The following is a 57,671-nucleotide window of genomic DNA, read 5'->3' on the forward strand; positions in this document are numbered from 1 at the left end:
ATCCAAAACGAACATTAATATGTGGTACTCGCTATGGAAATGTGATGGCTTCACGCGGTTCTGTTATCCCATTATTTATTGACCAAATTAAAAATGGACAATCACTAACAATCACAGATCCTGCCATGACTAGATTTTTAATGAGTCTTGAAGAAGCAGTTGAATTAGTATTATTTGCATTTGAACATGCGGAGGCAGGAGATATTATGGTGCAGAAATCGCCTGCATCAACTGTGTTGGATTTAGCACATGCCATCAGGGAGTTATTCAATGCGGATAATAACATAGATATTATTGGTACTCGTCATGGTGAAAAACTATATGAAACTTTGCTTACTAGAGAGGAAAATGTGGTTGCACAAGATTTAGGAGTATTTTACCGTGTGCCTGCTGATAAAAGGGACTTAAATTACGAAAAATACTTCTTAGAGGGTGATCAAAAATTATCCATACAAGAGGAGTACAATTCTCACAACACAGAAATGTTAAATATTCAGCAAATAAAAGAAAGGTTATTAAAGCTTGATTATATTCAAGAAGAATTGAAAGGTTGGGTCTATGATGAAAATACTAGTGACCGGTTCAAAGGGGTTTATCGGCAAGAATCTCATAGCAAAGCTTAGAAACCAAAATTATACTGATATTCTGGAATATAATAGAGAAACAAACGTAGATTTGTTAGATGAATATTGTAAAGAGGCGGATTTTATTTTCCATCTTGCTGGAGTAAGTCGACCGAAAGATCAGTCTGATTTCATGGATGTGAACTATGGCTTTACTTCTATTCTTCTTGATACATTAAAGAAATACCAAAATACTTGCCCTGTTATGCTAGCATCATCTACTCAAGCAGAACAAAATAATCCTTATGGTATTAGTAAAAAGGCTGGGGAGGACTTGCTTTTCGAATACAGTAAAAAAACAGGTGCGAAAATTTTAGTCTATCGTTTGCCTAACGTATTTGGTAAATGGAGTAAGCCAAACTACAACAGTGCTGTAGCAACATTTTGTCATAATATTGCACATGATTTACCTATAAAAGTAAGTGATCCTAGCCATGAAATGAAGCTAGTTTACATCGATGATGTTGTGGAAGAATTGCTTGAAGCCTTGAATGGGAATGAGAACTCAATCCAAGGCTATTGCCAAATTCCAGTTGTCCATAAGACGACACTAGGGGAAATTGTAGAATTGATTTATTCCTTCAAAAAAAGTAGAGAAGAACGCTCTATTCCTAATATGTCCCACACGTTTACAAAAAAATTATACAGTACATTTTTAAGTTTCCTAAGAGAAAATCAATTTAGTTATGATCTTAAGATGAATGTAGATTTAAGAGGATCATTTACGGAATTTATTAAGACGCCTGATAGAGGCCAATTATCAGTAAATATTTCAAAACCAGGTATAACAAAAGGTAACCACTGGCATCATTCAAAAAATGAAAAATTTTTAGTTGTAAGTGGTCAAGGTGTGATTCGATTTAGAAATATTAATTCGAATGAAGTAGTGGAGTACTTTGTCAGTGGCGATAAATTGGAAGTGGTTGATATTCCAGTGGGATATACACACAACATTGAAAATTTAGGTGACACAGATATGGTAACAATCATGTGGGTGAATGAAATATTTGATCCTGAAAAACCAGATACAAATTATTTGGAGGTATAAGGTGAAGAAGCTAAAGGTAATGACTGTTGTAGGTACTCGCCCAGAAATTATTAGACTATCTGCTGTCATAAATAAATTAGAAAAATCAAATGTTATCGAACATGTATTAGTCCATACTGGTCAAAATTATGATTATGAGTTAAATGAAGTGTTTTTTAGAGAGTTCAATTTAAAGACACCGGATTATTTTTTAAATGCAGCTACTGGAACTGCTATTGAAACAATAGGAAATATTCTAGTGAAAATTGATCCTATTTTAGAGGAAATTCAACCAGATGCATTTTTGGTGTTAGGTGATACAAACAGCTGCTTATGTGCGATTGCAGCGAAGAAAAGACATATTCCTATATTTCATATGGAAGCGGGAAATAGATGTTTTGACCAAAGGGTACCAGAAGAAACAAATAGAAAAATTGTCGATCATATTTCAGATGTTAACTTAACGTACAGTGACATTGCAAGAGAATATTTATTAAGGGAAGGGCTACCAGCAGATCGAATTATTAAGACGGGGAGTCCGATGTTAGAAGTACTCAATTCAAGAAAAGCGGATATAGAGAAATCAGATGTAGTAGCAAGGCTAAATCTTAAAGAAGTAAATTATTTTGTAGTATCGGCACACCGAGAGGAAAATATTAATTCAGAAACAAATTTTTTAGATTTAGTAGATAGCTTAAATGCTATTGCAGAAATGTATCAGATGCCTGTCATAGTTAGTACACATCCTAGAACTTTGAAGATGATTCATGCGAAGGAGATAGAGTTTAATCCTTTAGTAAAAATAATAAAGCCTTTGGGATTTAATGACTATGTAAAACTTCAAATAGATGCAAAGGCCGTATTAAGTGATAGTGGAACGATAAGTGAGGAATCTTCCATTCTTGGATTTAGAGCGCTTAATATTAGACAGGCACATGAAAGACCCGAAGCAATGGAAGAGGCTACGGTCATGATGGTAGGGCTGAAGAAAGAGAGAGTTTTACAAGGGTTAGAGATTTTAAAGACACAAGAGAATTACGATTTAAAAAGAGTTGTAGATTATAATATGCCAAATGTGTCAGATAAAGTGCTTAGAATTATTTTGTCGTATACAGATTATGTAAATCGTGTGGTTTTTGGAGAGAATCAAAATGACTAATTTAAAAAATGGATTAGACATATTATTAATTTCTCCCTTACCTTCACCAGCAGGAGGAATAGCAACTTGGACAGAGATGTATTTAAAAAGCGAACGTATAAGAAAACAAAATGTAAAAGTTATTAATACTTCCGTTAGAGGAGATAGAATTTATAGCTTTAATAATAAGAAAATGCTAGAAGAAATAAAGAGGAATGTTTCGATTTATATTAATCTAATTAAAACTTTGAAAAAGAACAAATTCGATGTTGTTCATTTAAACACTTCTTGTTCTACAACTGGTATGATCAGAGATTTATTGTGTGCGAGAAAGATTAAGAAAAATGGTTACAAGTTGATATTACAATGTCACTGTAATATACCAAGTATGTTAAATAGTAAATTTTCAACTTGGATTTTTAAAGAACTTATTAACCATACTGATACGATTCTTGTTTTAAATTCCGATTCAAATCAGTATGTTAAGAAAGTATTAAAAAGAGAAAGTTTTATTGTTTCAAATTTTATTGACTATAAGGATATAAATCACTCAGGCTTAAAGTATATATCTGATGAAATAAAAACAATAATTTTTGTAGGTCATGTGAATCGATCGAAGGGGTGTAATGAAATTATTGAGGTATCTCAAATCTTCCCTAATATAAACTTTCGTCTAATAGGTAATATAAGTGATGATTACAAAAATATCGATGTTCCTGAAAATGTTAAATTAATTGGAGAAGTTTCTAAAGATAACGTATTAATAGAAATGAAAAATGCTGATATATTACTGTTTCCTTCTCATACGGAGGGATTTCCCCTTGTTGTTTTAGAAGCTATGGCTTGCGGTTTACCGGTTATCGGCACATCAGTTGGCGCTATTCCTGAAATGATTGAACAAAAAGGCGGAGTTTTATTTGATGTTGGAGATGTACCTGCAATAATTAGGGCTGTTAATGAGATTCAAGATCCCTCGATCAGAAGACAAATATCTAAATGGAATCAAAATAAAATTAAAAGCTGCTATTCAACTGAAGTTATTATAAAAAAAATTTGTGATATATATGAGGGGTTATAAATGAGGAAACGAGTATTAATTGTAGTTCCGACTCTTGGAATTGGAGGCGGTGAAAAGCTTGCGATTGATATTGTTTTAAATTTAGATGTACAAAAGTACGAAGTGTTATTACTATCTCTATTTCCTAAAATGGGAACGGAATTTGAAAGTATCATAAAAAAGAATAATATTAATATTCAATTTTTGAATAAAAAACTGGGTTTTGATCCGAAAGTTATTTTTGCATTTGCGAATGTAGTAAGAAAATACAAGCCCCATACTATACACACACATCTAAATGTTGTTCCATATGTTTTACCAGCTACTATTCTTTATGGTATTAAAAATAGGTTCCACACTGTTCATAGTGTTGCAAGTAGGGAGTCAACAGGATTTCTAAAAAAAATAATGAAAATTACTTATCGTTTTTTTTCATTTACTCCTGTAGCGATATGTGATTTTGTAAAAACAACTATATGTGAAGAATATGACTTGCCAGATGAGAAAGTACCTTGTATCTATAACGGAGTAAACACAGAAATATTTAAAAAATTAGAGAGAAAGCAAAATGCAAATTATATTAACTTTATTACCACTGGTAGAATGCAACATGTAAAAAATCATAATCTTATGATTAACGCATTTTCAGATGTTGCAAAAAAGTATGATAATGTAATGTTAACCATTTTAGGGGATGGGGAACTTCGATTAGATATTGAAAAACAAATTAAAGAACTAGGTCTAGAAGAAAAAGTAATTTTAAAAGGTATTGTAAGTAATGTAGCAGAGGAACTTAACCAAGCAGATGTATATATAATGACTTCAAATTATGAAGGATTACCTTTATCTGTACTCGAGGCTATGGCCAGTGGTTTGCCTATAGTAACAACTAAAGCAGGTGGGGTTATAGACATAGTAAAGCAAAATCAAAATGGATTATTAGTTGATGTTGGGAATCGAGAACAGCTTACAAAAGAAATGTCAAAGTTGGTTGAGAATGTATTGTTAAGGCAGCGTTTCGGTGAAGTTTCTTTTAATATGTCGAAGCAATACGATATACAAAAATGTGTAAAAAAGTATGAAAGTTTGTACTTAAGTAGCAAGGATAATAGATTATGTTGGTATTGAATATAATATTTGCATTATATATTTTTATTATTGTTTTAATACACCAAATTGGCTTCTTAATTAATATAAAAGTAAATAAAAAAATGTATATGTTTATTTTAATCTATTTTGGAATTGCATATGCTTTTCTAGCATCACAAATAAAACCTCCTCCTCTGTGGGATCTGTTTCATCATTACAATGAAATAGATAGAATGAGAAGTGGTGGTATAAACTATGCTCTTACACAAGGAAGATACAAGGAACTTTTCATAATTAATTTTATTTACTATATTGTGTCTTTATTCGATTACAATAATTTACTAGTATTTTTCACTATATTGATTGAGTATATGATATTCACGTATATTACATGTGATTTGAAAGAAAAATTTGATCGCGAAAGAAATACGATTGCTTTTTCAATTAACTTTTTTTTATTCTTTGCCTTGATTAACATAGTGTTGTCAATATCCGGTATTAGAAATGTCTTTGCTTTTAGTATAGCCTCTCTGGCAGTATACATGGATCTATTCAAACAGAGAAAAGGTATTTTAAAGTTTTCACTCTATATACTTCCAATTTTTATTCACCCATCTACAATTATTGTGCTTATTGCCCGAATATTTGTTTTTACTCCGAAAATGTATAAATTAGCCCCCTTGTTAATAATATGGGGAATGTTTGCTAATTATATATCAAAATTATTAGAATCATCTTCAATTGGAGCATTAAAAACTGCAGGATACTTATTAAAATTATATGGAGAAATTAGTTATATTACTGATAATCGTGTTGTTATTGTTAACGTCATATTTGTTTCGATAATTATGATAGCTTGTTTTTATATTTTAAAGAAAAAACACTTAAATTATACTAATGGCCAACTGCGCTATATTACTTTTATCATAATTTACTTATTTGTAGCCCTTGGTTCTTTGCAAAATGTATTAATTTTTAATCGTATGTTATATGGATTAGCTTTTTTAATATTACCTTTAATTCATATTATTCTACAAAGTCTTTCAACAAAGATAAGAACTCTTTTTGTTATTATATGTATTGTTTTCTCTACAGGAATGATCATGTATCAAGGACTTGAATTATTTTATGCAATTACTTATTACAACTAAAATATATTTTAGATGAATTTATACACTACTGTTTTATTAGAGGCAACTAAAAAAGTGGATTTCTCATAAAACTTCTAACAAAAGTTTGCACCTGACCCTTCCCTTTCCTCGGGTGAGTGTCGGTCCTATTCCTACACTTCGTGCGGTGTCTCTCTTAGCCCGCATTCACATGTTCCCGTAGCTACCCTTTCGCTCAAAAAACATCTTCCGCTGCAATAATTCCTTTTAACAAAAGTAAAGCATTAGCAAATAATTGCTAAAAAAATATTTATATATTGAACAAAAAGTTCAAATGAATAAGAAATACTGTGGACATTCGCGCCTAGCAAATTTTTTCTAAGACGAAAGCGCAGTAGCAAAAGCATGAGTGCAATGCAACGTCTGTTATTTGTGGCCAGCTCGAATGTATAGATAACAGCATGCAGGATTCTTAAGTTCAACTTGCATATTTTATATTTTTTCAGTAGCCTCGTTCTATTTAGGGGGGAATATATTGGTTAAAGTTAGTGTTATTGTCCCAATTTATAATTCAGAAATATACTTACGTCGAAGTATAGAGAGCATACAAAATCAGACATTAGAAGATATTCAAATAATATTAGTGAATGATGGATCGACGGATAATAGTTTGTCTATTTGTAAAGAATATCAAAAAAATGATATTCGAATAGAGATTGTTGATAAACCTAATGGCGGAGTATCTTCATCTAGAAATGCTGGAATTGAGATTGCAAAAGGTGAATATATAGGCTTTATTGATCCAGATGATTGGATAGAACGCGGGATGTATACAAATTTATATGAACAAGTTAAATCTTCGGGTGCTGAAGTGTGTATAGGAAACTATTTAGTTGAAAATAAGGGGAAAGTTACTCCAGATTTATTAAATATCAAACAAAACTTATTAGTAGGAGAAGAAATAGTCCATCTCATTATCGCCAATATGATAGGGAGTTCTAATTTAAATAGTAATGCATCTACGATTATGGGAAGCGTTTGTCGCCTAATAATAAAAAGAGATTTTATCAGTTATTATAATTTTAAGTTTGAATTAGGAATTCCTTTAATGGAAGATCTCATATTTTGTGTCCAAGTATTATTAAAAAGCAAAAAAGTTAGTATAAATAAAGGTTTGTATTATCACTATATGATTAATTCGAATTCTGCAACTTCATCCTATAGGGTGGGTATGATAAATATACAACATGAGGTATATCAAATTTTAAAAAAATTATTACAGAATGAAATTAAGATAGATTCTATTGTCGAACAAAGGCTGCAGAATAGATATGTTAGCATGTATATCCTTTCAATAGCAAATGAAGTTCGAAGAGAAAATGTTAAAGGATATTCAGAGAAAATACTAAATATAAAAAATTTGTGTAAAGATAAAAGATTAAAAGCTATTCTGAAAAAAGTAGATATGAAAGGGTATACATTAAGGAAAAAGTTTGTTTTAACTGCATTAAAATATGAACTTGGTTTACTTTTATATATTTATTACAAATTTTTGTTGAAATTAGAACGTAGATAAAAAAGGGAGAATATCATATTGCTAGAGATTGGCGAAAGGGTGTATCCAAATGGATAATATTTTAGTTAGTGTTAGCTGTATAACCTATAATCATGAAAAATATATAGCAGATGCAATTGACAGTTTTTTAATGCAAAAAACAACTTTTAATATTGAAATATTAATTCATGAGGATGCATCTACAGATAACACAGCAAAAATAATTAGAGAATATGAAAAAAAATACCCTGATTTGATAAAACCTATCTACCAAAGTGAAAACCAATATTCAAAAGGAGTGGCCGTAGATTCTCTTAATGTTGAAAGAGCAAAAGGAAAATATATTGCGATATGTGAAGGTGACGATTACTGGACAGATCCATATAAATTGCAAAAACAGGTAGACTATATGGATAATCATCCTGAATGTAGTTTGTGCGTTCACGGGGGGTATGTGGTGTCAGCAACAGAAAAAAAAATATTAATGTACAACAGACCTAATAAAGGAAATAAAGTCTTTACAGTTTCTGAAGTAATAGAAGGCGGTGGATCTCTTTTCTTAACAAATTCCATGCTGTATCCAACGGAATTTAGAACTAATAGGCCAGCTTTCTTAGAAAATGCCCCTGTTGGTGATTATCCTTTAGTTATCAATTTATCTTTACTTGGTACAGTATATTATATCGATGAAATTATGTCAGCATATCGAGTAGGAGACGAAGGTTCTTGGACGGCCAAAAATTTTTCAAACATTGAAAAAAAGAAAAAACACTACAATGAAATGGCAGATATGCTAGAAGAAATAAATCATTATACAAATAAACAATATGATGAAGTAATAAAAAGAACAAAAAAACGGTCTCAACTATTTCTATTATTGGAAAAGGGTAATTATAAAGAAGCAAAAACAGGGGAATTTAAAGAGTTATATTTAGAACTAGGATTAAAAATGAAGATTGCTTTATTCATAGAAAATTATAGTCCGAGTATTTTTAAATTTCTTAAAACTGTAAAAGGGAAATTTGTTTAATGGACAATGACATAACAAAATCAAAAGTCCTTTCTTCTCTTTTGTGGAAAATGATGGAGAGGGGGGGATCGCAGAGCTTTCAATTAATAATAATGATAGTGGTAGCTCGTTTGCTACTACCTAAAGACTTTGGATTAATTGCACTAGTAGCAATTTTTATTTCGTTAGCTAATGTATTAATTCAAAGTGGATTTAATACAGCTTTAATTCAGAAGAAAAATGCTGATGAAGTTGACTTTTCTTCTGTTTTTTTCTTGAACCTATTTGTTGCTAGTATTTTATATGTAGTACTTTTCTTTTCTGCGCCTATTATTGCCGTTTTCTTTGAAGAAACACAGATAACACTTATTTTAAGAATTTTATCGATAACTTTATTTTTTGGTGCTATTAATTCAATTCAGAACGCGAACATTGCTCGAAATATGGAATTTAAGAAATTATTTTTTAGCAGTTTAGGGGCAGTCTTAGTATCGGGGATTTTCGGTATAACAATGGCATATAATGGTTTTGGTGTATGGGCTTTGATTGTGCAGCAATTAACAAGCCAATTTTTGGTTATAGTTATTTTATGGTTTACAGACAAATGGAGACCAAAATTACTTTTTTCAATGGAAAGAATAATAGGATTATTTTCATTTGGATGGAAGTTATTAATATCTTCGTTGATTGATACTATTTATACGAATATAAGTGGACTTTTAATAGGTAAATTGTTTAGTCCAATATTATTGGGCTTTTATAGTAGAGGAGAACAGTTTCCAGGTTTCATTGTAAGTAATATAAACGGATCCATACAATCAGTCATGCTTCCTACATTGGCAGCTCATCAAGAAAATGGGGAAAGGGTAAAGGAAATGGTGAGAAGAGTCATTGTTACGAGCTCATTTATTGTATTTCCGATGATGATAGGTCTAGCTGTTATCGCTGAACCGTTAGTAAAGATTTTGTTAACAGAAAAATGGTTACCTGCTGTTCCATTTTTACAAATATTTTGTGCTGTTTATGCCCTATGGCCAATCCATGCAGCTAATTTACAGGCAATTAACGCTTTAGGTCGTAGTGATATTTTTTTGAAGCTAGAAATAATAAAAAAATTACTCGGATTAAATATTTTAATAATTAGTATACCATTAGGTGTCCATGCAATCGCTATAGGTTCATTTGTACTTGGCATAATATCTTCGTTGCTTAATGCTTATCCGAACTTAATATTACTTAATTATAGTGTGAAAGAGCAGTGGAACGATATTATGCCATCTTTATTAATAGCAGTAATAATGGGTGCTATTGTATTTTGCATTCAATGGCTTGGCTTATCAGACGGGGTAACAATCTGTATCCAAATCTTGACGGGCATTATGATATATATTGGGTTAGCAAAAACATTTAGATTAGAATGTTTTATTTATTTAGTTACGACGATGAAAGAAATTTTTAAAAAGAATAAGAAAGTCCCAACTGAAGAGGTTTACTAATCAAGTTTTATAAGTAAGCTCCATATACAATCCACCTACTAACGTGTTTTCTGCTGTGTGATCATCACAGTAATACCATTTTTTTATGAGTCGTTTTAACATTTCAACGGATTATTATTCATATGTTTATTTAAGAAGAAGTAAAAAATAATCATTAAAAGGGTACGGTGAATAGATACAATGAATAAACCTTTGAAGAATGGCGAAAAGTTAGTAATTGTAGGGGCTGGCGAATTTGCAGAAATAGCATATGAATATTTTACTTACGATTCTCCATATGAAATAGTAGCTTTTGCTGCTGAGAAAGACTATATAAAAAATGACAAGCTTTATGATTTACCAGTTGTCCCTTTTGAAGAGGTGCATCAAATTTATCCAGTAACTGCGTATAAAGCTTTTGTTGCAGTTCCTTATACTAATTTTAATAGATTAAGAACGAGATTATATCATGAAACGAAAAATAAGGGATATGAATTAGTAACATATATTAGCTCCAAAGCTTTTGTTTGGAGAAATGTAACAATAGGAGAAAATTGTTTTATCTTTGAAAATAATGTATTACAGCATCATGTTAACGTAGGGAATAACGTAATTTTATGGAGTGGAAACCATGTGGGACACCGTTCTGTTATTAAGGATAATTGTTTTATTTCTTCACATGTAGTTATTGCAGGAAACTGCGATATTGGAGAGAATTGTTTTATTGGAGTAAATAGTACATTTAATGATGAAATAAAGGTTGGAAAGGATTGTTTTATTTCATCAGGAGCATTAGTAATTAAGAATACTCTAGAAGGAAAAATATATAAAGGTAGCCCTGCAAAAGCATCATTAATTGATACTTATAGCTATTTCAATATAGAGAGTGAACATATCTTATAGTATGAAAAACAATTAGTAATCGAAGTATTTAAAAAAGGTTCGTCAAAGTTTTTTAACAAAACACAAGTTATTTTTGTGTAGCTGAAAATGTATGGAAGTTGCGCCCGAAAAAGTGGTGGGGTAGATTTCTTTCTACCCTCTTTTTTCCGATTCTTCTCGGTGCAAAAAGGTGGATAATATGGCACACGGGGTACAAATCAATGTTAAAGATTTTTTAGAAATAAATAGCTGAAGTTAAAAGGGGAAAAAGATGAAACCAATTCAAATAACGCAATCATCAATGCCTGATTTTGATGAGTTTTCTGAAGAAATTAGAGGTATTTGGGATAGTCGATGCCTGACTAATATGGGTGTAAAACATCAACAACTAGAAGCGGGGTTGGAACAGTATTTAAAAACACCTAATGTTTCGCTATTTTCGAATGGGCATCTTGCGTTAGAGTATGCCATCGCAGCTTTAAATTTAACAGGGGAAGTGATTACAACGCCCTTTACTTTTGCATCCACTACCCATGCGATTGTTAGAAATGGACTGACACCTGTCTTCTGTGATATTGATCCAGATAACTATACAATCCAAACTGACAACCTCGAGGATTTGATAACAGATAAAACGTCGGCGATAATTCCTGTTCATGTTTATGGTAATATTTGTGATGTTGCTGAAATTAATAGAATAGCAAATAAGTATAATCTTAAAGTAATTTATGATGCTGCACATGCTTTTGGTATTACAATCGATGATGAAGGGATCGCAAACTATGGTGATGTATCCATGTTCAGTTTCCATGCTACAAAAGTCTTTCATACGATTGAGGGTGGAGCATTAACTTTTAAGGACCCTAGTTTCAAAGATGTAATAAATGCACATAAAAACTTTGGTATTACTGGACCAGAAACAATAGAGTATATTGGCGGTAATGCAAAAATGAATGAATTTCAGGCAGCTATGGGCATCTGCAACCTTCGAAGTGTAGATCAAGAAATTAAAAAGAGAAAAAAAGTCTATAATAGATATGTCGAACACCTTAGTGGAGTTAAAGGAATCCAACTATCTCTTCCTCCCGAGTCTGTGAAAAGCAATTATGCATACTTTCCTGTATTATTTGATGGGTTCAAACTTTCCCGTGACGAAGTTCATGAAAAATTAAAAAAAAATAATATTTTAACTAGAAAGTATTTTTACCCCTTAACAAATAGTTTTGAATGCTATAAAAATAGATTTAATACCAGAGAAACGCCAGTTGCAAAATTTATAGCAGAAAGAGTCCTAACTTTACCACTGTACTCTGATTTAAATCTAGATGATATAGATAAAATTGTAACTATTATTAAGTCATAAGGGGGGATTTGAGTGAGAGTAGCTTTAATGCAGCCCTATTTTTTTCCGTATTTAGGATATTTTCAATTGATAAATTCTGTAGATGAATTCGTTATTTTTGATAATGCACAACATATTAGAAGAGGCTGGATATCTAGAAATAGAATTTTGAACGAGCAAAAAGAAAGTGTTTTTATCAATGTCCCTATAAGTAAATCTCCAAGAGAAACAAAAATTAAAGATATCTTAATAAACAATAATATTAATTGGCAAGAAAAGCTTTTTGATCAATTATTATATTATAAACAAGCTCCATATTTTAACTATGTTTTAGATTTCTTAAATGACTGTATACCTAATAGTAGTCATAATAATTTAAGTGAATTTAATACAATACTCCTTCGCAAAACTTGTTCCCTATTATGCATAAAAACAGATATAACAATATTGTCGGAAAAATTTCCTGCTATTGAATCGGCCAATTCGGCAGATGAATGGGGCATTAAAGTGTCTAAAGCATTAAATGCTACTACCTATATTAATGCTATTGGTGGTAAAGATTTTTATAGTCAGGAAAAATATCTAAAAAATGGCATATATATATATTTTGTAAAGCCCAACTTATCCCCATACAAACAATTTGATAAACATTTTATTCCTGGCCTCTCAATTATTGATGTCATGATGTTTAATGATTTAAATAAAATTAAGGATATGCTAGAAATACAAGTAATATCTGGATAGTTTTGATTTATATATGCAAACCGACTTAATAATAAAGAGGTTGAACTTAAATGTCTAATACAAATTTGAAAGTCATTTTTATAACTAAGGGCGTTTATAACATAATTAATACGTTACATGACGCTGCGATTAATATTATCGGGGTCATAGAATCAAAGCAAAGAAACGTTAATTAGTAAAACGAGGAATTGAAAAATTTTGTTTAGAAAATGGGTTACCTTATTACTTTATGAACGAAGGCTGTAAGGATTGTTTAGAGAGGTACTGAGCCTGATTTGATAGTTATCTACGGAATGTCTGAATTGTTAAAAGGGAATATCTTGAATATCCCAAAAAGGATGTATGAATTATTTAAAAATAATTCAGCCTTTTAACAAGATGATAAAGAAATTTTATTTTAAAGTAATAAATAAGGAAGGTAAATTAATGAGAGTAGCTATTATGCAACCATATTTCTTCCCTTACATCGGTTATTTTTCTTTGTTACAGGCAGCAGATATGTTTGTTATTCTTGATACTGTCCAATTTCAAAGGAAAAGCTGGATGATGAGAAATAAAATTATTACTAGTAAAGGTAGTGATAGCACCTATATAAAATTACCAGTGAAAAAGGCTCCTTTAAATACTTTAATCAATCAAATTGTAATAAACAATGAAGTAGATTGGAAAACAGCATTGTTTAATCAATTATTGGTCTATAAAAAAGCTCCCTTTTACAATGAAACAATTAACTTAGTGAATAGTATTTTATATGAAGATACTAAAAAGTTAGTTGATGTCAATAAAAATATTTTGCTTGGAATAAGTAATTATCTTGGGCTTGATTGTGAAATAGTAGTATTTTCTGAGATGAATATTACAGTTGAAGAAATAAATAGTGCTGACGAATGGGCATTAAATATTTCAAAAGCTTTAAACGCTACGGAATATATTAATCCCCCAGGGGGAGTATCTTTTTTCAATAAAGAAAAGTATAAAGATAATAATATTGAATTAAAGTTTATTAAAAACAAATTGAAGCAATATAATCAATTTCATTTTAATTTCATACCAGGATTATCCATAATAGATGTTATGATGTTCAACAGCATAGAAGAGATTCACAAGATGTTAGCTGATTATGATGTGATTTGAAAAAAAGCAATCTAGGATTTTCATTTGAGTTTATTTAAACATCGACAAGAGGTGAATTTCGGATGAAAGGAATTATTTTAGCTGGAGGTTCAGGTACTCGACTTTATCCTCTGACGAAATCTGTTTCTAAACAAATGCTACCCATTTACGATAAACCGATGATTTATTATCCGCTTTCTGTATTAATGCTCGCAGGAATAAAAGAAATTCTAATTATCTCTACTTCTCGAGATATTGTAGGGTTTAAGGAGCTTTTAGGAGATGGCAGTAAGTTAGGGATGAACTTTGAATATGCAGTTCAGGAAGATCCTAACGGCCTTGCTGAAGCCTTTATAATTGGAGAGGAGTTTATTGGTGATTCACCAGTCGCATTAGTATTAGGTGATAATATCTTCTATGGTTCTAATTGGAGCAATCGTTTACAAGCTGCTGCGTCTTTATCGACCGGGGGCATTATTTTTGGCTGTTATGTGAATGATCCAAGGGCCTATGGTGTAGTAGAGGTAGATGAGCAGATGAATGCTATCTCTATAGAAGAAAAGCCGGAATACCCTAAATCTTCATACGCCGTTCCAGGTTTGTATTTTTTTGATAATAAAGTAGTGGATATCGCAAAAAACGTGAAGCCTTCAGCACGTGGCGAAGTGGAGATTACTTCTATAATAGATGTATATCTGCAAAGAGGTGAGTTAAAGGTTGAACTTACTGGTAGAGGCTTGGCGTGGTTAGATACAGGCACGCATGAATCATTACTAGAGGCTTCTAACTTTGTAGAGGCTATACAAAAAAGGCAGGGGCTATATATTGCTTGCATTGAAGAAATAGCATTCAGAAGAGGATATATAACAAAGAAGCAGTTATTAGATCTTGCTCAACCTCTAATGAAGACAGAATATGGTAAATATTTGGTTGAAGTTTCTCATTCATTAAACAACTCTCATGTGACAATGTAGAGTTTTTTTATTTCAGTCGAACAAGTTTAAAAGAGGTGAGACAGATGATCAAGAAAAAAATTCTTGTTACTGGTGGAGCTGGGTTTATTGGTGGAAACTTTGTTCAATACATGGTTAATAAGTACCCTGAGTATGCAATTTATAATATAGACGTATTAACATATGCAGGTGATTTAACTAAACACCGTGATACAGAAAAAATGGGGAATTATCATTTTGTGAAAGCAGATATTGTAGACTATGATGTGATTATTTCTTTATTTGAGAAAGAAAAGTTTGATTATGTTGTGCATTTTGCTGCAGAAAGTCATGTAGATCGATCCATCACAGATCCAGCGGTTTTTGTTTCTACAAATGTGCTAGGAACACAGGTGTTATTAGATGCTGCAAGGCAAGTAGGAATTACCAAATTTGTTCATGTCTCTACAGATGAAGTATACGGTGAATTGGATTTTGATCCAACAACTTTTTTTACGGAAGAAACACCGTTACAACCAAATAGTCCATATAGTGCAAGTAAAGCTTCCTCTGATTTCTTAGTTCAAGCGTATCACCATACTTATAGAGTGCCTATTAATATTACACGATGTTCTAACAATTATGGGCCGTATCACTTCCCGGAAAAATTAATTCCTTTAACGATTTCGCGTGTATTAAATGAAGAAAAGGTTCCTATATATGGTGATGGTCAAAACATTCGTGATTGGTTACACGTGTTTGATCATTGTGCTGCCATTGATTTAGTTTTACATGAAGGTGTAAATGGAGAAGTATATAATGTTGGTGGGCATAATGAACGTACGAATTTAGAAGTAGTTAAAACCATAATTCGTACATTAGGGAAATCAGAAGCATTAATAGAGTTTGTAGCAGACCGTTTAGGACATGATAAGCGATATGCGATTGATGCAACAAAACTAGAACAATTAGGTTGGCAACCGATATACACTTTTGAAACTGGAATTGCTCAAACGATTCAATGGTACATGGAAAACAAAGAATGGTGGGAGCAAATTATTAATGGGGAATATCAAAATATGTTGGAGATGACTTCAACCTATTCATCTGAAATCATCCCAAAATAGTATATGAAAAAGCTGGTTAATAAAATAAAAAAACGGCTTTTCATGAAATGACTAAAATTTCACTTACTTGCTTTCAATTTTGAGCATGTTCGTAAATTATAAAAATATCATGTCCTTGTATCGCTACAGTCACTGTACAAAATGCAAACTCAAAGAGGTTTGCGTTTTATTTTGCGATTTACTAGGAGTAGGTGGTAAACTAAAAGGTGCTAATTAAAGAAAGAGTGGTCTTGCCAAATGAAAGTACTATTTATTGGAGATATCGTCGGTTCGATTGGCCGCGATGCAGTGGAAAAATATTTACCACGTTTAAAGAAAAAATTTAGTCCGGATGTTGTGATTGCGAATGGTGAAAATGCAGCAGCAGGGCGTGGAATTACACGAAGTATTTATAATGAGCTATTGCAAATGGGTGTAGATGTTATCACAATGGGCAATCATACTTGGGATAATAAAGATATTTTTGATTTTATTGATGTTGCAGATTATTTAATACGACCTGCAAACTTTTCAAGTGAGGCCCCAGGTAAAGGTATGATGCAAATTTCAAAAAATGGCGTTACTTTATCTGTTATTAATTTGCATGGTCGAGTATTTTTACCTCCACATGAGGATCCTTTTGCGATGGCAGAGAAATTAATCGAAGAAGCACATAAAACGTCACCGCTTGTATTCGTGGATTTTCATGCAGAAGCGACAAGTGAAAAAATTGCCCTTGGATGGCACTTAGATGGAAAGGCCTCGGCGGTCGTTGGTACACATACACATGTGCAAACAGCTGATGCACGTATTTACCCAAATGGAACAGCCTATATTACGGACGTTGGTATGACAGGTCCATACGATGAAATTTTAGGGATGACAAAGGAAAGTGTCATTTATAAATTCCAAACAAACATGCCATCTCGTTTTGAAGTGCCTAAAAAAGGACGCGATGTGTTAAGTGGTTTCTTTGTAGAGATTGATGATAAAACAGGAAAAGCTCTACATTGTGAGCGAATTTATATAAATGAAGATTATCCGTTTCAAGGATAAGGAAATAACTATTGTGTATTAAAAAATGCACAATAGTTTTTTTTTGTTGCAAAACAAGATGGTTAGGAAATAGGTTAGGAAATATTTGGGAATGTTTTGGCGCTTTAAATAAGAATGATTGCCGTTCAGGCTACTCGCTTTCCTGTAGGCGAGCGTCGAGCCACTTCCTTTGCTTTGTTGCTGTTGCTGTCGCTACGCTTTCGCACAGACAAAACCCAGTTGTTAAAATTACGTTTATCAATTAGATTAAAGCGACATGTCAGAGGATGCTTGCTATGTGAATCAGTTGATTGGATGTCACGCACAGTTTTGTGTGTGATTTTTTTGTTCTTGGGACGTTGGATGTCGATAAAATTCAAAAGTTGGGCGATAATTCCTGAAAGTGAATTGGTTGGAACGGAAAAACACCTCGTTTTGCCGAAGAGGCATACTTTAGTAACTTCTAACAGGAATTTTCAGTATTTTTCGATTGTTTAAATATATAAGAAATGAAAATAGTCTATTTTCTTCTTGCCGAGCATAAAATGACCTATCGACAATAACTTGAGGTCCAAACAAGGGGGACATGAGTTGTTGAGCGTAAACACTATTCGCGAAACGGGGAGGAATAATTGTGGATTCATTAAAAGTATCATCACGCTCTAATCCAAATTCAGTTGCAGGTGCATTAGTCGCGGTAATCAGAGAAAAAGGGCAAGCAGAAATGCAGGCAGTTGGGGCAGGTGCACTTAACCAAGCCGTGAAAGCAGTGGCCATTGCACGCGGATTTGTAGCGCCAAGCGGCACAGATTTAATTTGCGCACCGGCGTTTGCCGATATTTTAATTGCTGGGGAAGAACGTACAGCTTTAAAGCTTCTTGTGGAAAAACGTGTTCGATAAAATGTAATGAAGTAAAATGCCTTGCACATAATAAGCTGCAAGGCATTTTTTTCGTTTTAATAGGTTGCGTAGTTCATGCTTTACATATTCACGTGTTAAATGACACTAAAACATATGTCATGTACAGAAGTTGTGAAGACTGATGACTAGAATTTTTTATCTTTATTTAGCAAATGTTTTTGAAGCGTCAACAACAATTACGCTAAGGCGAAATCGAACTTAACTATTTGAAAATTACAACTTTTTGAACGGGATTTTCAGTCAAAGGTCTGATTTTCGTTTAAATCGTGGAATAACGATAGTGCAGACCGTTTCTTCGTGTTAAACTTATGAAGGAAAAATAATAGTATACACATTGGATCTAAGGAGTTGTTGACATGTTACATCAGCTTTCATGGAAAGTCGGTGGGCAACAGGGTGAAGGGATTGAAAGTACAGGGGAAATTTTCTCAATGGCAATGAATCGTTTAGGTTACTTCCTATACGGTTATCGTCATTTCTCTTCTCGAATTAAAGGTGGCCATACGAATAATAAAATTACTGTTCGTCCAACAGAAGTACGTTCAATTGCGGATGATTTAGATATTTTAGTAGCGTTCGACCAAGAAACAATCGACGTCAATTATAAAGAACTAACAGAAACAGGCATTATTTTAGCGGATTCAAAATTTGATCCAGTGAAGCCAGAAGATTCAAAGGCGCCATTATTTGCGGTACCGTTTACAGAAATTGCAGCAGAGCTAGGTACTTCGTTAATGAAAAATATGGTGGCCATTGGGGCAACTGCATCATTGCTAAATTTAGATAATGCAGTATTCCAAAATGTTGTAGACGATATTTTTGGCAGAAAAGGTGAAGAAGTAGTTCAAAAAAATATGGAGGCCATTGCACGAGGCCGCCAAATTATGAGTGAGCTTTTAGGCAATCGTGTAGGTGAATGGGCTTTAGCACCAGCAGACGGGAAACGCCGTATGTTCATGATCGGAAACGATGCAGTAGCACTTGGTGCACTTGCGGCTGGGACACGCTTTATGGCAGCCTACCCAATTACACCAGCTTCTGAGATTATGGAATACCTTATTAAAAAATTACCGAAATTCGGTGGTGCGGTTATTCAAACAGAAGACGAAATTGCTGCAGCGACAATGGCAATTGGTGCAAACTTTGGTGGTGTTCGTGCCTTTACAGCTTCTGCTGGCCCTGGTCTTTCATTAATGATGGAAGCACTTGGTCTTTCAGGTATGACGGAGCAGCCGCTAGTTGTTGTTGATACACAACGTGGTGGTCCATCAACAGGGTTACCAACAAAACAAGAGCAATCAGATTTAATGGCGATGTTATATGGTACGCATGGTGAAATTCCAAAAGTAGTAATTGCACCTTCTACAATGGAGGAAGCATTCTTTGACACAATCCAAGCATTTAACATTGCAGAGGAATTACAATTACCAGTTATTTTAATGACTGACTTGCAATTATCTCTAGGTAAACAATCTGTAGAGCCATTCGATTACAATAAAATTGAAATTCGTCGCGGTAAAATTGTTACTGGCGACATTGAAGAAGCTGCTGATAAAGCATACTTCAAACGTTATGAAGATACGGAAGATGGTATTTCACCGCGTGTGCTACCTGGTACATTAAATGGTATTCACCATGTAACAGGGGTTGAACACGATGAAACAGGTAAACCATCTGAAGCAACTGGTAACCGTCGAGTACAAATGGATAAACGTTTCCGTAAGCTAGCAGCATTGAAATTTGATAATCCAGTACATTCAAATGCGCCACACGAAGAAGCCGATATTTTATTAGTGGGCTTTAACTCAACACGTGGAGCAATTGAAGAAGTACAAGAACGATTGAATGCTCAAGGTATGAAGGTGAACCATGCACATATCCGTTTAATTCACCCATTCCCATCTGCTGAGGTGGCACCACTTGTAGCAAAAGCGAAAAAAGTAATCGTTGTAGAAAATAACTACACAGGTCAATTAGCAAACATCATGAAGATGAATGTTGGCGGTCACGATAAAATCGAGACTATTACAAAATATGATGGTACACCATTTTTGCCAGGTGAATTAGAAAATCGTGTGAAGGAGTTGACTCGCTAATGGCAACATTTAAGGATTTTCGTAATACAGTGAAACCAAACTGGTGCCCAGGCTGTGGTGACTTCTCTGTTCAAGCAGCGATTCAGCGCGCCGCGGCAAACGTTGGTATTGAACCAAACGAATTAGCTGTTATCTCTGGGATTGGCTGTTCTGGTCGTATTTCAGGCTACATTAATTCTTACGGTTTCCACGGTATTCATGGTCGTGCATTACCAATTGCACAAGGCTTAAAAATGGCTAACCGTGATTTAAACGTAATAGCTTCTGGTGGTGACGGTGATGGCTTTGCGATTGGTATGGGTCATACAATTCATGCTATCCGTCGTAATATTGACATCACATACGTTGTTATGGATAACCAAATTTATGGTTTAACAAAGGGGCAAACATCTCCACGTTCTGCTGCAGGATTTATTACTAAATCTACACCAGGTGGTGCGATTGAGCCTTCATTAAAACCATTAGAAGTAGCTTTAACAAGCGGAGCTACATTTGTCGCACAAGGTTTCTCAACGGATATTAAAGAGTTAACAGCTTTAATTGAAGCAGGTATTAATCATAAAGGCTTCTCATTCATCAACGTATTCTCACCTTGTGTTACGTATAACAAAGTGAACACGTACGATTGGTTTAAAGAGAACTTAACGAAGCTTGCTGATATTGAAGGCTATGATAATTCTGACCGTGGTATGGCAATGCGTACAGTAATGGAGCATGAAGGTTTAGTAACAGGTATTATTTATCAAGATACTGAAACAGCTTCATATCAAGAAAAAGTACCAGGCTATTCAGAGCTACCATTAACAGATATCGATATTAAAATGAGCGAAAATGATTTTAATGATTTAGTGAAAGAATTTATGTAAATTAAATTTTATATAGCATGATAAAAAAGCATTTGGGATGTACTCATTCCAAATGCTTTTTGTGTCTTTTGAAGACTGCGATGACAATGAATTAAGATGACATATTAAATAAAGTATGACGAAGGTAGTTTCTTTTTCAAATTTTATCCATCTCAAAAATGAGCGTTATGGCTAATGACAGTGATGTGATTCCCGTTTGCTTGTCCGACACTTCGTTTTCGCACAGAACATTTGTTGCTGCTCACTACGTTTCACTATGCTTCCACATTGATATACCATTTTGCTAAAGTTTCGCTTTATATTATTAATTGCCAAGAGGTACACGCTAAGTGAAGTGGTTGATTGGAGTGGAGACTGAGCGACTCCTTGGGGATTAGCGATAGAGGAACGAAGGCTAAGAGCATCACTTCCTGTGATAACGCCTTCGTGACCTACATCGTGTAGGCCAGAGACCCTGGAGCGAGCAGCGCGAGTGAAGCGGCTCATCGGACGCCCCCAGGAAGCTCTGCTCTGCGCGAAAGCGAAGCGTCAGCGGCAAATGTTTTATCTGTGCGAAAGCGAAGCGACAGCAACAAAGCGCTCAGTCGGAACGGAAATCAACCCCTTGTTTTGCCGAAGTTATAATATCTCATTGATTTTCTTAGTGATGCTCCACAAAATTTTTCGTTATCCTTATAAAATCCTTATAATCGTTTTCTACACTATAATCATCGAAAGGAAGATGATTATTATGGAAGATATTATTTTACAAACAGAAAATCTTAGTAAAAGCTTTAAGGGGCAAAAAATCGTAGAGAATCTATCGTTAACGATACCTCGCAATACTGTTTATGGTTTGCTCGGTCCAAATGGTGCTGGGAAGTCAACAACGTTAAAAATGATTACGGGTATGTTGCGTCCGAATGCAGGAAAGATACTTTTTAATGGACATGAATGGAATCGTAATGATTTAAAAGACATCGGTGTATTAATTGAAACACCACCGCTTTATGAAAATTTAACGGCAAGAGAAAATCTCAAGGTTCGTACAATTGCCCTCGGATTGCCACAGTCACGTATTGATGAAGTATTAAGAATTGTTGACTTGACGAATACAGGGAAAAAACGAGCAGGACAGTTTTCGTTAGGGATGAAACAACGCTTAGGAATAGCTATTGCGCTATTAAATTCTCCAAAGCTTTTAATACTTGATGAGCCGACAAATGGTCTTGATCCAATTGGCATTCAAGAGCTTCGAAAACTGATTCGATCATTTCCTGAGCAAGGGATTACAGTCATTTTATCTAGCCACATCCTGTCAGAGGTAGAACAGGTCGTTGATGAAATTGGCATCATTGCAGGAGGGAAATTAGGTTATCAGGGAGTTGCCCCACAAGGTCAGGAATTAGAATCGTTATTTATGCAAGTAGTGTCTGCTAATAGAAAGGCAGGCATGTAACATGATCTCAATTATGAAGGCTGAAAGATTAAAATGGAAAAAGACTTTTATTCCTAAATTAGTTTGGCTAGCACCCATTGTGGCGATATTATTAACTGCCGTATTAATGGGAGGAAGGTTTTTTCAAAGTGGCGCTTATAATTGGTGGTATACAATGCTCTTACCAGGTGCTCTGACGATATGTTGTGCATTAGTGGTGGAAAAAGATGCTAAATTGAAATATCATAGTATTCTCGCAATGCCGCTCGATCTTAAGAAGATTTGGTTTGGCAAAATACTTGCATGTAGTGCCTGGTTGTTATTAACTACACTTATTTTCTTTGCTGGTATTACTGCTGGTGGAATATTATTTGGTAATAGCTATTCTTTCATTAATAGTCTTACAGGTAGTTTGATAATTTTGGTAACGTTTTTATGGCAAATTCCACTTTGTTTATTCCTTGCGGCAAAATTAGGAACTTATATGTCTATTTTAATAAATTTAGTTGGCAATATTGCTGGTATGATTGCATTTGCAAATGGGGATTTTTGGTATAGCGTTCCTTATGCCATTACAGCAAGACTAATATGTCCAACATTAGAGATTTTACCAAATGGTCTGCCAGTGCCTGAGGGTAGCCCGTTATTAAGCGTGTCGGTTATAGTTCCGGGTATATTAATTGCTTTAGCATGGTTTGCATTAATCAGCTTCCTTACTGCACGTTGGTTTCAAAAAAGGGAGGCGAAATAGTTCATGGTAATGTTAAGATTACTTAGAGCAGAGTTTCTTAAAGTAAAAAGAACGCCATTTTTACTAATTCATCTCCTTGTACCGATTATTATTTCTGGGCTGTTTTTAGCATACTATTCATATTCACCATGGAATTTTGCTTGGAAAATATCCGGTTATTTTCAAGCTCTTTCGTGTGGGTTTCCAATTATTATTGGATTAGTTTGTGCAATGGCAGCGGAGCAAGAAGCAAATGCAGGACATTTTCAGGAGATGCTAACAGCTACTAAAACAAAAGTAGTGGCCTATTTAAGCAAGTTGCTACTGTTATTGTTATTTAGTTTTGGAGCAATATTACTGTCCTTCGGTATTTTTAGTATTGGTTTTATTGAACTTTTGCATGAAGATACTTTTGGTTATCAATTTTATTTCATAGCTGGATGTATTCTATTTGTTAGCTTTGCATTTTTATATATTTTACATTTTTTCGTTAGTTTTCATTTTGGTAAAGGTGCCTCAATCGGATTAGGTATTGTCGGATCACTAATAGTAGCCCTACTCCTCACAGGACTAGGTGATGGTATTTGGTCATTTATACCTTATGGTTGGGGTGGTCACTTTGTTTCATTATGGGAAATGAAGGCGTCAGGGCTTGACCTATCGACGGTGGAAATAGGGCTACAGGAAGGTATTATTGCTTCAGCTTGCGGGACATTACTTGCATTAGTCCTATCTTGTTTATGGTTTTGGAAATGGGAAGGAAGAAAGTCTGATAATTAGGGTTTGAAGAAATGATGAGGGTAGAAGTATGGCAAAAATATTAGCAGTAGATGATGAAAAAGATATTTTAGTATTGATAAAAAATGCATTACTAAAAGACGAACATTTAGTAACGGCAGTCTCTGATGCGACAGAAGTAAGTAAAATGAATCTTGGTGCTTTCGATTTAATTTTATTGGATGTGATGATGCCCGAAATTGATGGATTTACTTTATGTGGCCAAATACGTCATGCTGTAGATTGTCCTATCCTTTTTTTAACGGCTAAATCATTGGAGGAAGATCTAATGTATGGTCTTGGTCTTGGCGCAGATGATTATATTATCAAGCCGTTTGGAATTGGGGAGCTACGTGCAAGAGTAAATGCTCATTTGAGACGCGAGAAAAGAGAAAGACGTAGCATTCTTTTTGTAGATAACGTTCACTTCAATCTATCTGGCAAAGAGCTGTTTGTAAATGAAGAGAAGGTAATACTGACAAAAAGCGAATATGAAATATGCGAATTTCTAGCTCGAAATCGAGGACAGGTGTTTTCTAAAGAAAAAATTTATGAAACTGTTTTTGGGTTTGATGGGAAGAGTGACAGTACCGCTATTACTGAGCATATTAAAAATATTCGTTCAAAGCTACATGCTTTTAATGTTGACGCCATTGAAACTGTTTGGGGGATTGGATATAAATGGAGACAATAAAGCCGACTAAAGGAACACGATTACATACTTTTTTTCTTCGATATCTCCTTTTCCTAAGTTTAGGCGTTATTCTGTTAGTGGTACTACTGATCTGTTTAACGATGTTTGCCCTTTCTACCAACTTCGTATTACCAGCAAATTATGCAGAAACTCAAATTTCATTATCAAGGGATCGTATTGCGTCTAGTAGTTCGGTTACAGCTGATTTGATCCCAGACCTTGTTGATTACGCAGTCTTTTCTAAAGAAGGACAATTCCTTGCAGGGAATCTTTCAGAAAAGGAAGCTTTTAAAGCTTGGGCTGCAATGAAAAAAGAGCAAGCTCAAGGTATCAGCCAATTTTACTCGTTTATAGAGCGAGAAAATGAGATTTGTATATTACGATATTATTTAGTACCTCAGTATAGTTCAGAAATTTTAAGGAAATATTTGCCGAATCCGCAGCTTTTAGATATTCTGTTATTTATTGTAGGGGTTGTAACTATAGCAACTGTCCTTGCCATCCATTTTGGAAGAAATCTTAAGAAAAAAATGTTTGGCTTGCAGGAAGCAATTGAAAAAATACAAAATCAAAATTTGGATTTCACAATAAATACTTCAGGAATTCGTGAAATAGATGAAATATCCATTTCTCTTGAGCATATGAGGGAGGCATTAAACAGTTCTTTAAAACAGCAATGGGAATCAGAACAGACCCGTAGAGAGCAAATTTCTGCTCTTGCCCACGATCTGAAAACACCTCTTACAATTATTCGGGGGAATGCAGAACTTTTACAGGATACTGAACAAGATGATATTCAAAGAGAATATAATGACTATATTTTGAAAAATACAATGGAAATAGAAAAATTTACGAAAGAGTTAATTGATTTATCGAAAATGGAGAAAAATATCGTTCGTGAAAAAACGAATGTTAAAACGGATGCATTTATGATAGAAGTAGAAGATCAAATGAGAGCACTTTCGTTAGAGAAAAAGCTTCAAGTAGATGTCCAAAAGGAAATGCTACCTACACTTATATTGATTGATGAAGAGAGGTTCTATCGAGCGATTTTAAATGTCATTGCCAATGCTGTAGAGCACGCACCTGAAAATGGCAAGGTGACATTAACTGTTCAAGGTGCCGCTGATATTATTCAATTTACTGTTGTTGATAGCGGCTGTGGATTTTCTCCGAGAGATTTAAATGAGGCTACCAAACAATTTTATCGCGGAGATTCAAGCAGAAATGCGGGAAACCACCATGGGATGGGACTTTATATTGCCCAATCCATTGTTCAGAGTCATGATGGAACATTGCTTATTGCCAATGATTTATCAGCTGGTGGAGGGAAAGTGACTATAACAATCCCAACCGATTTCGCATTGGCGTAATTGTTTTTGCTGTTGTCTTGCTTTTCGCATAGAAAAACTAAATTATTCAAAATGAGGTTTATTATTTTGTATATGTCTATTTTGTTAGCGAATTCTAATGAAGTTTGTTAATATGACATTGGAAAAAATATATATATCATATATGAGTTGATTGGAGTGGAGGCTGGGTGACTCCTTGGGGATCAGCGTCACAGATGAGACCCTGGAGCGAGCAACGCGAGTGAAGCGGCTCATCGGACGCCCCCAGGAAAGCACCCAGCCGGAACGGAAATCAACCTCACGCTTTTGATGACGAGCCTTTAATTAATAAAAATGGTTGGTTCACACACCTGATAAAATATCTTGAGAAAAGAATGATTTTGACAAATTTGTTAATATCATTCTTTTTGTTTTTGTTTGAAAGGAAAAAATGGGGAGTGTGTTCGGGCAATCGTATTGTAAAAAATGCTACAATAAAAGAAAAAAAGAAGAGGCGATGCACGTGGATAACGTCATTGATTTTATTGCAAAGAAAAGAGAACGCGAAGAAAGGCAGCGTGCTCAGGATTTAGAAAGGTATGTTGCGACACAATGTAATTTTCATCAACCAGAAAATATTGATGCACTTGTTGATGGTAAAATGATTGAGGTCAAGGACCATACGTTGTTTTTAGGATTTCTCTCAATATTAAAAGATGAAAAAATTGATCCACTTAATATTTTTCAGGATGTTTTTACATTAGGACCTGCCCACTTCGAAATGTCCTACAATATGAGATGGTGGTCAGTTGTACAGCTTGCCTTTACATTTTTAACAATTTTAAAGGAGAACGAGCCGCATACATATGCAGATTTTCTTGGTTTATAAAATTAATCTAGAGTGTGTGCACGTCTTGGAAAGCTACATAAACGTGCGCATACAGAACTAGATTCCTTCTTATTTCCCCTAAAACTTTTACTATCCCTCCTAAAATTAATAATTGTTCATAGATTTTCATAATTCCTTAATAATTTTTACTGAATATTTTAACGTCCTCCATACTTGCTTAATGTTTGTTTTTTAACATAAATGTTGTAAGGCAAATGAAAACAAACATAAACAAATGGAGGTTCCAACTCATGGCAATTCAAAAGTTGTGGAAGAAAGGTCTAATCGGAGCGTTAGCAATTTCAATGTTGGCAGCTTGTTCTGACGGTTCATCTAGTTCTAACGAAGTGAAAAGTGATTTGACACTTGAAGAAATTACGAAAAAAGCAAAAGAAGAAGGAACTGTAAATTCTGTCGGTATGCCAGATACATGGGCTAACTGGGTGGAGACTTGGGAAGAGCTTGGTACTGAATATAGCCTCAAGCATAAGGATACAGATATGTCGAGTGCTGAGGAGCTAGCAAAGTTTGAGGCAGAAAAGGATGATGCCACTGCAGATATTGGTGACGTCGGAATTGCCTTTGGTCCGATTGCCGAGGAAAAGGGTTTAACATTACCGTACAAAACATCTTACTGGGATGAAATACCTGACTGGGCAAAGGATGATAAAGGAAACTGGATTGTGGGTTACACTGGGACAATTTCATTTTTAACTGATAAAAACAACGTCAAAAACGCCCCAAAATCTTGGGAGGACATAAAAAACGGAAATTACACTGTCAGCATTGGTGATGCTTTAACAGCGAATCAAGCACAGTTTGCTATTTTAGCTGCTGCTATGGCATTTGGTGGCGATGAATCGAATATTCAACCAGGAATAGACTTTTTTGCAGACTTAGCAAAACAAGGACGTTTAAAAGGCGATCCATCTGTAGCGAATTTAGAAAAAGGCGAAATTGACGTAGCCATCTTATGGGATTTTAATGCACTTGGCTATCGACACCAAATCGATGAGAAACGTTTTGATGTCGTTATTCCATCAGAAGGCTCTGTAACGTCAGGCTATGCAACAATCATTAATAAATATGCCAAAAATCCTCATGCAGCAATGCTTGCTCGTGAATACATTTTATCAGATGCAGGGCAAGAAAATTTAGCGAAGGGTTATGCTCGTCCAATTCGTGACAAGGTTCAATTGTCTCAAGATGTTCAGAAGCTATTATTACCTGCAGAAATGTACAAAAATGCACAGCCAGTAAAAGATCAAAAGAAATGGGAAGAAACAACAAAGCAAATTCCACAACTATATCAGGAGCAGGTATTAATTCATGGAAAATAATAAAGTTGTATTAATTGTCGTTGACGCACTTCGCTTTGATACAGCCTGTACTCATATGGGATTTATGCACCATCTAGTTGAACGTAAGATTGCAGCACGCTACAAGGTTTGCTCAGAGGTCCCGTCACTATCAAGGCCATTATATGAAACGATTTTAACGGGGACACCACCCATTGTGCATGGGGTAACGAGCAATATGACAGTACGTTTATCCACTCAAAATAGTCTATTTCATTTAGTGAAAGAAAACGGCTTGTCTACAGCAGCAGCTGCCTATTATTGGGTAAGTGAACTATACAATCGTGCACCATTTGTGCATATGGAAGACAGGCTGCAATTAGATACTCAATTGCCGATTGAGAATGGCTTGTTCTACTTTGAGGATCACTATCCGGACAGTCATTTATTTGCTGATGCTGCATGGCTAATAGATCAAAAGCAACCGGATTTCTTATATATTCATCCGATGAATGTAGATGATGATGGTCATAAATTTACAGCTGACTCAGCGCAATATCGAAATCGTGTTTTAGCAGTTGATGCATTATTATCTCTATTTATCCCGAAATGTCTTGCACAGGGCTATGAGGTTATCGTGACAGCTGATCATGGGATGACGAGTGATGGTAATCATGGAGGAACGACAGCTGAGGATCGACATGTACCAATGTTTGTTATTTCAAATCGCGTGAAAGCAGGCATTAAGGATGAGATTGTTTCACAGCTACAAATTGCTCCACTGTGCTGTCATTTATTGAATATCGAACCCTCTGATGAAATGGTTCCGCTGTTATTAGAGGGGATGCATACTTTAAAAGGGGTTTAATAATTAATATTTAATCAGGTGTGTAATTGGAGTGGAGGGCTGGGCGACTCCTTGGGGGATCAGTGTCATAGATGATACCCTACAGCGAAGCGGAGTGGCCCAGCTGGAACGGAAATCGACCCCATGTTATTGTGAAGAACTCATTTTTATATGAATTACTTTGAAGATTTATCGGAACAAAATCCAGATTTATCGGAACAAAATCTCATTTTATCGGAACATTTCAGTTTTTATCAACTATGGGCGACACCTTGGGGATTAGCGGCTCATCGGACGCGCCCAGCCGGAACGGAAATCAACCACCCGTTATGATGATGAGCCTTCTAATTAATAAAAATGATTATGATTAATCTAAATAGCCGCTATTAAATAAAGAAAGAAGTGATTGTTTTGATTTCGAAGCGGCAAACAGTTGCCTGGCTTTCTCCTTTTCTAGTAATTGTACTGTTATTTTTCTTAATACCGTTACTATATATGCTAATCACAAGCTTTCAAAACAGTGATGGTTTTACACTTGCACAATATCAATCTGTATTAACGAATGATTACATTTTACAAGGCTTTAAAAATAGTATTACTCTGTCCGTTATTTCGGCAGTAATTGCCTTGATCGTTACCTTATTTGCAGTTTATGCGATTATGAGATTTTCTGAGCCAGTGCGCGAGAAAATTTTAATTCTAACAAACTTAACATCAAACTTCTCAGGTATTCCGTTAGCATTTGCTTTTATCGTATTACTTGGCAATAGTGGGCTCTTTACATTGCTATTCGATAAGTGGGGTATCGACGCATTATCGTCGTTTTCTCTTTATAGCTGGGGTGGCTTGTTACTTATTTATGTTTATTTTCAGCTACCGTTAGCATTAATGCTTTTATACCCAATTTATGATGGAATTCAACAGCAATGGAAGGAAGCAGCGGCACTACTTGGAGCGTCAACATGGCAATTTTGGAAGAAGATTGGTGTTCCTGTTATGCTTCCTGGGATAGTCGGAACATTTAGCGTATTGTTTGCCAATGCAATGGGAGCTTATGCCTCAGCCTATGCTCTAACAAATAGTAGTTACAATTTAGTGGCCATTCGTATTGGCTCTCTTATTAAGGGCGATATTTTCGCTCAGCCAGAGCTGGCAAGTGCTATTGCGGTAATACTAGCAGTTACGATGGTGATTGCGATGCTATTAAGCGAGTGGAGCATTTCAAAAACAAGGAGGAAGCTATAGTGAAAAAAAGAGGCATTGCTGATTTATTTTTCCTCCTGTTAGCGGTGTATTTAGTATTGCCAGTTGTTGCAACAATGCTTTATGCTTTTGCGAGAAATTGGAATAAGACCATTTTGCCAGAAGGTTTAACATTTAAATGGCTCGCTACATTATTTCAGGATGCAGAATTTATACAGGCGTTTGGACGTTCTGTTTTATTGTCGAGTGGGGCTGTAATGATTGCATTGCTCGTCATTGTACCAGCCATTTTTGTGATCGTGTTGTATTTTCCAAAATACGAAAAATGGATTCAGATAGCAGTTGTTATGGTGTATTCATTCCCTGGAATTATTTTAGCAGTCGGGCTCATTCGTGTTTATAGCAAATTTGGTGTTCCGATGATTTTAGTAGTTTTAGGGGCCTATGTCATCAGTATCCTACCATACATTTATCAAGGGACACGCAATAGTTTACGAAATGTAGACGCACGGCAGCTTTTAGATGCAGCGCAATTACTTGGAGCAACTAAAATGCAGGCATTTACAAAAATATTGTTACCTACTGTTTACACGGGTTTATTTGTAGGTGCATTATTATCGTTTTCAGTGCTTTTTGGAGAATTTGTACTGATCAATCTTGTGGTAGGTTCTCGCTTTGAAACGGTGCAAATTTATTTAATGAAGAAGCTTAGTACAAGTGGACATATTGCTAGTGCAGTTGTCTTTGTTTATATCGTACTTATGGGCTTATTAACGTTCGTTATTGCAAGATTAACGAAACAATCGAAAGGTGCTACAAATCTATGAGTTATATTGTAATTGAAGGACTTCATAAAAAATATGGATTAACGACGGTTTTATCAAATATAGATATGAAGATTGAAAAAGGTGAATTTATAACTCTTTTAGGTCCGAGTGGCTGTGGTAAGAGTACAATATTGCGTATTGTAGCAGGCTTAACAGATGCATCAGCAGGAAAAATTATCATTGAAGGCAAGGATATGATGGGTGTTCAACCTAAGGATCGTCAAGTTGGTATGGTATTTCAATCATATGCTCTATTCCCAAATATGACGGTGAAAGAAAATGTAGCCTTCGGTTTACGCATGCAAAAAGTAAATACTGCTGAAGTTGATCAACGTGTTCAAGAAATGCTTGCAATAGTACATTTAAGTGAAAAAGCAAACGCATATCCGAAAGAATTATCTGGCGGTCAGCAGCAGCGTGTTGCCCTTGCTCGAGCTTTAATTGTACGTCCGAAGGTATTGCTGTTAGATGAGCCGCTCAGTGCACTAGATGCCCAAATTCGTAAGAAACTACAAGCAGATTTACGAGCTATCCAACAAAAGCTAGGCATAACGATGATTTTAGTTACGCATGACCAAGAGGAAGCGATGGCTGTTTCTGACAGAATATTTGTTATGAATAATGGGATGATTGAACAAAGTGGAACACCAACTGTCATTTATACAAGCCCTGAAAGTGAATTTATCGCTAATTTCATCGGTCATTACAATGTCTTTACGCGTCAAGCTCTAGGGAAAATGATTGGCGAGACTTTACCAGAATGCTCAAAATTTGCGATTCGACCAGAAGCTATTCGTCTCGATCAGAGACAGGGGGATGTTTGCATTACCGGAGAGGCGAAGCAGTCATTAATGAGCGGGAATGTTATTCGGACAACGTTTGAGGGGGAATGTCTCTTTACGATGGAGCAGCTACATCAACGAGGGCATTCGTTTGAACTTGGTAAGAAGTATGTGTGTTATGTGGCGAGAGAAGATGTGATTGCATTATCATGACATATGCAAAAATTGAACGTTTTGAATTCATTTTAAAACATTTAGAGGCTGATGGAAAAATTGTTGTTGCCAATATTGCAGATGAATTACAAGTGGCACCCGAAACGATTCGGAGAGATTTTGATGAGCTAGAGCAACAGCATTTATTAACGAGAGTACACGGAGGAGCTGTGAAGTATACGAACGTTAGAAATGAACCAGCATTTTTGCGTAAGCTTCAAATGCAAAAAGAGGCAAAGCGCAATATAGCTCGTTTAGCTGCTAGACGTATATGTGACGGAGATACAATTGTGGTAGATACAGGTACAACGACGGTGCATATTGCAGATTTTTTATTGGCAGTCGATGATATAACTGTCGTAACCAATTCTATCGCTGCGGCTGTACAATTTAATCTGGCTATAGAAGAGCGGCGAATGACGGGGAAGGTCATATTACTTGGTGGAACAACAAACCCAAGGCAATCTTCAGTAACGGGAGCAATGACATTAGAATTATTAGGAAATATGAATTTTGATAAAGCGTTTATATCTTGTGGTGGTATAAGTGAAGGTATCGTATACGATTATGATTTGGATGAATCGTTAATTTCTAAAAAAATGATTGACCATAGCAAGGTGAACTTTTTATTAGCAGATGCATCTAAAATAAATGGTAAGTCCTTTTATCAAATCGGTCACATAGAAGAGTGTTCAGAAATTCTTTGTGATATAGATTGCCCAGCGGAGTGGCAAACATATGAGGAAAAGTGGACGGTATGCAATGGAGGGAAAGCGTATGATTGATTATCATGTACATTTAGAGGAAGGCCCATATTCATTTCGTTGGCTAGAGCGTACTTCTCAAGCAATTAGATTTTTTAATGAAGATGAGGGAGCAGCAAAAGGTTCTAAAGCATTTATAGAGTTGCAAATGCAACAGTTATCAAAGCGAATACAGAATGGCTGCTATAGTGAGGAATGGTTAGATTTATATTTACAACAGGCAAAGCAGCTTGGTTTGCGCGAGGTTGGAATTGTCGACCATCTATATCGTTTCAAGGAGACGCGAGCATATTTTGAGCGTTATATGCAGTTGGGTGATAATGAAGTTGGTAAATTGCAACGTTACTGGCTGGATCGTGTCATGACGGAAAGCATGGATGATTTTGTATCAGCCATTATTCGAGCAAAGGAAAAGTGGAGTCGTCATGGTATTTCCTTAAAGCTTGGCATAGAGGCAGATTATTTTATCGGTGGTGAGGAAGAATTAGCATCATTATTAGAAGGATATCCATGGGATTATGTCATCGGATCTGTCCATTTTGTGGATGGATGGGGCTTTGATAACCCTCAAACACAATATATATTTGAGGAAATGAATGCTGCTACATTACAGCAGAATTATGAGCGTTTTTTTGCCACAGTAGAAAAAATGATCATCTCGAATATGTTTGATTTTGTAGCACATTTGGACAACTTTAAAGTATTTGACTATCAAGTGGAGGATAAGGTTTTTCTTGATACTTGGTATGAAAGAATCGCAAAGGCACTTGTGACAACACAAACTGCCACTGAAATAAATGCCGGCTTATATTATCGCTATCCAGTAAAGGAAATGTGCCCCGGACCTCGATTTTTGAAAATTTTAATTGACCATGATGTAGCCTTTACAGTTTCCTCAGATGCGCATTTCCCAGACGATTTAGGTAAGTATACATTTGCCAATGCAAATTTGCTAAAGAGCTTTGGTGTTCAAACAATTATTGGGTTTGATCAACGCCAAAAACAATATATAGAACTATAATAAATGTCGCCGTTGATGGATATATCTTCGGTGATTTTTTATGTTAGAAAGAGTGAGCAAAGCGACGGATAGAAAAGCCAAAGCGACGGAAAGGATTCAAAGCGACGGAAAGAAACGTCCAAGCGACGGAAAGAACGGTCGAAGTGACGGAAAGAACCGGCAAAGCGACGGATGGGACTGTCGAAGTGACGGAAAAAAACGTCCAAGCGACGGATAGGACTGTCGAAATCGTGGATAGAAAGGTCAGAGTCGTGGATAGAACCGACAAAGTGAAGGATAGGGCTCGCAAAGTAACGGAAAGAACGGTCGAAGTGACGGATAGAATTCAAAGCGACGGGAAGAACCCTCAAAGTGAAGGATAGGATCCCCAAAAAGATGGATAGAACCCTCAAAGTGAGGATTGGATCCCTAAAAAATGGAATGAACCTTCAAAGCGACAGATAGCCCCCCTCCCGCAAAACTGACGCCCCCCTCAAACTAAATAACGAAAATATTCATCTAGCTAAGAGTAATTAAGTCTAAACCGCGACATTTAGTACGCAAACCTTGTAGGATGTTGCAATTATTCAGTATAATAGTAAAATGGGAATTCAAATGTATGGAATTCGTTTGAAAGGAGTTACCTGATTGCGATGAATGAAGAACAACGCTTAGCAAATCAACAAGTCAATCAACCAAAAAAAGAAGACAAGCCTGAAAAGGATTATAGTAAATATTTTGAAACGGTCTTTACGGCACCTTCATTAAAAGATGCTAAAAAACGTGGGAAAGAAGAAGTTAAGTACCATAAGGACTTTAACATTGCAGAAGAGTTTGCAGGTATGGGTACGGGGCGTACTTTTTATATTCGTACGTACGGCTGCCAAATGAATGAGCATGATACGGAAGTTATGGCTGGGATTTTTATGCAGCTAGGTTATACGCCTACAGATGTGATTGATGAAGCTGATGTAGTGCTACTGAATACATGTGCTATCCGTGAAAATGCAGAAAACAAAGTATTTGGAGAACTGGGCTTCCTACTAAAATATAAACGTAAAAATCCAGAAATGCTGATCGGGGTTTGTGGCTGTATGTCACAGGAAGAATCCGTTGTAAATAAAATTTTAAGAAATTATCCACATGTCGATATGGTGTTTGGTACACATAATATTCACCGTTTACCGAACATTTTAAAAGAAGCATATATGTCTAAGGAAATGGTCATTGAGGTTTGGTCTAAAGAAGGCGATGTTATTGAGAATCTGCCGAAAAAACGTCTTGGCTCCATCAAAGCTTGGGTAAATATTATGTACGGCTGTGATAAATTCTGTACGTATTGTATTGTACCTTATACGCGTGGTAAGGAGCGTAGTCGCCGTCCAGAGGAAATCATTGCTGAAGTTCGTGAACTAGCGGCTGCGGGCTATAAAGAAATTATGTTGCTAGGACAAAATGTCAACGCTTACGGTAAGGATTTTGAGGATATTGAATATCGACTTGGTGATTTGATGGATGAATTACGAAAAATTGATATCCCTCGCATTCGTTTTACAACGAGTCATCCACGAGACTTCGATGATCATTTAATCGAAGTACTTGCACAACGTGGTAACTTAGTTGAACATATTCATTTACCAGTACAATCTGGTTCAAATGATGTGCTAAAAATTATGGCGCGTAAGTATACACGTGAGCATTTCCTTGGATTAGTAGCGAAAATTAAAGCGGCTATTCCGGAAGTAACACTAACGACTGATATTATTGTAGGATATCCTAATGAGACAGAGGAGCAATTTGAGGAGACATTATCCTTGTACCGTGAAGTAGGCTTTGAAATGGCCTTTACTTATATTTATTCTCCTCGTGAGGGTACACCTGCTGCCAAAATGGTGGATAATGTACCTGAAGAAGTGAAAAAAGAACGTCTTCACCGTTTAAATGAGGTTGTAGGGGAATACTCTCGCAAAGCATTAGAGGGCTTGAAGGGTGAAATAGTAGAAGTCTTAGTCGAAGGTACAAGTAAAAAACGTGATGATGTGTTAGCTGGCTATACTCGTAAAAATCGTCTTGTTAACTTTAAAGCGCCAGCAGATCTAATTGGTCAATTAGTGAAGGTAAAAATAGTTGAGGCTACTTCTTATTCACTAAGTGGTGAGTTCGTAGAAATAGTAAAAAATGAAAAGGTGGAAGCGTAAATGTCACAAGTATTATATACAAAAGATGATTTAATCAAGAAGTCACACGAAATTGCACACATGATTGCCAATACGCCAGAAGTTGAATTTTTCAAAAAGGCAGAAGCACAAATTAATGAAAACCAACTAGTACGTGAGCGGATTTCAAGTCTAAAAAGCCTACAAAAGCAAGCTGTTAATTTCCAACACTTAGGGAAAGAAAAAGCGCTTAAATTAATCGAAGACAAAATCGAAAAAATCGAAGAAGAGATCAACGCGATCCCAGTGGTTCAACAATTTAAAGAATCTCAAGGTGATGTAAATGATTTATTGCAATTAGTGTCGAACACAATTGCTAACAATGTTACAAATGAGATTATTCGCTCAACTGGTGGGGATTTACTTTATGGAGAAACTGGCTCACAGGTAGCAAATTCAAGACCAGGCAGCTGCTCTTAAAAATAATAGAAAGAAAAGCTCGAATGAATGATTTCATTCGGGCTTTTCATATTGTTGAAAAACTATTGTGTCAATGAAATGAAGATCCCTATAAAATATAGTATGGCTCTTCGGTAAAACGAGGGGTTGGTTTCCGTTATTGCTGATCCCAAAGGAGTCGCCCAGTCGGAACGAAGATCAACCACGTCACATTGCATGTCTCTTCTGGCATGTCACTTTAATTTATAATTATAAAACGAAACTTCCGCAATCAGTGCAAAGCAAGGCGACAGCAATAAATGTTTCTGTGCGAAAGCGCATCGACAGCTAAAATTAGCGTGTTTCAGACAACATACTATGAAAAAAGAATTTTATCCGCAATTCGATTCTATAAAATATATGTTCACCCAATAGGCGCTACCTGCATATGATGGAGTGAAAAGAGTCGAAGGAGGAATTGCGCTGAAACGTTTACGACAAATCGTGACGAGAGCAGTAGTTGCCAAAGGGAAGAAGAGAACGGAAGAGCGTGTAACATTAAGTCCATCAAATAAGCCGACGAGTATTCTCGGTTGCTGGGTTATCAATCATACTTGCTCCGCGAAAAAAGTCGGTAAATTTGTAGAAGTATCAGGTAAATTTGATGTCAATGTATGGTATGCCTATAGTAATCATTCGAAAACAGCAGTGTTTTCTGAAACAGTTCACTATAAAGACAAAGTGAAGCTTTCTTTTAGAGAAGGAGAAGTTAGTGTTGGTGATGATGTTCGTGTACGTGTCATTCAAGAGCCAAACTGCATAGAGGCAATCATTTCTCCGTGTGGTACGAAGTTTGAAATCATAGTAGAACGTGAAGTCGTAGTAGAGGTAATGGGAGAAACGACGATTTGTATTAGTGTACATCCACTAGATTTCGAAGAGGAGTGGAACTTTGAAGAGAGCTCATCTTCGTCTTCATCTAGCTCCAGTTCCAGCTCATCGTCTAGCTCTAGTGAAGAAGGCAGGTATGTTTTAGAGTCTTCATCGTTTCCTGATGAAAGAACAAGATAATACTAAAGATTTTATACATGCGAAGCGCTAGCATCTTAAAAAAGGTGAATTAAGCGTTTCGCATGTATCTTTTGTTATAATAAAAATATCTATATGGTTAGAGCGAGGGAAATTTTAAAATGACAACATATACACCAATGATGCAACAGTATTTGCAGGTAAAGGAAGATTACAAGGATGCCTTTTTATTTTTTAGATTAGGCGACTTTTACGAGATGTTTTTTGAGGACGCTATTAATGCCTCTCAACTTTTAGAGATTACATTAACGAGCCGGGATGCTGGTGCAAAAGAGCGTATACCAATGTGTGGTGTCCCGCATCATTCGGCAAAAAATTATATTGAAACACTTGTGCAAAAGGGCTATAAGGTTGCAATTTGTGAGCAAACAGAAGATCCAAAGCAAGCAAAGGGTGTAGTGAGGCGTGAAGTCGTACAGCTTATTACACCGGGTACGATAATGGAAGGTAAGTCGCTCGAAGGTAAAACCAATCATTTTATTGGTGCTGCGGAGCAATTTGATGATACAACATTTGGCTACGCCTATTTAGATTTATCTACAGGTGAAGCAGTAGCCTCCTCAATTGAGGGCGATGGAAAAGCACTTTTAATGCAAATGCAGGCATACGGTATTCGTGAATTAATTGTCACGGAAAGTTTGCAGCTTCTATTAGCAGAGCATGCAGTAAACGCAGGTATCGTACTTTCTATTGGAACAGATGAAATGACATTGGATAAAGCTGCACATTATTTAGATGCGGTGCCAAATGATTTACAAATTGCTTGCCTTCGTTTGCTAGCTTATATCGATAAAACACAAATGCGTTCATTATCACATATTCAAGCATTTACCTATAATGAAATGAAAAACTTTCTACGTATTGACTCAAGCTCTAAACGTAATTTAGAGCTAATTCAATCTATTCGCGGTGGAGATCAAAAGGGCACACTCTTATGGCTGTTAGATGACACAGTGACAGCGATGGGGGGACGAAAATTAAAGCAATGGTTACACCAACCTCTTGCTTCACGTCCTGCCATTGAAGCAAGACTAGCAACCGTCACTGATTTATTGGAGGAATATTTTGTAAGAACAGAGCTTCAATCCTCTTTAAAACAAGTATACGATTTAGAGCGTTTAGCTGGGCGTGTAGCTTTTGGGAATGTAGGTGGGCGTGATTTAGCGCAGCTACGTGATTCATTACGTCAAGTACCTGCAATTCAGCAGCAATTACTTGGTGCCAATAAAGAAACTTTGCAAAAGCTAGGCGCAGCGCTTGATGAGTGTGCGGATGTAGAGGCATTATTAGCTCGTGCTATTACAGACAATCCACCAATTACGATTAAAGAGGGAGACGTCATTCGCGATGGCTATAATGAGCGCTTAGACGAACTTCGCTATGCTTCTCGTAATGGGAAGGATTGGATTGCACAGCTCGAGCAAGAGGAACGGGCGAAAACAGGCATTAAAAACTTAAAAATAGGATACAATCGAATTTTCGGTTACTATATTGAAATTACAAAATCTAATATCCATTTAGCTGATTTAACACGCTATGAACGTAAACAAACTTTGGCCAATGCCGAGCGTTATATTACTCAGGAGCTTAAAGAAAAAGAAGCATTAATTTTAAATGCTGAGGAAGAAAGTTTAACGTTAGAGTATAACTTATTTGTGGAAATACGTGATGAATTAAAGGCATTTATTCCACGTGTCCAAGCGTTAGCGGCAAGCATTAGTGAGTTAGATGTGCTATTAAGCTTTACAAGTGTTTCAGAGAAATATCGATTTACGGAGCCTGAATTTCATGGAGGGCGTTCGCTAGAAATTATTGAAGGACGCCATCCGGTTGTTGAGAAAATGCTCAATAAGCAAATGTATGTACCAAACGATTGTGTACTTGAGGAAAATAACAATATGATGCTTATTACAGGTCCGAATATGTCCGGTAAAAGTACGTATATGCGTCAGGTTGCACTAATTGTTGTCATGGCACAAATGGGCTGTTATGTACCTGCTGAAAAAGCTAGATTACCAATTACAGATCAGATCTTTACACGCATCGGTGCAGCGGATGATTTAGCTGCAGGACAATCAACATTTATGGTGGAGATGTTAGAATCTCAGCACGCTATTATGCATGCTACAAAAAATAGTTTAATGCTGTTTGACGAAATTGGTCGTGGGACATCTACTTATGATGGTATGAGTCTTGCTCAATCCATGATGGAATACATTCATGACAAAATCGGAGCAAACACGCTGTTTTCAACTCACTATCACGAATTAACGGCACTCGAAAATGAGCTTCCTCGACTGCAAAATGTACATGTATCTGCTACTGAAAAAAATGGCACAGTTGTCTTTTTACACAAGGTAAAAAAGGGAGCAGCCGATAAATCTTACGGAATTCATGTAGCGCAGCTTGCACAATTGCCAGAGGAAATTTTAACTAGAGCACGAGTGCTGCTTGAAAACTTCGAGGCTGGAAAAGAAGTAGCTGTGTCACAGGAGGTTGTTGAAAAGCCAGTACAAATGTCACTATTTACAGAGGAAGAATCACTCTCTCCATCCGAGGCAGAGGTGCTTAAAAACCTAGAAAAAGTAAATATTCTGGGCACTTCACCAATGCAAGCGATGAATATTTTATACGAATTACAGCAGCAGCTATTAAACGCAAAAAAGTAAAGGAGTGATGCGCTATGGGAAAAATACAAATTATGGACGAGTGGCTGTCCAATAAAATCGCGGCAGGGGAAGTAGTTGAAAGACCAGCCTCTGTAGTTAAAGAGCTTGTTGAAAATGCCATTGATGCAGGAAGTACGTCCATTGATGTGTTTTTACTAGAAGCGGGCCTCACTTCAATTCAGGTAATTGATAATGGTAGTGGCATGGATGAAGAGGATGCATTAATATCATATTCCCGCCATGCGACAAGTAAAATTCATCAGGAGCATGATTTGTTTCGAATTCGTACACTTGGCTTCCGTGGTGAGGCATTAGCTTCAATTGCATCAGTGTCAAAGATGACACTCATTACATCAAATGGTGAATCAGGAACGTATTTAGAGCTAGAGGGTGGGCATGTCGCTACACATAAGCCAGGCCCTTTGCGTAAAGGAACAGATATTACAATAGCACAGCTATTTTTCAATACACCTGCACGATTAAAATATATGAAAACAATACAGACCGAGCTTGGACATACAATTGATCTGATGAATCGTCTTGCACTCGGAAATCCTCAAATTGCGTTTAGATTGCTGCATAACGGTCAGCAATTGTTACAAACAAATGGACGAGGTGACGTACAGCAAGTATTAGCTGCCATTTACGGTGTGCATAATGCCAAGAAAATGGTGGCATTTAATGGACAATCGCATGATTATAAAATTTCAGGCTTCGTATCACTACCAGAGGTGACTCGTGCTTCGAAAAACTATATGTCGTTGTTTGTGAATGGTCGCTGGGTGAAGCATTATTTGGTACAAAAAGCGATTGTAGATGCCTATCATACGTATTTGCCTATTGAACGTTTTCCAATTGTAGCGCTCTTTATAGAGGGCGATCCTTATTTAACGGATGTCAATGTTCACCCTGCTAAGCATCAAATACGTTTAAGTAAAGAGCCTGAACTTCTTAAGCTAATTGAGGAAACAATACGAGAGAAAATCCGCAATGTTATTCGTGTACCTCAAATGGAAAAAAAGGAGAAAATTGTGAAGTCGGTGACGGAGCAGTTAAATATATGGAAGCCGGCACCAAAGCTTGATGTGGAGAAAATGAACACCATTGTAGAAAAGCTTTATGATGTACAAACTGTAAAGGAATCGAACACAATAGACCCTATAGTGCGAGACCTCGAATCCATTCCTACTGTTGTTGAAGAGAGCTTGCAACCGACACCACAGATGGAAGTAAATCCTCCTGATGATGAAGTGACGCTAGAGGAGCCAATGGAAGTTCTAAAGGATGAGCCTATTAAAGAACCATTCCCTGAGCTTGAAGTGGTAGGGCAAATTCACGGCACGTATATTGTGGCACAGATGGAGGATGGCTTTTATTTAATTGATCAGCATGCTGCTCAGGAGCGTATTAAATATGAATTTTTCCGTGAAAAGGTCGGTCAGGTGAACCCAAATGAGCGTCAGGCATTATTGCTTCCATTGACTTTCCATTATGCTGCTGACGAAGCTCTTATATTAAGAGAAAATGGACAGGAGTTAGAAGCTGTTGGCGTATTTTTAGAGGAATTTGGGCAATCATCATTTGTTGTGAGAGAGCATCCTAGCTGGTTCCCTAAGGGGGAAGAACAAGAAATTATTGAGGACTTAATTGAACAGGTACTGACAACTAAAAAGGCGGACGTCAAAAAGTTACGTGAGGCGGCAGCTATTATGATGAGCTGTAAAAAATCGATAAAGGCCAATCATTATTTAACGAAAGAGCAAATGGATACGTTGCTACAAGATTTACGCAATGCCGATAATCCATTTACATGCCCACACGGACGTCCGGTGCTAATACATTTTACAACTTATGAAGTGGAAAAAATGTTTAAACGGGTAATGTAGTTGTAACGCCTGACAATAATCATGGACAACATGAATAGTCCATGCTGCATAAAGGAATTTTATAGGTATACAAGAGATTTTATGCTTAAAGTTTTTACTATTTATACAGGCTAGCATACGCAGTAGAGGTTACACGTATTTTCAAATTATAGCTAATGGGGGAAAAAAGTTATGTTTTCATTTGAACAACGTCCTAAAATTATGCATTTTTTAGAGCAATATAGCTTTGACGTTTTAGTCATTGGTGGCGGCATTACAGGCGCAGGCATTGCGCTTGATGCAGCATCTAGAGGGTTATCGGTCGCTTTGATTGAGAAGCAGGACTTTTCTGCGGGTACATCAAGCCGTTCAACAAAGCTTATTCATGGTGGACTTCGATATTTAAAGCAACTTGATGTAGGTGTCGTAGCTGAGGTTGGGCGTGAGCGTGAAATTGTTTATGACAATGCTGTTCACGTGACAACTCCTGAAAAGATGCTACTACCATTATATAAGAAGGGCTCACTTGGACCATTTACAACATCAATGGCACTGAAGGTATATGATCGATTAGCAGGTGTTAAAAAGCATGAACGTAGAACAATGTTAAACGCTCAGGAAACGGCAGCGCTAGAGCCTTTACTCAATCGAGATGAGCTTATTGGCGGTGGCTATTATGTTGAATATCGTACGGATGATGCCCGTCTGACAATTGAAGTGCTGAAAAAAGCTGTGGAATATGGGGCACTTTGTCTAAATTATGCGGAGATGACAGAGTTTTTATATGAGAAGAAAAAGCTTGTTGGAGTACAAGTGAAGGATCATGTTACAGGGAAAACGATCGAAGTGCATGCTGCGCAAATCGTCAATGCTACTGGACCTTGGGTAGATGAGGTTCGCCAAAAGGATAAAGTAGTAGACAAAAAGCAATTACGTCTTACAAAAGGGGTCCATATTGTCCTTGATCAAAAGGATTTTCCATTACGACAAGCAGTGTACTTTGATATAGCGGATGGGCGTATGGCCTTTGCTATTCCACGTGATGGTAAAGCCTATATTGGGACAACAGATACAGTTTACGAGGGAGACCCTGTACATCCTGTCGCTACCCAAGAGGACGTTGATTATTTAATTGATGCTGCAAAAACGGTCTTTCCAACTGCAAATATTTCAAGAGATACGATTGAATCGTCGTGGGCAGGTGTACGTCCACTTATTTTTGAAAAAGGGAAGGATCCATCCGAAATTTCACGCAAAGATGAGATATGGACGGCTCCAAGTGGACTAATGACGATTGCGGGTGGCAAACTAACGGGCTACCGTCAAATGGCAGAAACAATCGTTGATAAAATTGTGAAAACCCATAAATATAAGCACGCAAGTCCATGTGTAACACGTGAGTTGTCACTTTCTGGTGCAAAAGGCATTAATGCCATCAATTTCACTGATTATAGTACTTATAAGGCTAAAGAGGGCGTTCAGTATGGTCTAAATTATGATGAAGCAAAACAGCTTGTACAAAAATATGGCACGAATGTTGATGCATTATATAACCAGGTGAAATATTTGCATGAACATGGAAGTACGATGCCCCTAGCCCTGCATGCAATGCTACTTTATGGAATAGAAGCGGAAATGGTGTACACACCAAGTGATTTCTTTATCCGTCGAACAGGCTTATTATACTTTGATATTGATGCGGTAAAACGGTATAAACAGCAGGTCATTCAAGTTATGCAACAACATTTTAACTATACAGAATCACAAAGAAATACTTATGTAGCTCAACTAGAGCAAGCTATTTTAGATGCAACAAATTTTGCTTAGGAAGGAGTGTAGGCAATGCGTTATATCGAAATGTCAGATGGCCATTTTCTGTTTACTAGAACATTAAAGCCATCGAAGCCATGTATTGGTCATATTCATATTCTCCATGGTATGGCGGAGCATAGTGGACGTTATGTTAAATTTGCCAATAGCCTAAATGAAGCTGGCTATGCAGTGACAATGCATGATCATCGTGGGCATGGAGAAACAGCAGCTTATAATGGCACACTAGGTTTTTTTGCTGAAGAAAATGGGTTTGATCGTGTCGTAGAGGATGCACATGAAGTAGTAACATTATTGCATGAACAATTTGCAGATGTACCTTTGATTTTATTTGGTCATAGTATGGGGTCGTTCATTACTAGAAGATATATTCAATTGTACAGCGATCAAGTGGATAATGTGATTCTTTGTGGAACAGGAAACGTTACAGCATTGCATACGATGGGTAATTTAGTAGCAAAAGTATTGGCCAAACAGCTTGGCAAAGAGACTGAGAGCAAGTTGTTAAATAAGTTGAGCTTTGGTAGTTTTAATAAACAGTTCCCAAATTCGAAGACTGCATATGATTGGTTATGTTCAGTAGAGGATGAGGTGGATAAATATATAGATGATCCATATTGCGGCTTTATCCCAACTAATCAATTTTTTGTGGATTTAACAACAGGTTTTATGTCGTTAAATCGTAAAAAAGAGATAGCAAAAACAAAAAAAGACTTACCTATATTATTGATAAGTGGTAGTAAGGATCCAGTAGGAGAACAAGGCCAAGGTGTATACTCTGTAGCTGAACAATTTGCAGCAGCGGACATACAGGATGTGACGGTTTACTTATTTGAGGATAAGCGACATGAAATCCTAAACGAAGATAATCAAGAGGCAGTCTATCAAGTTTTATTACGGTGGTTAGAAAAATATGATACAAGATAAAATACAGCAGGCAGAGGTCGTAGCAATCGTAGGTCCTACTGCTTCTGGGAAAACGGCACTAAGCATTGAGTTAGCGAAGAAATATAATGGCGAAATCATCAACGGTGACTCCATGCAAATCTATCAAGGCTTAGATATTGGTACAGCAAAAATTACTGAGGAAGAAATGGAGGGTGTACCACATCATCTACTAAGCTTCAAAGAGCCAACTGAGTCCTTTTCAGTAGCTGACTATCAAAAATTAGTGCGAGCTAAAATTGCGGAAATTCAAGGGCGTGGCAAGCTACCGATTATTGTAGGGGGCTCTGGTTTATATGTGCAAGCAGTCCTCTATGATTTTCAATTTACAGAGGAGCAGGTAGATGAGGTGGCACGAAAAGCCTATTATCAAGAACTGGAGAAATTAGGTCCAGAAGCAATGCATGAAAAGCTTAAAAAACTTGATCCACAAACAGCAGAGACGATTCATCCGAATAATACTCGCCGAGTTATACGAGCTTTAGAGATGATTGAGCTTAGTGGCGTTTCAAAGGCATCCGAAGCACAAAATCGTGGAGAAGTTCCACTTTACAATCATGTGATTTTAGGGCTTGGGCAAAATATGTCACGTGAAGAGCTCTATGATCGTATTAACCGTCGTGTCGATATAATGATGGAAAAAGGACTTTTAGAAGAAGTAAAAGGCTTATGGCAGCAAAATATTCGAGGTGTGCAGTCAATCCAAGCAATCGGCTACAAGGAATTATATGATTACCTTGATGGAAAATGTTCTTTAGAAGAATCCATTGACAGTTTAAAGCAAAATTCTCGCCGCTATGCGAAAAGACAACTAACATACTTCCGAAACAAAATGGATGTATATTTTGTTAATAATGACGAAATACTTTAATTAATTTCTAAAAATTACTAATTGCCAAATTGGTAGAACATGCTACTATAGGAATGAAGAGGTAGAAAGAGAGTATAAGGAGGCATTTTGATGAAATCAATTAACTTGCAAGATACATTCTTAAACCATCTACGTAAAAACAATGTTTTTGTAACTGTGTTTTTATTAAATGGATTTCAGTTAAAAGGAACTGTGAAATCCTATGATAATTTTACAGTATTATTACTAGATGCTGAAAGCAAGCAACACCTTATTTACAAACATGCTATTTCTACATTTGTTCCAGCAAAGCAAGTAGATTTTTTAGAGACAGAAGAATAGAAACATTATAGTAAAACAGTTAGTGTTCATGACACTAGCTGTTTTTTTGACTACAGGCTATAATGTAAGAGGAAATCGACATATTGGAGGACTACACATATGAAAACTATGGATACAACAGAAATATTAGAGCTATTAGATGCGAACGAAGACCTATACATCATTGATGTTCGTGAAGATGATGAGGTAGCACAAGGCATAATCCCTGGTGCTCAGCACATTGCTCTTGGAACAATCCCTGAGCGCTTAGGCGAATTAGATGCTTCAAAGCCATACATTATCGTTTGCAAAGCAGGCGGTCGTTCAGCAAATGCTTGTGCATACCTAGAAGCTCAAGGCTTTGACGTAACAAACCTTGAAGGCGGCATGCTTGCTTATGATGGAGAGTTAGAATTTAAATAATAGTCGATTTAAACCCTCGTTCGATTTATCAAGACCTAATTTTAAAAAAGATAGAAAAATTAAAGGGTTCTACATATTAGATATGACTAATATGTAGAACCTTTTCTTCTTTTACTAAAGCACCCCGTTAGTTTAATAAGAACAGAGACGCTTCTTCCACAATTGCGCCCTTTAATGGAATAATTCCTCTTAGGGGTAGCACCACACATCTATTAACTTAAGGATTTATACTATTTTTGAAGTTAAAAGCATGTTTCTTTTTTGTTATATCAATTCTTATCTACATTTACGAACGTTTTTATGTTATTTGTTTATTCGATTAATTTTTACTGAACTAAGTTCGCTTGGGATATAAATCTTATTTTTAAGTACCACATTCCCCATTGAGTCATATATATTTTCAATTAGTAATACGAATAAATTATTATTTGAACGTAATTCATAGTGTGAAGAAGGAGGAACCGATTCTGTAAATTTTATTTCGATTGTTGATGAATGTATTAGCATATGAATATCTTCTTCAAGTATTTTTAGTACGCTATGATGATCATTGAGATTCATTTGATATTGGGAAGCTGTCTCACTTGGGAACATTGTAAAAGCATGTGCTACTATTTTATTTTTACACTTGTACCACCTATTAAACCTAATTATCACTGCTGAATCGCGATTAAAAATTTTTCTAATGTAATCACTATCGTCTGAAAAACTAACTTCAAAATAAGCATCTATATCATCAATCATTTCTGTACAACATTGAAAAACAGTATTATCTATTTTTTCTAAGCCAACACTTCTTACATTCACATTTTGTTTTATAAAGTTCCCTTGTCCATGGATTGTTTCAATATAACCGTCTTCTTTTAGGAAACCCAATGCTTGTCTTAGGGTCATTCTACTAACATTCATCATCTTAGAAAGTTCTTGTTCCGAAGGAAGCTTATTTCCAATCGGATAGACTCCCTCATTTATTAGTTTAAATAATTTTTTATAAACCTCTACGTATAGAGGCGTTTTTTTTTTATTTTCAACCGACATAAACAACACTCCTTATAAATATTATATCGAGTTATAATTTATTCGCAATCTTGTCTGTTAAGTGGAATGTAAAACACGACTATTATTCTTTTAAGTCAGGTACCTAAAATTTTTTAAGGTGCATAATATTGTGGAATTTTAAGATGTTATTGCTTAATTTAATAGATTGAAATATAATCTAGTTGAAAAGAATTAGACAACGATACATACCACTGTATCTCGAGGTATTAATTTTACATCTAAAAAAAGAGGTATTAGGATAAACTAGTTGTATTTTGAAACCGAATACATTTCAAGTAAATTGTATAGGTTACTTGATATTTGAAAGAAGTAAGAATATTAGTTTAGTGATTAAAAATAATAGAAATGGAGAGGTTATAATATGACAACACCACACAACACTGCAAAAGTTGGAGAAATTGCTAAAACGGTTTTAATGCCAGGAGATCCTCTGCGTGCAAGATATATTGCAGAGACATATTTAGAAAATATAACTCAGTTTAATAGTGTACGTAACATGTATGGATATACAGGGACTTATAAAGGAAAACAAATATCCGTGATGGGGTCTGGGATGGGAATGGCAAGTATGGGGATTTATTCATACGAATTATATAAATTTTACGATGTAGAAAATATTATACGTGTTGGTAGTGCAGGAGCTTATACTGATAAACTGAACATTCATGATATTGTTCTAGCAGATAGTGCCTGGAGTGAATCAACTTTTGCAAAGGTTCAAGCAGGTGTAGAATCTGATATTCAGTATCCAAGTGAGTTATTAACACAAAAAATTGAAGAGGCTGCAAATCGTATTAATATTCCTCTAGTTAAGGGAAAAGTACATTCGAGTGATGTATTTTATCACGAAAGCCATGTACCAAATTATGTTGATTTTTATAATGATCATAATTGTATATGTACAGAGATGGAAAGCTTTGCATTATTCCATAATGCAAGAATATTAGAAAAAAATGCGGCGTGTTTAATAACTATTGGAGAGAATTTAGTTACTAAAGAGGAAATTAGTGCTGAAGCAAAACAAACAACATTCAATAATATGATGCAAATTGCATTAGAGGCTTGTTTGTAAAGTGTACAAATGGGTTTGTGAAACAGTGAGGCAACTACGAGGTGTAACATGACATTATTTATCTCTATTATTGGTATTTTACTATTAATTGGTATTTCATGGGTTATGTCAAATGATAAGAAGAATATTAATTACAAAGCAATTATTATTATGTTTGGAGTTCAATTATTTACAGCATGGTTTATGTTAAATACATCAATCGGTAAAACAGTTTTACAAAAGATTGTAGCATTCTTTAATCAAATATTATCTTTTGGTCATGAAGGTATCGCATTTGTGTTCGGTGATTTATCTGCAAAAGGTTATTTCTTTATTAACGTTTTAATGATGATTATTTTCATATCAGCAATACTATCAATTTTAACTTATACTCGCATTTTACCTTTAGCAATTAAATATATTGGTGGTGCGGTAGCAAAAATTACAGGATTACCAAAAATCGAATCATTCGTAGCAGTAAACTCAATGGTATTTGGTGATACAACTGCTATTCTTTCTGTAAAATCCCAATTACACAAACTTAATCCGAATAGATTATTTGTAGTAGTAACATCTTCATTAGTAGCAGTATCAGGTTCGGTCTTAGGTGCTTATATGCAAATGATTCCTCCTAATTATGTTTTAGTTGCACTTCCAATAAATGTATTTAGCGGATTAATTCTTTCTTCAATCGTCTGCCCAGTAACTATTGAACAAGATGAAGAAATTGACGTAAAAGATATGATTCAAGAAAAATCATTATTTGAAGCGATCGGTAATGGTGCTCTAGATGGTGGAAAAGTTGCTTTAATCGTTGGAGCAATGGTAATAACATATATTGGTTTACTTGCAATGGTAAATTACATCTTTACTAACACGGTTGGAATAAGCTTCACTGAAGTATTAGGCTATGTATTTGCACCAATTGCTTACTTAATGGGTGTTCCAATAGATGAATTATTACGTACAGGTTCAGTAATGGGCACTAAAGTAGCTGCTAACGAATTCGTTGCAATGTTAGACTTCCAAAAAATGATTCCTGAATTATCACATAAGACAGTAGCAATTGTATCTGCATTTTTAGTGTCATTTGCGAACTTCTCATCAATCGGTATCATTTTAGGGACTGTACAAGCGATAAATGGTGAGAAGGCATCACAACTTGCTAAAGTCGGTTTAAAAGTACTGTTAGTTGCTACGATGGGTTCTGTTCTTACTGGAACGATTGTTGGTTTATTTATCTACTAGTGCATAAACAATTAATATTTTAAGCAATGTTATTAATTTAATTGTAAAAATTCCCCCTCTTTATTTTAAAGGGGGGAATTTTTACAACTTAATGAACAAGTTTCAGTTCTCTTTATCTTTATCATAAGCATGCATGGAAATAACCGAGATTTTCTTTAAAGTAAGTTATTCAATTAAATGGCCCGATTGTTAAACAACACTCTTCAACTAAACTGCACCGTTAGCTCAACAAGAAACAAGATGCTACCGGTGCACCACCTTGTTTAACTCTTGCACCCGTTAGTCAAATAAGTACCTTATTTTCTATTACACTTTATAATCAAACTGTGTAAGTTTCCGTAATAATGTATTTAACAGGAGGTTTTATTTATGACACAAAAAGATGAACAGTTTATGGAAATAGCCATTAAAATGGCTTTAAAAGCTAGAGAAGATGGTAATGAACCATTTGGTGCTATATTGGTAAAAAATAACAAAATTGTGATGTATGGTGAAAATGAAATAAATAGTAATTGTGATCCTACACACCATGCTGAAATTGGACTTATACGCACATTTTGCTCTGAGAACAATATTTTTGATCTTAGTGAATATACTTTATATACTAGCTGTGAACCTTGCGTAATGTGTACAGGGGCTATGGTATGGTCTAATTTAGGAAAAATAGTCTACAGTGTATCACACGATCAACTAGCAGAAATTGCAGGCAGTAATATAATGATTTCGTGTAAAGAAGTTATTGAAAAAAGCCCAAATAAGCCGATCTTAGTTGAACAAGTTTTAAATGCCGAAGGGCTAAAAGTATTTGAAGGATACACATTTATCCATTAACTTTATAGGAAATATCACTGTTTATCCATGGTATTCAAGTTATTCTGAATATCATGGATATTTTTGTTCTCATTATGTCGAAGTAAGTGTCAAATGAGACCTAAAGACTCCCTTTCATTAATTAATTAATTAATTAAATTAAACTGCACCGTTAGTAAAATCACCCCTTATGTCTAGAATTCTATTAAGTTGTCAATAATCCCTTTTATATTACTATTTTAGGGGGGTGGAATTGTTACTGTCAAAAGCATGGACTTTGTTTGAAGCTGATAAACGAATAGAGGGCTTTTCATCACAAACGCTGAAGGCCTACCGGTTACAGTCTTTTCTATTAATTGGTTATTTTAAGGATATAGAGATGGAATTGCTTGACACCAATCAACTGAAGGAGTATCTTGCTATATCCGGCAAGCACTTAAAACCAGCTAGTCTTGCACACCGTTTTCGCTTTATGAAATCATTTTTTCGTTGGTCTCATGAAGAAGGATACCTGAGTAAGAATCCAACTTCCAAAATTAAAGAACCGAAAGTAGGAAAGCGGATACCCAAGTATTTAACCGAACGGGAGATTGAACACCTCCGTGAATCCTGTCATTCCGCAATGGAAAAAGCGATTTTCGAATTCATGTTTTCTACTGGTTGCCGAATTGGAGAAATAGTTGCGTTAGAAAAGAACCATATTAATTGGTCCAATCAATCCGCAATCGTTAGAGGAAAAGGTGATAAGGAAAGGGAGGTTTATTTTAATACGCGTTGTGACATATGGCTTAAACGTTATATTGAAAGCCGTACTGACAATAATCCTGCCATCTTTGTGACAGTAAGGCAGCCACATAAAATGAGTGTTGCCCAAATGCGATACATCATCAAGTGGATATCAAATCGTGCTGAAATCAATAAAGAAATTCATCCACACCAATTTAGACACAGCTATGCAACTCATTTGTTGAACAATGGAGCTCCCATAGAAGTCATACAAAGTCTTATGGGGCATGAGAAAAGCGAAACGACTAGGATCTACGCTCAATTAAGCGGGAGGCTAAGGAAAGAGTATTATCAGAAGTACTTTTAAATTTAAAAGGAGCAAAGTCTTTTAAGACTTTGCTCCACTTAACTAAGCACCCGTTAGCTTAATAAGGCTTCTCTTTATTTTTTAAATATCTTCGCTTCGACTTAATACAAAAAACACCTCAGTTTACTATCAAAGATTATTTTTACTACTTATAAAGGAAATTTGTTCAGCTGATATAATAAAATCAATTAAATCCATCGTTTTATTTTGTAGCAAGACGTGAAATTCATAATTGTCATTTACTTTATATATTTCCTCATACAGCCACCATGAATCTTCTAACAAATCATCCTGTTTGATAATATTAAAATTTTCAAATATGACCTCATCTATATTTGTATAACTCCCTTTATTATCAAGGAGTAATTTTAAGGATTTATCGTTCTTAATTGATTTTATAATTTTGCAATCATGGAAGCTAAAATCCCCATCAATTTCTATATCCAGTAATGTTGAGTTTTCTTTTATATATCTTTTGTAATCTTCAATTACTGTGGTTACAATTCCGTCATTTTCCTCGCAAAATTGAGTTACAGCATTTATTACATTGCGAGTTGCCTTATCTAAAGTAAACACCCTTATATCTGCAATTTGTTTTACTATTGTTTCTGGTAATTGCTTTTTTAAATACCTAAGATTATGTATGAAAATATCATGAAATTGTTCTATTCCCTTTTCTTTATTAAAAGGTTCATAGTTATTATTATCAACATCTCTGTTTGCTGTTTCGTTAGATTTTAATATTAAATTAGCTTCTTCTTGTACAATAAGCCAACTATTTAATTCAATGTGGTAAAGCTGTTGAAAATATTCTTCTGAGAATGTTTCAGCTTGCTTTTCTTCCTCTAAATGCAGATGGATATTATTTTTTTGACACAATTCATGCCATTCTTTAGTAAAATATTTCATTTTTTTACCCTCGTCTCTCTAAATAGATAATCTATTTTCATTAAGTATTGCTCTAACAAGCTTTGTTACGTTTAACGGAGTATCAAATGCATCAGCAGCAGTTCCAACAGTAGAAGAACGTGTAGCTTTAGATAACAAATTAGAAGTCAAACAAGCTCGCACATCCAATGAAACACTTCAAGATTGGAAAAAGTGGACAAACGACCATTCTTACAGCTTAACATCCATTCAACCTGAAACAGTTGGCAAACAAAAAATACCAGCTAATAAATTTGAAGATTTAGAGATGCTTAAGCCTTTATTACATGATAAGCGCATCGTTTTTTTAGGGGAAAGTTCTCATGGTGTGGCTGAATTAAATCTAGCAAAAACGCGTATTATTCAATTTTTACACCAAGAAATGGGCTACAACGTTCTTGCCTTTGAAAGTGGTTTGGGGAATGCCATGAATGCCCAAGGTCAAATTGATAAACAAACAGCGCAACAAACGATGAAGGATGCTATTTTTCCCGTATGGTGGGCAAAAGAAACACTGCCGTTATTTGAATATAGTAAAAAAACACAAAATACAGATAAACCATTAAAATTAGCAGGCTTTGATATTCAACTGCAAGGTTCATTTACGAACGGAGACTGGCTACAAAATAGTCAGCTTGCTAAACAGTTCGGTGAAGCAGAGAAGCAACTTACAGAGTGGAGCTACAGTAATGATATAAAGGGCTATCAAAAGGTAAAACCAAGCATTATCGCAGTATATAAACAAGTAAAATCACAAGTATCGCTTAAAGAAAAAGAGTTAGAAGAGGCTTATCCGAGCGAGCCTCATATTGTAAAGCTTATGGAACGTACTTTTGCTGACCGTATCCGTTTTGCGGAGGAATATGTAGAATTAACAATTAAAACAATTATTGAACTTGAACAAGATAAATATGATTCTTATTTAAAGACAATAGAATGGCGTGATCAAGCGATGATGGAAAACCTACTTTGGTTAGCGGAAGAGGTTTATCCAACTGAAAAGTTTATAGTCTGGGCACATAATGACCATATTCGTAAAGCACAATCCGAAGTAAAGGGTTCCCCTGATTCTGTAAAATTAATGGGTGAACGTCTACCAGATATCTACAAAAAATATAGCTATGTCCTTGGTCTTTATATGGCTGGTGGTGAAACTGCAAACAATCTACGCGAACCAATGGCTGTCTTACCGCCAATAAAAGGATCAATCGAGGATATTCTTTCATCGACAAATGAACCTTACACATTTATCGACTTACGCAACCGTCAAAATGAAGTAGGGAACTCATGGATGTTTGAGCCACGCTTATCATATAGCTGGGGAATCATGGAGGAAAGTCTAGTTCCACGCGATCAATATGATGGCATTCTACTAATTGATAAAGTAAGTAAGCCAAATTATATAAAGTGAAACTTTAATCAGTGGGGACTTTCTTCATCCCCACTGATTATTAGTTGATTTAGCAGCGTTAATCCTTGCTCTTTACCTTTTGGGGACTAATGGGTTCCAAGTAATGCAAATCGATATAAAATCAATTAGTTTACTTATAGCATTGGGCATTGTACATGCTGGGATCGGCTTCTATTTGTTCTTTTTGGGAATGCGTCATCTAAAAGGGCAAAGTATAGCTATTTTAAGCTATATTGATCCACTGACATCATTAGTGATTTCGACGATGATTATAGGTGAAAAAATGGCGACCCTACAAATACTAGGCGCTATCCTTTTACTCGGTGCAACATTTCTGAGTGAAATAGATAAAACAAAGTTAATATCACAGCAATAAACGGACAGCAAGCTCCCGAAAGCCTTTTTGGCATTAGGGAGCTTTTAGTAAAGGGGAATGGAAATAGTTTTATCCTCTAAAGTCCGTTTTAATATTTCATACTCTTTTGAAGAAAACATTTTATTTATCGTATTTTCTTCGATTTTGGGAAAATGTTTGTGAATATATTCTGCATAATTTGTTGCAAAGTCTATTCTTCTTTAAATTGTGCCAAGCACCATTCTTTAGTTTCTTGGTCGGCAAAGGATGCTTCTACACTATTTAAATAAATTTGTCGATAATCTTCCTCGCTTAGATTAAATTCATTGTTAACTAAATGGATTTCTTTTGCCATTGTAGTATTTGATACGGTTCTGTTATCCGTATTAAATGTCACTTTTATTCCATCTTTATGAAACTTATAAATCGGATGTTCAGAATAATGATGAACAGCTTTCGTTTGGACATTACTTGTTGGACACATTTCAAGAACTACCTGTCTTTCTTTAACAATCTTATAAGCCTCGGCACAATCTTTAATAAATACTCCGTGTCCTATTCTTTCAGCACCCAACAGTTCAACAGCCTCTAGAACGTTTTTACCAATTCCTGTTTCACCGGCATGAATAGTGACTCTGTAGCCATATTCTTTGGCTAAAGCGATTGGATCTACGAATTTTTCACAAAAGCCTTCTTCTTCGGATGCACATAGGTCAATTGCCACTACACCTTTTCCAAGGAACTTTTTCCCCTTTTCAACCACCTCGAATGCACTTTCTACAGACATCGTCCTCATGCAGGACAGGATTATATTTCCCTTTATTTCGAAACAGCTTTCAGCGTCTCTCATCCCATCTATAACAGCTTGAATAACTTCTTCAACGCCAAGACCTTGTAATATGTGAAGTAACGGGGCAAATCTGACTTCTAAATATTTCACATTTTCCATTGTTGCATTCTCAAATAGCTCAAAAGTAATTCTTCTTAAGTTCTCCTTAGACTGCATTACTATATTAGGGAGAAAAAATCTTTTTAAATACTCATCAAGGGATTCGCATTCTAACGGAGCAATCAGCTCCTTTTGTAGTTCATCCTTATCAAAAGTGGGTAACTGAATGCCTTCCTTCTGTGCAATATCGATAATAGTTTCAGCCCTAAGGCTTCCGTCCAAATGACAGTGTAGTTCAATTTTTGGCAATGCTAAAAAGTTCATTTTTGACCTCCTGAAATAAATTATTAGATTTAAAATACAAAAAAATTCCTGACCACAAAGAAAATACAAGTATTGTACTTTCTTCGTAATCAGGAATTTCGGTTCCTGGTAGAGACCCCCAAACCATATTATTGGGGTTATACGAAATATTATTGAATTCATTAACGATTTTTAATATGATAATAAAAAAATTTCGGATTGTCAACATGGTCCCTAACACCTATAAATCATTGTGTTTATTCTAAAAGAATATTCTACCGAAAAATTCCATTCACCTTTTTCAACAAATCTGCTTCGGTAGCACAAAAAGCGATTGCTCTAATTGGACAATCGCCCTCATTAGTTTAAGTGAACTCATTCACAATATTATAAACCACATCTTCCTTTCTTGTTGACCTAGTTGTGGCAAGAATTGTAGCAGCAACTTGCATCGGAGCTTGTGAGTGGAACTGGAATAGTACCACTTTGTGCAGCTTGTATCGGTGGAGTTATTGCTTGTTTTAAAAAATAACCATTATATTCTTTAATTGAGTAAATTGAATCATGTATTTTTGCTTACTGACATACTATAAAAAACAATTAAAGAGAAAAGGAACCAATAAAACTAAAATAGAACCTATACCAAAAACAGAAATCACTTTTATCTTGTCTTTTTTTATGTCTTTCTTCAACATAACACCACCTAACGCACAATTGTAGTTAACTTAAAAAGTACATTATATGATATGTTTTACAAATTAATACTAACATTTTTTTCTGAATGTTCATACTATAGTTTGCTTATCTAGCCGCTGTTGCTTGTTGAGTTATTTGGATAAATTTGCATTTAAATTGTATGTGTAATTTTTCTAATGCTTTCAAGAATGTGTGGAGTGCACGAAATAGTACTTAAAAAAATTTAAGATATAGGAATGATTGAAGTGATTGATATCCAAAATTCTCTTTGTCAGAAGATCTTTAAAATTAATGGTGATTATCAATGTACGTAAGTTCAGAATCTATATGTAACTCAGAAACGTTGAAAAGAAATATACAATTTCACTAATATATTGACACAAAAACCACTTTGTCGTAGATTTAAAGTAATTGCATAAAAGCATTAGGTGCCCATTGCGGGAGAATAGGGAATAAAGTGAAAAGCTTTAGCGGTCCCACCACTGTAAAAGGGAGTTTCATAGAGAATGCCACTAGCATCGTTCTGGGAAGGTTCTATGAAATGTTGAAATTGAGCCAGGAGACCTGCCTATCTGCTTCGATTATATAGACGATGGAAAAGTCTGTAGTTTATTTGTTATGGAATAAACTACAGGCTTTTTATTTTTTTCTCTAAATCATTCTTCAAGTAACAAGGGGCAAAAAAGAAAGGGGAAATTTTCATGCAATTATTACAACAGACGATTCAAAACATTCAAAGTGCTGACAACAAAATGATGGAGAAGGCAAGAGAACGTATAGATGGACTTTGCAAGCCTCCTAGCAGCTTGGGGAAACTGGAGGCCTTTGCTGTGCAACTATCCGGAATTACAGGAGACCTATTTCCTGCGATTGATAATAAGGCGGTAATTGTCTGTGCAGCAGATCATGGTGTTTGTGATGAAGGGGTGACATCTAATCCACAAAATGTGACGGTCTTTCAAACATTAAATTTTCCTAGAGGAGGAACTGGTGTCTGTGCTATCGCAAAAATCACAGATGCAAAAATTGTCACAGTAGACGTTGGTGTAAAAGAGGATATTCCACATGATGCCGGTGTTATCATAAAAAAAATTAAATATGGCACGGACAATATGGCAAAAGGTCCTGCTATGTCAAGGGAAGAAGCCGTTCAATCTATTGAAGTAGGAATTGAAGTAGCTACGGAAGAAATTAAAAATGGGATAAATGTACTCGGGACAGGTGAAATGGGTATCGGTAATACAACACCGAGTGCTGCCATATTATCGGTTCTACGTGAGTGTCATCCGAATGAAGTGACGGGCTTCGGCGCAGGAGTTGGACCAGGAGGGATAGAACATAAAGTCGATGT

General features: G+C 35.6%; 53 protein-coding genes and 2 riboswitches (2 of these 55 running past the window's edge). Of the genes, 49 read left to right on the top strand and 4 right to left on the bottom strand.

Features of this window, described 5'->3' with window-relative positions; all coding sequences use genetic code 11:
* From ACQKMV_RS03345 to ACQKMV_RS03550, 42 genes are all read left to right on the top strand, one after another.
* A protein-coding gene (locus ACQKMV_RS03345) for a polysaccharide biosynthesis protein (protein ID WP_427502345.1) crosses the window boundary here: on the top strand, positions 1 to 623 show its 3' portion. 457 nt of this gene lie to the left of the window's left edge; 623 of the gene's 1,080 nt are visible here — the last part of the coding sequence; the start codon falls outside the window, past its left edge; its stop codon occupies positions 621 to 623.
* Positions 562 to 1,671, top strand: a complete 1,110-nt coding sequence (locus tag ACQKMV_RS03350) for a capsular polysaccharide biosynthesis protein CapF (protein ID WP_427502500.1) — start codon at positions 562 to 564, stop codon at positions 1,669 to 1,671. The genes ACQKMV_RS03345 and ACQKMV_RS03350 overlap by 62 nt, the downstream gene beginning before the upstream one ends.
* 1 nt (position 1,672) lies before the next feature.
* Positions 1,673 to 2,809, top strand: coding sequence for a non-hydrolyzing UDP-N-acetylglucosamine 2-epimerase (gene wecB / locus ACQKMV_RS03355; protein WP_427502346.1), 1,137 nt, complete (start codon positions 1,673 to 1,675; stop codon positions 2,807 to 2,809).
* Positions 2,802 to 3,866 carry a glycosyltransferase family 4 protein gene (locus ACQKMV_RS03360; protein ID WP_427502347.1) on the top strand — a complete coding sequence of 355 codons (1,065 nt, stop codon included), beginning with the start codon at positions 2,802 to 2,804 and terminating at the stop codon, positions 3,864 to 3,866. The genes wecB and ACQKMV_RS03360 overlap by 8 nt, the downstream gene beginning before the upstream one ends.
* Positions 3,867 to 4,973, top strand: coding sequence for a glycosyltransferase (locus ACQKMV_RS03365; protein WP_427502348.1), 1,107 nt, complete (start codon positions 3,867 to 3,869; stop codon positions 4,971 to 4,973).
* Positions 4,961 to 6,085 carry an EpsG family protein gene (locus ACQKMV_RS03370; protein WP_427502349.1) on the top strand — a complete coding sequence of 375 codons (1,125 nt, stop codon included), beginning with the start codon at positions 4,961 to 4,963 and terminating at the stop codon, positions 6,083 to 6,085. The genes ACQKMV_RS03365 and ACQKMV_RS03370 overlap by 13 nt, the downstream gene beginning before the upstream one ends.
* A 493-nt stretch (positions 6,086 to 6,578) precedes the next feature.
* Entirely contained in the window at positions 6,579 to 7,619 is a 1,041-nt protein-coding gene (locus tag ACQKMV_RS03375; protein ID WP_427502350.1) for a glycosyltransferase, read from the top strand.
* A gap of 49 nt (positions 7,620 to 7,668) precedes the next feature.
* Positions 7,669 to 8,628, top strand: a complete 960-nt coding sequence (locus ACQKMV_RS03380; protein WP_427502351.1) for a glycosyltransferase family 2 protein — start codon at positions 7,669 to 7,671, stop codon at positions 8,626 to 8,628.
* Positions 8,628 to 10,103 carry a lipopolysaccharide biosynthesis protein gene (locus tag ACQKMV_RS03385; protein WP_427502352.1) on the top strand — a complete coding sequence of 492 codons (1,476 nt, stop codon included), beginning with the start codon at positions 8,628 to 8,630 and terminating at the stop codon, positions 10,101 to 10,103. The genes ACQKMV_RS03380 and ACQKMV_RS03385 overlap by 1 nt, the downstream gene beginning before the upstream one ends.
* 180 nt (positions 10,104 to 10,283) lie before the next feature.
* Positions 10,284 to 10,985 (top strand): acetyltransferase, encoded by a 702-nt coding sequence (locus ACQKMV_RS03390; protein ID WP_427502353.1) that lies wholly within the window; start codon positions 10,284 to 10,286, stop codon positions 10,983 to 10,985.
* Between the two features lie 250 nt (positions 10,986 to 11,235).
* The gene (locus tag ACQKMV_RS03395; RefSeq protein WP_427502354.1) at positions 11,236 to 12,327 is read left to right on the top strand and encodes a DegT/DnrJ/EryC1/StrS family aminotransferase; all 1,092 of its coding nucleotides are present in this window, start codon (positions 11,236 to 11,238) and stop codon (positions 12,325 to 12,327) included.
* 12 nt (positions 12,328 to 12,339) lie between these two features.
* Positions 12,340 to 13,050: a WbqC family protein gene (locus ACQKMV_RS03400; RefSeq protein ID WP_427502355.1), complete on the top strand. Its 711-nt coding sequence runs from the start codon at positions 12,340 to 12,342 to the stop codon at positions 13,048 to 13,050.
* Positions 13,051 to 13,476: 426 nt separating this feature from the next.
* Positions 13,477 to 14,184, top strand: a complete 708-nt coding sequence (locus tag ACQKMV_RS03405; protein WP_427502356.1) for a WbqC family protein — start codon at positions 13,477 to 13,479, stop codon at positions 14,182 to 14,184.
* A gap of 62 nt (positions 14,185 to 14,246) precedes the next feature.
* Entirely contained in the window at positions 14,247 to 15,137 is an 891-nt protein-coding gene (gene rfbA, locus ACQKMV_RS03410; protein ID WP_427502357.1) for a glucose-1-phosphate thymidylyltransferase RfbA, read from the top strand.
* Positions 15,138 to 15,181: 44 nt separating this feature from the next.
* Positions 15,182 to 16,222, top strand: coding sequence for a dTDP-glucose 4,6-dehydratase (rfbB, locus tag ACQKMV_RS03415; RefSeq protein ID WP_427502358.1), 1,041 nt, complete (start codon positions 15,182 to 15,184; stop codon positions 16,220 to 16,222).
* A gap of 237 nt (positions 16,223 to 16,459) precedes the next feature.
* A complete protein-coding gene (locus ACQKMV_RS03420) occupies positions 16,460 to 17,257 on the top strand; it encodes a TIGR00282 family metallophosphoesterase (RefSeq protein ID WP_427502359.1) in 798 nt (265 codons plus the stop codon).
* Positions 17,258 to 17,870: 613 nt separating this feature from the next.
* Positions 17,871 to 18,137: a stage V sporulation protein S gene (locus tag ACQKMV_RS03425; RefSeq protein ID WP_010858535.1), complete on the top strand. Its 267-nt coding sequence runs from the start codon at positions 17,871 to 17,873 to the stop codon at positions 18,135 to 18,137.
* A gap of 377 nt (positions 18,138 to 18,514) precedes the next feature.
* The gene (locus tag ACQKMV_RS03430) at positions 18,515 to 20,254 is read left to right on the top strand and encodes a 2-oxoacid:acceptor oxidoreductase subunit alpha (protein WP_427502360.1); all 1,740 of its coding nucleotides are present in this window, start codon (positions 18,515 to 18,517) and stop codon (positions 20,252 to 20,254) included.
* On the top strand, positions 20,254 to 21,120 hold the full coding sequence (locus ACQKMV_RS03435; RefSeq protein ID WP_049668537.1) for a 2-oxoacid:ferredoxin oxidoreductase subunit beta: 867 nt from the start codon (positions 20,254 to 20,256) through the stop codon (positions 21,118 to 21,120). Before ACQKMV_RS03430 ends, ACQKMV_RS03435 begins: the two co-directional genes overlap by 1 nt.
* Before the next feature lie 730 nt (positions 21,121 to 21,850).
* Complete coding sequence (locus tag ACQKMV_RS03440) at positions 21,851 to 22,558, top strand: lantibiotic protection ABC transporter ATP-binding protein (protein ID WP_427502361.1); 708 nt, start codon at positions 21,851 to 21,853, stop codon at positions 22,556 to 22,558.
* 1 nt (position 22,559) lies between these two features.
* On the top strand, positions 22,560 to 23,288 hold the full coding sequence (locus ACQKMV_RS03445) for a lantibiotic immunity ABC transporter MutE/EpiE family permease subunit (RefSeq protein WP_427502362.1): 729 nt from the start codon (positions 22,560 to 22,562) through the stop codon (positions 23,286 to 23,288).
* A gap of 3 nt (positions 23,289 to 23,291) precedes the next feature.
* Positions 23,292 to 24,047, top strand: coding sequence for a lantibiotic immunity ABC transporter MutG family permease subunit (locus tag ACQKMV_RS03450; RefSeq protein ID WP_427419870.1), 756 nt, complete (start codon positions 23,292 to 23,294; stop codon positions 24,045 to 24,047).
* A gap of 28 nt (positions 24,048 to 24,075) precedes the next feature.
* The gene (locus tag ACQKMV_RS03455; RefSeq protein ID WP_427502363.1) at positions 24,076 to 24,738 is read left to right on the top strand and encodes a response regulator transcription factor; all 663 of its coding nucleotides are present in this window, start codon (positions 24,076 to 24,078) and stop codon (positions 24,736 to 24,738) included.
* Positions 24,726 to 26,111 (top strand): sensor histidine kinase, encoded by a 1,386-nt coding sequence (locus ACQKMV_RS03460; RefSeq protein WP_427502364.1) that lies wholly within the window; start codon positions 24,726 to 24,728, stop codon positions 26,109 to 26,111. The genes ACQKMV_RS03455 and ACQKMV_RS03460 overlap by 13 nt, the downstream gene beginning before the upstream one ends.
* Before the next feature lie 475 nt (positions 26,112 to 26,586).
* Positions 26,587 to 26,958, top strand: a complete 372-nt coding sequence (locus ACQKMV_RS03465; RefSeq protein ID WP_236690930.1) for an ELKS/Rab6-interacting/CAST family protein — start codon at positions 26,587 to 26,589, stop codon at positions 26,956 to 26,958.
* A 251-nt stretch (positions 26,959 to 27,209) separates the two neighbouring features.
* Complete coding sequence (locus ACQKMV_RS03470) at positions 27,210 to 28,298, top strand: ABC transporter substrate-binding protein (protein ID WP_427502365.1); 1,089 nt, start codon at positions 27,210 to 27,212, stop codon at positions 28,296 to 28,298.
* Entirely contained in the window at positions 28,288 to 29,124 is an 837-nt protein-coding gene (locus ACQKMV_RS03475; protein ID WP_427502366.1) for an alkaline phosphatase family protein, read from the top strand. Before ACQKMV_RS03470 ends, ACQKMV_RS03475 begins: the two co-directional genes overlap by 11 nt.
* Positions 29,125 to 29,505: 381 nt before the next feature.
* Positions 29,506 to 30,348, top strand: a complete 843-nt coding sequence (locus ACQKMV_RS03480; RefSeq protein WP_427502367.1) for an ABC transporter permease — start codon at positions 29,506 to 29,508, stop codon at positions 30,346 to 30,348.
* Positions 30,348 to 31,133 carry an ABC transporter permease gene (locus tag ACQKMV_RS03485; protein WP_427502368.1) on the top strand — a complete coding sequence of 262 codons (786 nt, stop codon included), beginning with the start codon at positions 30,348 to 30,350 and terminating at the stop codon, positions 31,131 to 31,133. The genes ACQKMV_RS03480 and ACQKMV_RS03485 overlap by 1 nt, the downstream gene beginning before the upstream one ends.
* Entirely contained in the window at positions 31,130 to 32,128 is a 999-nt protein-coding gene (locus ACQKMV_RS03490) for an ABC transporter ATP-binding protein (protein ID WP_427423885.1), read from the top strand. Before ACQKMV_RS03485 ends, ACQKMV_RS03490 begins: the two co-directional genes overlap by 4 nt.
* On the top strand, positions 32,125 to 32,913 hold the full coding sequence (locus ACQKMV_RS03495; RefSeq protein ID WP_427502369.1) for a DeoR/GlpR family DNA-binding transcription regulator: 789 nt from the start codon (positions 32,125 to 32,127) through the stop codon (positions 32,911 to 32,913). The genes ACQKMV_RS03490 and ACQKMV_RS03495 overlap by 4 nt, the downstream gene beginning before the upstream one ends.
* On the top strand, positions 32,906 to 33,913 hold the full coding sequence (locus ACQKMV_RS03500) for a histidinol phosphate phosphatase domain-containing protein (protein ID WP_427502370.1): 1,008 nt from the start codon (positions 32,906 to 32,908) through the stop codon (positions 33,911 to 33,913). The genes ACQKMV_RS03495 and ACQKMV_RS03500 overlap by 8 nt, the downstream gene beginning before the upstream one ends.
* Before the next feature lie 632 nt (positions 33,914 to 34,545).
* Positions 34,546 to 36,090: a tRNA (N6-isopentenyl adenosine(37)-C2)-methylthiotransferase MiaB gene (gene miaB, locus ACQKMV_RS03505; RefSeq protein WP_427502371.1), complete on the top strand. Its 1,545-nt coding sequence runs from the start codon at positions 34,546 to 34,548 to the stop codon at positions 36,088 to 36,090.
* Positions 36,091 to 36,528, top strand: a complete 438-nt coding sequence (locus tag ACQKMV_RS03510) for a RicAFT regulatory complex protein RicA family protein (protein WP_427502372.1) — start codon at positions 36,091 to 36,093, stop codon at positions 36,526 to 36,528.
* 414 nt (positions 36,529 to 36,942) lie between these two features.
* Positions 36,943 to 37,557 (top strand): outer spore coat protein CotE, encoded by a 615-nt coding sequence (gene cotE / locus ACQKMV_RS03515; protein ID WP_427502373.1) that lies wholly within the window; start codon positions 36,943 to 36,945, stop codon positions 37,555 to 37,557.
* 119 nt (positions 37,558 to 37,676) lie between these two features.
* Complete coding sequence (gene mutS / locus ACQKMV_RS03520; RefSeq protein ID WP_427502374.1) at positions 37,677 to 40,244, top strand: DNA mismatch repair protein MutS; 2,568 nt, start codon at positions 37,677 to 37,679, stop codon at positions 40,242 to 40,244.
* Between the two features lie 14 nt (positions 40,245 to 40,258).
* Positions 40,259 to 42,130, top strand: a complete 1,872-nt coding sequence (gene mutL, locus ACQKMV_RS03525) for a DNA mismatch repair endonuclease MutL (protein ID WP_427502375.1) — start codon at positions 40,259 to 40,261, stop codon at positions 42,128 to 42,130.
* Positions 42,131 to 42,301: 171 nt separating this feature from the next.
* Positions 42,302 to 43,936, top strand: a complete 1,635-nt coding sequence (locus ACQKMV_RS03530) for a glycerol-3-phosphate dehydrogenase/oxidase (RefSeq protein WP_427502376.1) — start codon at positions 42,302 to 42,304, stop codon at positions 43,934 to 43,936.
* A gap of 15 nt (positions 43,937 to 43,951) precedes the next feature.
* Positions 43,952 to 44,866 carry an alpha/beta fold hydrolase gene (locus ACQKMV_RS03535; protein WP_427502377.1) on the top strand — a complete coding sequence of 305 codons (915 nt, stop codon included), beginning with the start codon at positions 43,952 to 43,954 and terminating at the stop codon, positions 44,864 to 44,866.
* Complete coding sequence (miaA, locus tag ACQKMV_RS03540) at positions 44,853 to 45,755, top strand: tRNA (adenosine(37)-N6)-dimethylallyltransferase MiaA (protein WP_427502378.1); 903 nt, start codon at positions 44,853 to 44,855, stop codon at positions 45,753 to 45,755. Before ACQKMV_RS03535 ends, miaA begins: the two co-directional genes overlap by 14 nt.
* A 90-nt stretch (positions 45,756 to 45,845) precedes the next feature.
* Positions 45,846 to 46,076: an RNA chaperone Hfq gene (gene hfq / locus ACQKMV_RS03545; protein WP_049668557.1), complete on the top strand. Its 231-nt coding sequence runs from the start codon at positions 45,846 to 45,848 to the stop codon at positions 46,074 to 46,076.
* Positions 46,077 to 46,175: 99 nt separating this feature from the next.
* Positions 46,176 to 46,478 (top strand): rhodanese-like domain-containing protein, encoded by a 303-nt coding sequence (locus tag ACQKMV_RS03550; RefSeq protein WP_268635846.1) that lies wholly within the window; start codon positions 46,176 to 46,178, stop codon positions 46,476 to 46,478.
* A 303-nt stretch (positions 46,479 to 46,781) separates the two neighbouring features.
* Here ACQKMV_RS03550 and ACQKMV_RS03555 read toward each other — a convergent pair whose 3' ends face one another.
* On the bottom strand, positions 46,782 to 47,516 hold the full coding sequence (locus ACQKMV_RS03555; RefSeq protein WP_427502379.1) for a GntR family transcriptional regulator: 735 nt from the start codon (positions 47,514 to 47,516) through the stop codon (positions 46,782 to 46,784).
* A gap of 382 nt (positions 47,517 to 47,898) precedes the next feature.
* Between ACQKMV_RS03555 and deoD the strand changes: the two genes are divergently transcribed.
* The 4 genes from deoD to ACQKMV_RS03575 all read left to right on the top strand — a co-directional run bounded on the left by deoD (position 47,899) and on the right by ACQKMV_RS03575 (position 51,739).
* A complete protein-coding gene (gene deoD, locus ACQKMV_RS03560; RefSeq protein WP_427502380.1) occupies positions 47,899 to 48,609 on the top strand; it encodes a purine-nucleoside phosphorylase in 711 nt (236 codons plus the stop codon).
* A gap of 48 nt (positions 48,610 to 48,657) precedes the next feature.
* The gene (locus ACQKMV_RS03565; protein WP_427502381.1) at positions 48,658 to 49,836 is read left to right on the top strand and encodes a NupC/NupG family nucleoside CNT transporter; all 1,179 of its coding nucleotides are present in this window, start codon (positions 48,658 to 48,660) and stop codon (positions 49,834 to 49,836) included.
* 369 nt (positions 49,837 to 50,205) lie between these two features.
* A complete protein-coding gene (locus ACQKMV_RS03570) occupies positions 50,206 to 50,667 on the top strand; it encodes a nucleoside deaminase (protein ID WP_427502382.1) in 462 nt (153 codons plus the stop codon).
* 232 nt (positions 50,668 to 50,899) lie between these two features.
* Positions 50,900 to 51,739 (top strand): tyrosine-type recombinase/integrase, encoded by an 840-nt coding sequence (locus ACQKMV_RS03575; RefSeq protein WP_427502383.1) that lies wholly within the window; start codon positions 50,900 to 50,902, stop codon positions 51,737 to 51,739.
* A gap of 129 nt (positions 51,740 to 51,868) precedes the next feature.
* On the opposite strand, the gene ACQKMV_RS03580 is transcribed toward ACQKMV_RS03575, so the two are convergent.
* Both ACQKMV_RS03580 and ACQKMV_RS03585 read right to left on the bottom strand, forming a co-directional pair.
* A complete protein-coding gene (locus tag ACQKMV_RS03580; RefSeq protein WP_427502384.1) occupies positions 51,869 to 52,648 on the bottom strand; it encodes a DUF4085 family protein in 780 nt (259 codons plus the stop codon).
* Positions 52,649 to 52,666: 18 nt separating this feature from the next.
* Positions 52,667 to 52,798 carry a hypothetical protein gene (locus tag ACQKMV_RS03585; protein ID WP_427502385.1) on the bottom strand — a complete coding sequence of 44 codons (132 nt, stop codon included), beginning with the start codon at positions 52,796 to 52,798 and terminating at the stop codon, positions 52,667 to 52,669.
* 136 nt (positions 52,799 to 52,934) lie between these two features.
* Here ACQKMV_RS03585 and ACQKMV_RS03590 point away from each other — a divergent pair, with 136 nt between their 5' ends.
* Both ACQKMV_RS03590 and ACQKMV_RS03595 read left to right on the top strand, forming a co-directional pair.
* A complete protein-coding gene (locus tag ACQKMV_RS03590; RefSeq protein WP_427502386.1) occupies positions 52,935 to 54,077 on the top strand; it encodes an erythromycin esterase family protein in 1,143 nt (380 codons plus the stop codon).
* A gap of 61 nt (positions 54,078 to 54,138) precedes the next feature.
* Positions 54,139 to 54,453, top strand: a complete 315-nt coding sequence (locus ACQKMV_RS03595; protein ID WP_427502501.1) for an EamA family transporter — start codon at positions 54,139 to 54,141, stop codon at positions 54,451 to 54,453.
* 190 nt (positions 54,454 to 54,643) lie between these two features.
* Here ACQKMV_RS03595 and add read toward each other — a convergent pair whose 3' ends face one another.
* Complete coding sequence (add, locus tag ACQKMV_RS03600; RefSeq protein WP_427502387.1) at positions 54,644 to 55,645, bottom strand: adenosine deaminase; 1,002 nt, start codon at positions 55,643 to 55,645, stop codon at positions 54,644 to 54,646.
* 66 nt (positions 55,646 to 55,711) lie between these two features.
* Positions 55,712 to 55,810, bottom strand: a riboswitch (purine riboswitch).
* A 919-nt stretch (positions 55,811 to 56,729) separates the two neighbouring features.
* Positions 56,730 to 56,906, top strand: a riboswitch (cobalamin riboswitch).
* A 115-nt stretch (positions 56,907 to 57,021) separates the two neighbouring features.
* On the opposite strand from add, the gene cobT reads away from it, so the two are divergent.
* A protein-coding gene (cobT, locus tag ACQKMV_RS03605; RefSeq protein ID WP_427502388.1) for a nicotinate-nucleotide--dimethylbenzimidazole phosphoribosyltransferase crosses the window boundary here: on the top strand, positions 57,022 to 57,671 show its 5' portion. Its footprint extends 406 nt past the window's final position; the window shows 650 of its 1,056 coding nt (coding positions 1-650); it begins with the start codon at positions 57,022 to 57,024; its stop codon lies off the right edge, out of view.

Source organism: Lysinibacillus sp. NPDC094403 (assembly GCF_050278745.1).
Classification (GTDB): Bacteria; Bacillota; Bacilli; order Bacillales_A; family Planococcaceae; genus Lysinibacillus.

Coding starts and splice junctions, on each gene's coding strand:
- ACQKMV_RS03590 (WP_427502386.1), top strand. CDS start 52,935: ATGCTTAAGCCTTTATTACATGATAAGCGCATCGTTTTTTTAGGGGAA.
- ACQKMV_RS03495 (WP_427502369.1), top strand. CDS start 32,125: ATGACATATGCAAAAATTGAACGTTTTGAATTCATTTTAAAACATTTA.
- ACQKMV_RS03440 (WP_427502361.1), top strand. CDS start 21,851: ATGGAAGATATTATTTTACAAACAGAAAATCTTAGTAAAAGCTTTAAG.
- rfbB (WP_427502358.1), top strand. CDS start 15,182: ATGATCAAGAAAAAAATTCTTGTTACTGGTGGAGCTGGGTTTATTGGT.
- ACQKMV_RS03580 (WP_427502384.1), bottom strand. CDS start 52,648: ATGAAATATTTTACTAAAGAATGGCATGAATTGTGTCAAAAAAATAAT.
- deoD (WP_427502380.1), top strand. CDS start 47,899: ATGACAACACCACACAACACTGCAAAAGTTGGAGAAATTGCTAAAACG.
- ACQKMV_RS03470 (WP_427502365.1), top strand. CDS start 27,210: ATGGCAATTCAAAAGTTGTGGAAGAAAGGTCTAATCGGAGCGTTAGCA.
- mutL (WP_427502375.1), top strand. CDS start 40,259: ATGGGAAAAATACAAATTATGGACGAGTGGCTGTCCAATAAAATCGCG.
- miaA (WP_427502378.1), top strand. CDS start 44,853: ATGATACAAGATAAAATACAGCAGGCAGAGGTCGTAGCAATCGTAGGT.
- ACQKMV_RS03390 (WP_427502353.1), top strand. CDS start 10,284: ATGAATAAACCTTTGAAGAATGGCGAAAAGTTAGTAATTGTAGGGGCT.
- miaB (WP_427502371.1), top strand. CDS start 34,546: ATGAATGAAGAACAACGCTTAGCAAATCAACAAGTCAATCAACCAAAA.
- ACQKMV_RS03450 (WP_427419870.1), top strand. CDS start 23,292: ATGGTAATGTTAAGATTACTTAGAGCAGAGTTTCTTAAAGTAAAAAGA.
- ACQKMV_RS03420 (WP_427502359.1), top strand. CDS start 16,460: ATGAAAGTACTATTTATTGGAGATATCGTCGGTTCGATTGGCCGCGAT.
- ACQKMV_RS03465 (WP_236690930.1), top strand. CDS start 26,587: ATGCACGTGGATAACGTCATTGATTTTATTGCAAAGAAAAGAGAACGC.
- rfbA (WP_427502357.1), top strand. CDS start 14,247: ATGAAAGGAATTATTTTAGCTGGAGGTTCAGGTACTCGACTTTATCCT.
- ACQKMV_RS03555 (WP_427502379.1), bottom strand. CDS start 47,516: ATGTCGGTTGAAAATAAAAAAAAAACGCCTCTATACGTAGAGGTTTAT.
- ACQKMV_RS03365 (WP_427502348.1), top strand. CDS start 3,867: ATGAGGAAACGAGTATTAATTGTAGTTCCGACTCTTGGAATTGGAGGC.
- ACQKMV_RS03430 (WP_427502360.1), top strand. CDS start 18,515: ATGTTACATCAGCTTTCATGGAAAGTCGGTGGGCAACAGGGTGAAGGG.
- hfq (WP_049668557.1), top strand. CDS start 45,846: ATGAAATCAATTAACTTGCAAGATACATTCTTAAACCATCTACGTAAA.
- ACQKMV_RS03570 (WP_427502382.1), top strand. CDS start 50,206: ATGACACAAAAAGATGAACAGTTTATGGAAATAGCCATTAAAATGGCT.
- ACQKMV_RS03510 (WP_427502372.1), top strand. CDS start 36,091: ATGTCACAAGTATTATATACAAAAGATGATTTAATCAAGAAGTCACAC.
- mutS (WP_427502374.1), top strand. CDS start 37,677: ATGACAACATATACACCAATGATGCAACAGTATTTGCAGGTAAAGGAA.
- ACQKMV_RS03405 (WP_427502356.1), top strand. CDS start 13,477: ATGAGAGTAGCTATTATGCAACCATATTTCTTCCCTTACATCGGTTAT.
- ACQKMV_RS03550 (WP_268635846.1), top strand. CDS start 46,176: ATGAAAACTATGGATACAACAGAAATATTAGAGCTATTAGATGCGAAC.
- ACQKMV_RS03460 (WP_427502364.1), top strand. CDS start 24,726: ATGGAGACAATAAAGCCGACTAAAGGAACACGATTACATACTTTTTTT.
- ACQKMV_RS03530 (WP_427502376.1), top strand. CDS start 42,302: ATGTTTTCATTTGAACAACGTCCTAAAATTATGCATTTTTTAGAGCAA.
- ACQKMV_RS03395 (WP_427502354.1), top strand. CDS start 11,236: ATGAAACCAATTCAAATAACGCAATCATCAATGCCTGATTTTGATGAG.
- ACQKMV_RS03490 (WP_427423885.1), top strand. CDS start 31,130: ATGAGTTATATTGTAATTGAAGGACTTCATAAAAAATATGGATTAACG.
- add (WP_427502387.1), bottom strand. CDS start 55,645: ATGAACTTTTTAGCATTGCCAAAAATTGAACTACACTGTCATTTGGAC.
- ACQKMV_RS03500 (WP_427502370.1), top strand. CDS start 32,906: ATGATTGATTATCATGTACATTTAGAGGAAGGCCCATATTCATTTCGT.
- ACQKMV_RS03565 (WP_427502381.1), top strand. CDS start 48,658: ATGACATTATTTATCTCTATTATTGGTATTTTACTATTAATTGGTATT.
- ACQKMV_RS03535 (WP_427502377.1), top strand. CDS start 43,952: ATGCGTTATATCGAAATGTCAGATGGCCATTTTCTGTTTACTAGAACA.
- ACQKMV_RS03455 (WP_427502363.1), top strand. CDS start 24,076: ATGGCAAAAATATTAGCAGTAGATGATGAAAAAGATATTTTAGTATTG.
- ACQKMV_RS03370 (WP_427502349.1), top strand. CDS start 4,961: ATGTTGGTATTGAATATAATATTTGCATTATATATTTTTATTATTGTT.
- ACQKMV_RS03360 (WP_427502347.1), top strand. CDS start 2,802: ATGACTAATTTAAAAAATGGATTAGACATATTATTAATTTCTCCCTTA.
- ACQKMV_RS03445 (WP_427502362.1), top strand. CDS start 22,560: ATGATCTCAATTATGAAGGCTGAAAGATTAAAATGGAAAAAGACTTTT.
- ACQKMV_RS03350 (WP_427502500.1), top strand. CDS start 562: ATGAAAATACTAGTGACCGGTTCAAAGGGGTTTATCGGCAAGAATCTC.
- ACQKMV_RS03385 (WP_427502352.1), top strand. CDS start 8,628: ATGGACAATGACATAACAAAATCAAAAGTCCTTTCTTCTCTTTTGTGG.
- ACQKMV_RS03475 (WP_427502366.1), top strand. CDS start 28,288: ATGGAAAATAATAAAGTTGTATTAATTGTCGTTGACGCACTTCGCTTT.
- ACQKMV_RS03435 (WP_049668537.1), top strand. CDS start 20,254: ATGGCAACATTTAAGGATTTTCGTAATACAGTGAAACCAAACTGGTGC.
- ACQKMV_RS03380 (WP_427502351.1), top strand. CDS start 7,669: ATGGATAATATTTTAGTTAGTGTTAGCTGTATAACCTATAATCATGAA.